The sequence below is a fragment of the Ureibacillus suwonensis genome, from assembly GCF_042655065.1.
GTDB classification, from domain to species: Bacteria; Bacillota; Bacilli; order Bacillales_A; family Planococcaceae; genus Ureibacillus; species Ureibacillus suwonensis.
Map to the genome: position 1 here is coordinate 1 of NZ_JBHSNQ010000194.1, position 57,671 is coordinate 57,671.

The 57,671-nt window shown below is 42.1% G+C and carries 49 protein-coding genes and 2 other annotated features (1 of these 51 running past the window's edge); of the genes, 12 read left to right on the top strand and 37 right to left on the bottom strand.

Going from position 1 to position 57,671, the window contains the following annotated elements; genetic code table 11:
* Positions 1 to 185 precede the first annotated feature (185 nt).
* From ACFPOH_RS16535 to ezrA, 4 genes are all read right to left on the bottom strand, one after another.
* A complete protein-coding gene (locus tag ACFPOH_RS16535) occupies positions 186 to 395 on the bottom strand; it encodes an alpha/beta-type small acid-soluble spore protein (RefSeq protein WP_342468919.1) in 210 nt (69 codons plus the stop codon).
* Between the two features lie 106 nt (positions 396 to 501).
* On the bottom strand, positions 502 to 1,710 hold the full coding sequence (thiI, locus tag ACFPOH_RS16540) for a tRNA uracil 4-sulfurtransferase ThiI (protein ID WP_342468918.1): 1,209 nt from the start codon (positions 1,708 to 1,710) through the stop codon (positions 502 to 504).
* Between the two features lie 4 nt (positions 1,711 to 1,714).
* The gene (locus ACFPOH_RS16545; protein WP_390310723.1) at positions 1,715 to 2,854 is read right to left on the bottom strand and encodes a cysteine desulfurase family protein; all 1,140 of its coding nucleotides are present in this window, start codon (positions 2,852 to 2,854) and stop codon (positions 1,715 to 1,717) included.
* 208 nt (positions 2,855 to 3,062) lie between these two features.
* Positions 3,063 to 4,769, bottom strand: a complete 1,707-nt coding sequence (ezrA, locus tag ACFPOH_RS16550) for a septation ring formation regulator EzrA (RefSeq protein ID WP_390310697.1) — start codon at positions 4,767 to 4,769, stop codon at positions 3,063 to 3,065.
* Between the two features lie 133 nt (positions 4,770 to 4,902).
* Between ezrA and hisJ the strand changes: the two genes are divergently transcribed.
* The 3 genes from hisJ to rpsD all read left to right on the top strand — a co-directional run bounded on the left by hisJ (position 4,903) and on the right by rpsD (position 7,153).
* Positions 4,903 to 5,694, top strand: coding sequence for a histidinol-phosphatase HisJ (hisJ, locus tag ACFPOH_RS16555; RefSeq protein ID WP_342468916.1), 792 nt, complete (start codon positions 4,903 to 4,905; stop codon positions 5,692 to 5,694).
* An 18-nt stretch (positions 5,695 to 5,712) separates the two neighbouring features.
* Positions 5,713 to 6,192 (top strand): GAF domain-containing protein, encoded by a 480-nt coding sequence (locus ACFPOH_RS16560; protein WP_342468915.1) that lies wholly within the window; start codon positions 5,713 to 5,715, stop codon positions 6,190 to 6,192.
* A gap of 358 nt (positions 6,193 to 6,550) precedes the next feature.
* Positions 6,551 to 7,153, top strand: coding sequence for a 30S ribosomal protein S4 (gene rpsD / locus ACFPOH_RS16565; RefSeq protein ID WP_342468914.1), 603 nt, complete (start codon positions 6,551 to 6,553; stop codon positions 7,151 to 7,153).
* Here rpsD and ACFPOH_RS16570 read toward each other — a convergent pair.
* Positions 7,128 to 7,622, bottom strand: coding sequence for a hypothetical protein (locus ACFPOH_RS16570; RefSeq protein ID WP_390310699.1), 495 nt, complete (start codon positions 7,620 to 7,622; stop codon positions 7,128 to 7,130). The two genes, rpsD and ACFPOH_RS16570, sit on opposite strands and share 26 nt — an antisense overlap.
* A 96-nt stretch (positions 7,623 to 7,718) precedes the next feature.
* Positions 7,719 to 8,990: a tyrosine--tRNA ligase gene (gene tyrS, locus ACFPOH_RS16575; RefSeq protein ID WP_390310701.1), complete on the bottom strand. Its 1,272-nt coding sequence runs from the start codon at positions 8,988 to 8,990 to the stop codon at positions 7,719 to 7,721.
* A gap of 104 nt (positions 8,991 to 9,094) precedes the next feature.
* Positions 9,095 to 9,281, bottom strand: a binding site (T-box leader).
* 125 nt (positions 9,282 to 9,406) lie between these two features.
* On the opposite strand from tyrS, the gene ACFPOH_RS16580 reads away from it, so the two are divergent.
* Positions 9,407 to 12,304: a transglycosylase domain-containing protein gene (locus ACFPOH_RS16580; protein ID WP_342468911.1), complete on the top strand. Its 2,898-nt coding sequence runs from the start codon at positions 9,407 to 9,409 to the stop codon at positions 12,302 to 12,304.
* A gap of 41 nt (positions 12,305 to 12,345) precedes the next feature.
* Here ACFPOH_RS16580 and ACFPOH_RS16585 read toward each other — a convergent pair whose 3' ends face one another.
* From ACFPOH_RS16585 to acsA, 5 genes are all read right to left on the bottom strand, one after another.
* Positions 12,346 to 13,482 carry an acetylornithine transaminase gene (locus ACFPOH_RS16585; RefSeq protein WP_342468910.1) on the bottom strand — a complete coding sequence of 379 codons (1,137 nt, stop codon included), beginning with the start codon at positions 13,480 to 13,482 and terminating at the stop codon, positions 12,346 to 12,348.
* Complete coding sequence (gene argB / locus ACFPOH_RS16590; RefSeq protein ID WP_342581660.1) at positions 13,479 to 14,258, bottom strand: acetylglutamate kinase; 780 nt, start codon at positions 14,256 to 14,258, stop codon at positions 13,479 to 13,481. The genes ACFPOH_RS16585 and argB overlap by 4 nt, the downstream gene beginning before the upstream one ends.
* Positions 14,221 to 15,441 carry a bifunctional ornithine acetyltransferase/N-acetylglutamate synthase gene (argJ, locus tag ACFPOH_RS16595; protein WP_342468908.1) on the bottom strand — a complete coding sequence of 407 codons (1,221 nt, stop codon included), beginning with the start codon at positions 15,439 to 15,441 and terminating at the stop codon, positions 14,221 to 14,223. The genes argB and argJ overlap by 38 nt, the downstream gene beginning before the upstream one ends.
* Before the next feature lie 35 nt (positions 15,442 to 15,476).
* The gene (gene argC, locus ACFPOH_RS16600; RefSeq protein WP_342468907.1) at positions 15,477 to 16,511 is read right to left on the bottom strand and encodes an N-acetyl-gamma-glutamyl-phosphate reductase; all 1,035 of its coding nucleotides are present in this window, start codon (positions 16,509 to 16,511) and stop codon (positions 15,477 to 15,479) included.
* 194 nt (positions 16,512 to 16,705) lie between these two features.
* Positions 16,706 to 18,436, bottom strand: a complete 1,731-nt coding sequence (gene acsA / locus ACFPOH_RS16605) for an acetate--CoA ligase (protein WP_390310705.1) — start codon at positions 18,434 to 18,436, stop codon at positions 16,706 to 16,708.
* A 167-nt stretch (positions 18,437 to 18,603) separates the two neighbouring features.
* On the opposite strand from acsA, the gene ACFPOH_RS16610 reads away from it, so the two are divergent.
* The 3 genes from ACFPOH_RS16610 to ACFPOH_RS16620 are packed head-to-tail and all read left to right on the top strand — an operon-like array spanning position 18,604 to position 21,063.
* A complete protein-coding gene (locus tag ACFPOH_RS16610; RefSeq protein ID WP_342581661.1) occupies positions 18,604 to 19,236 on the top strand; it encodes a GNAT family N-acetyltransferase in 633 nt (210 codons plus the stop codon).
* 16 nt (positions 19,237 to 19,252) lie between these two features.
* A complete protein-coding gene (locus tag ACFPOH_RS16615; RefSeq protein ID WP_342468905.1) occupies positions 19,253 to 19,900 on the top strand; it encodes an acetoin utilization AcuB family protein in 648 nt (215 codons plus the stop codon).
* Positions 19,897 to 21,063 (top strand): acetoin utilization protein AcuC, encoded by a 1,167-nt coding sequence (locus ACFPOH_RS16620; protein WP_342468904.1) that lies wholly within the window; start codon positions 19,897 to 19,899, stop codon positions 21,061 to 21,063. Before ACFPOH_RS16615 ends, ACFPOH_RS16620 begins: the two co-directional genes overlap by 4 nt.
* Positions 21,064 to 21,108: 45 nt before the next feature.
* Here ACFPOH_RS16620 and ccpA read toward each other — a convergent pair whose 3' ends face one another.
* Together ccpA and ACFPOH_RS16630 are read right to left on the bottom strand one after the other, a co-directional pair.
* Positions 21,109 to 22,128, bottom strand: a complete 1,020-nt coding sequence (gene ccpA / locus ACFPOH_RS16625; RefSeq protein ID WP_342468903.1) for a catabolite control protein A — start codon at positions 22,126 to 22,128, stop codon at positions 21,109 to 21,111.
* Positions 22,129 to 22,304: 176 nt separating this feature from the next.
* Positions 22,305 to 23,393: a bifunctional 3-deoxy-7-phosphoheptulonate synthase/chorismate mutase gene (locus ACFPOH_RS16630; protein ID WP_342468902.1), complete on the bottom strand. Its 1,089-nt coding sequence runs from the start codon at positions 23,391 to 23,393 to the stop codon at positions 22,305 to 22,307.
* Between the two features lie 175 nt (positions 23,394 to 23,568).
* Here ACFPOH_RS16630 and pilM point away from each other — a divergent pair, with 175 nt between their 5' ends.
* Entirely contained in the window at positions 23,569 to 25,725 is a 2,157-nt protein-coding gene (gene pilM, locus ACFPOH_RS16635; RefSeq protein ID WP_390310708.1) for a pilus assembly protein PilM, read from the top strand.
* Between the two features lie 78 nt (positions 25,726 to 25,803).
* Here pilM and ACFPOH_RS16640 read toward each other — a convergent pair whose 3' ends face one another.
* The 9 genes from ACFPOH_RS16640 to ACFPOH_RS16680 form a co-directional block, all read right to left on the bottom strand.
* Positions 25,804 to 26,244 carry a YtxH domain-containing protein gene (locus ACFPOH_RS16640; RefSeq protein WP_342468900.1) on the bottom strand — a complete coding sequence of 147 codons (441 nt, stop codon included), beginning with the start codon at positions 26,242 to 26,244 and terminating at the stop codon, positions 25,804 to 25,806.
* An 18-nt stretch (positions 26,245 to 26,262) separates the two neighbouring features.
* Positions 26,263 to 26,733, bottom strand: coding sequence for a DUF948 domain-containing protein (locus tag ACFPOH_RS16645; protein ID WP_342468899.1), 471 nt, complete (start codon positions 26,731 to 26,733; stop codon positions 26,263 to 26,265).
* Between the two features lie 140 nt (positions 26,734 to 26,873).
* Positions 26,874 to 28,181 carry a UDP-N-acetylmuramate--L-alanine ligase gene (gene murC / locus ACFPOH_RS16650; RefSeq protein ID WP_342468898.1) on the bottom strand — a complete coding sequence of 436 codons (1,308 nt, stop codon included), beginning with the start codon at positions 28,179 to 28,181 and terminating at the stop codon, positions 26,874 to 26,876.
* Between the two features lie 165 nt (positions 28,182 to 28,346).
* A complete protein-coding gene (locus ACFPOH_RS16655) occupies positions 28,347 to 31,397 on the bottom strand; it encodes a DNA translocase FtsK (protein WP_390310711.1) in 3,051 nt (1,016 codons plus the stop codon).
* 236 nt (positions 31,398 to 31,633) lie between these two features.
* Entirely contained in the window at positions 31,634 to 32,248 is a 615-nt protein-coding gene (ytpR, locus tag ACFPOH_RS16660; RefSeq protein ID WP_342581665.1) for a YtpR family tRNA-binding protein, read from the bottom strand.
* A gap of 20 nt (positions 32,249 to 32,268) precedes the next feature.
* Positions 32,269 to 33,060 carry a DUF1444 domain-containing protein gene (locus tag ACFPOH_RS16665; protein WP_390310725.1) on the bottom strand — a complete coding sequence of 264 codons (792 nt, stop codon included), beginning with the start codon at positions 33,058 to 33,060 and terminating at the stop codon, positions 32,269 to 32,271.
* Positions 33,061 to 33,172: 112 nt separating this feature from the next.
* Positions 33,173 to 33,688, bottom strand: coding sequence for an LptM family lipoprotein (locus ACFPOH_RS16670; protein ID WP_390310713.1), 516 nt, complete (start codon positions 33,686 to 33,688; stop codon positions 33,173 to 33,175).
* Positions 33,689 to 33,795: 107 nt separating this feature from the next.
* Complete coding sequence (locus tag ACFPOH_RS16675; RefSeq protein ID WP_390310715.1) at positions 33,796 to 34,317, bottom strand: DUF84 family protein; 522 nt, start codon at positions 34,315 to 34,317, stop codon at positions 33,796 to 33,798.
* 143 nt (positions 34,318 to 34,460) lie between these two features.
* Positions 34,461 to 35,537, bottom strand: a complete 1,077-nt coding sequence (locus ACFPOH_RS16680) for a M42 family metallopeptidase (RefSeq protein WP_390310717.1) — start codon at positions 35,535 to 35,537, stop codon at positions 34,461 to 34,463.
* A gap of 242 nt (positions 35,538 to 35,779) precedes the next feature.
* Here ACFPOH_RS16680 and ACFPOH_RS16685 point away from each other — a divergent pair, with 242 nt between their 5' ends.
* A complete protein-coding gene (locus tag ACFPOH_RS16685) occupies positions 35,780 to 36,094 on the top strand; it encodes a hypothetical protein (protein WP_342581669.1) in 315 nt (104 codons plus the stop codon).
* A 30-nt stretch (positions 36,095 to 36,124) separates the two neighbouring features.
* Here the strand turns inward: ACFPOH_RS16685 and ACFPOH_RS16690 are convergent, their stop codons facing one another.
* The 5 genes from ACFPOH_RS16690 to pepV all read right to left on the bottom strand — a co-directional run bounded on the left by ACFPOH_RS16690 (position 36,125) and on the right by pepV (position 41,333).
* Complete coding sequence (locus tag ACFPOH_RS16690) at positions 36,125 to 36,997, bottom strand: YtnP family quorum-quenching lactonase (protein WP_342471267.1); 873 nt, start codon at positions 36,995 to 36,997, stop codon at positions 36,125 to 36,127.
* A gap of 95 nt (positions 36,998 to 37,092) precedes the next feature.
* Positions 37,093 to 37,740, bottom strand: a complete 648-nt coding sequence (trmB, locus tag ACFPOH_RS16695; RefSeq protein ID WP_342468891.1) for a tRNA (guanosine(46)-N7)-methyltransferase TrmB — start codon at positions 37,738 to 37,740, stop codon at positions 37,093 to 37,095.
* Between the two features lie 121 nt (positions 37,741 to 37,861).
* On the bottom strand, positions 37,862 to 38,869 hold the full coding sequence (locus tag ACFPOH_RS16700) for a nuclease-related domain-containing protein (RefSeq protein ID WP_342468890.1): 1,008 nt from the start codon (positions 38,867 to 38,869) through the stop codon (positions 37,862 to 37,864).
* Positions 38,870 to 39,076: 207 nt separating this feature from the next.
* Complete coding sequence (dat, locus tag ACFPOH_RS16705; protein WP_342468889.1) at positions 39,077 to 39,928, bottom strand: D-amino-acid transaminase; 852 nt, start codon at positions 39,926 to 39,928, stop codon at positions 39,077 to 39,079.
* A 13-nt stretch (positions 39,929 to 39,941) separates the two neighbouring features.
* The gene (gene pepV / locus ACFPOH_RS16710; protein WP_342468888.1) at positions 39,942 to 41,333 is read right to left on the bottom strand and encodes a dipeptidase PepV; all 1,392 of its coding nucleotides are present in this window, start codon (positions 41,331 to 41,333) and stop codon (positions 39,942 to 39,944) included.
* Between the two features lie 292 nt (positions 41,334 to 41,625).
* On the opposite strand from pepV, the gene ACFPOH_RS16715 reads away from it, so the two are divergent.
* Positions 41,626 to 41,847 carry a DeoR family transcriptional regulator gene (locus ACFPOH_RS16715; RefSeq protein ID WP_342468887.1) on the top strand — a complete coding sequence of 74 codons (222 nt, stop codon included), beginning with the start codon at positions 41,626 to 41,628 and terminating at the stop codon, positions 41,845 to 41,847.
* Between the two features lie 65 nt (positions 41,848 to 41,912).
* Here the strand turns inward: ACFPOH_RS16715 and ACFPOH_RS16720 are convergent, their stop codons facing one another.
* From ACFPOH_RS16720 to asnB, 3 genes are all read right to left on the bottom strand, one after another.
* The gene (locus ACFPOH_RS16720; protein WP_342468886.1) at positions 41,913 to 42,638 is read right to left on the bottom strand and encodes a pseudouridine synthase; all 726 of its coding nucleotides are present in this window, start codon (positions 42,636 to 42,638) and stop codon (positions 41,913 to 41,915) included.
* A 14-nt stretch (positions 42,639 to 42,652) separates the two neighbouring features.
* Positions 42,653 to 44,266: a putative polysaccharide biosynthesis protein gene (locus ACFPOH_RS16725; protein WP_342581670.1), complete on the bottom strand. Its 1,614-nt coding sequence runs from the start codon at positions 44,264 to 44,266 to the stop codon at positions 42,653 to 42,655.
* A gap of 205 nt (positions 44,267 to 44,471) precedes the next feature.
* Entirely contained in the window at positions 44,472 to 46,325 is a 1,854-nt protein-coding gene (gene asnB / locus ACFPOH_RS16730; protein ID WP_342468884.1) for an asparagine synthase (glutamine-hydrolyzing), read from the bottom strand.
* A 278-nt stretch (positions 46,326 to 46,603) separates the two neighbouring features.
* Here asnB and ACFPOH_RS16735 point away from each other — a divergent pair, with 278 nt between their 5' ends.
* Positions 46,604 to 47,866 (top strand): BaiN/RdsA family NAD(P)/FAD-dependent oxidoreductase, encoded by a 1,263-nt coding sequence (locus ACFPOH_RS16735; RefSeq protein WP_342468883.1) that lies wholly within the window; start codon positions 46,604 to 46,606, stop codon positions 47,864 to 47,866.
* Between the two features lie 128 nt (positions 47,867 to 47,994).
* Here ACFPOH_RS16735 and cysI read toward each other — a convergent pair whose 3' ends face one another.
* The 7 genes from cysI to ACFPOH_RS16770 form a co-directional block, all read right to left on the bottom strand.
* Positions 47,995 to 49,725, bottom strand: a complete 1,731-nt coding sequence (cysI, locus tag ACFPOH_RS16740) for an assimilatory sulfite reductase (NADPH) hemoprotein subunit (protein WP_342468882.1) — start codon at positions 49,723 to 49,725, stop codon at positions 47,995 to 47,997.
* A 13-nt stretch (positions 49,726 to 49,738) separates the two neighbouring features.
* On the bottom strand, positions 49,739 to 51,544 hold the full coding sequence (locus ACFPOH_RS16745; protein ID WP_342468881.1) for an assimilatory sulfite reductase (NADPH) flavoprotein subunit: 1,806 nt from the start codon (positions 51,542 to 51,544) through the stop codon (positions 49,739 to 49,741).
* A 31-nt stretch (positions 51,545 to 51,575) separates the two neighbouring features.
* Complete coding sequence (locus ACFPOH_RS16750; RefSeq protein ID WP_342468880.1) at positions 51,576 to 51,722, bottom strand: YezD family protein; 147 nt, start codon at positions 51,720 to 51,722, stop codon at positions 51,576 to 51,578.
* A gap of 1 nt (position 51,723) precedes the next feature.
* Positions 51,724 to 52,467 (bottom strand): sirohydrochlorin chelatase, encoded by a 744-nt coding sequence (locus tag ACFPOH_RS16755; protein ID WP_342581673.1) that lies wholly within the window; start codon positions 52,465 to 52,467, stop codon positions 51,724 to 51,726.
* An 18-nt stretch (positions 52,468 to 52,485) separates the two neighbouring features.
* Positions 52,486 to 53,253, bottom strand: a complete 768-nt coding sequence (gene cobA, locus ACFPOH_RS16760; RefSeq protein WP_342581674.1) for a uroporphyrinogen-III C-methyltransferase — start codon at positions 53,251 to 53,253, stop codon at positions 52,486 to 52,488.
* Between the two features lie 458 nt (positions 53,254 to 53,711).
* Entirely contained in the window at positions 53,712 to 56,126 is a 2,415-nt protein-coding gene (gene leuS, locus ACFPOH_RS16765; protein WP_342468877.1) for a leucine--tRNA ligase, read from the bottom strand.
* A 134-nt stretch (positions 56,127 to 56,260) separates the two neighbouring features.
* Positions 56,261 to 56,470: a binding site (T-box leader), on the bottom strand.
* Positions 56,471 to 56,612: 142 nt separating this feature from the next.
* Positions 56,613 to 56,837: a hypothetical protein gene (locus ACFPOH_RS16770; protein WP_342468876.1), complete on the bottom strand. Its 225-nt coding sequence runs from the start codon at positions 56,835 to 56,837 to the stop codon at positions 56,613 to 56,615.
* Between the two features lie 170 nt (positions 56,838 to 57,007).
* On the opposite strand from ACFPOH_RS16770, the gene mnmL reads away from it, so the two are divergent.
* A protein-coding gene (gene mnmL, locus ACFPOH_RS16775; protein WP_342468875.1) for a tRNA modification radical SAM protein MnmL/YtqA crosses the window boundary here: on the top strand, positions 57,008 to 57,671 show its 5' portion. The gene runs 293 nt beyond the window's last position; 664 of the gene's 957 nt are visible here — the first part of the coding sequence; its start codon is at positions 57,008 to 57,010; the stop codon falls past the right edge of the window.

Sequence of the window (57,671 nt, forward strand, 5' to 3'; positions counted from 1 at the left end):
AGTGACTTCCTCCTTATGGATTTTTGTGGTTTGGTCACTTCAAAATTCTACAAATAAGGGGTGAAGTCCTTTTTTATGCTTTAGAAAACCTTATGACTCTTGGGTTGAAAAATGTGCAAAATGCTCTAAAAACAAACGAATAATAAAAAAAGGCCAGTAGCATTATGCTACTAGCCCTCTATTACTTATTGTTGAGTGCCACGTAATTGTGACTCAGCCATTTGCACTAGACGTTTAGTGATTTCTCCTCCGACTGATCCGTTCGCACGAGCGGAAGCTTCAGGTCCGAGTTGAACACCAAACTCTTGTGCAATTTCATATTTCATTTGATCTAAAGCTGCGTTTGCACCAGGAACTAATAATTTGTTTCTGCCTCCAGAGTTGTTTGTAGCCATCTCTCTCACCTCCTTGTGCATTTAGAATGTGCCGGAATGATTTTTTAATACACAAAAGGTGAGAGGTAAATTGTACTACTATTACCGGTTGAAGGAGAGAATGAGATTATAGTAGATGTTTAAATTTATTTTCTTTCACACGCTTTTCAGGGAAGATATAGACTTCTCTATTCTTCACAGCCCGTTCAATATATTCTTCAAAGTCCACCTGGGATTCAAAATGAGTGACGCGCTCCAATTTTGGTCTTGTTTTCGGATTGGCTGGCGTAAAGACCGTGCAGCAGTCTTCATACGGCTTGATGGATATTTCGTACGTGCCGATTTGCTGAGCGATGTCAATGATTTCAAGCTTGTCGAAAGAAATCAACGGACGCAAAATCGGCGTATTCGTTACCGCATTGATGGCCGTCAAACTTTCCAGCGTCTGGCTTGCCACTTGTCCCAAACTTTCGCCAGTGACCAGTCCAAGCGCACCAATTTCTTCACGCACCCGGTCCGCAATTTTCATCATCATTCTGCGCGTTGTCGTCATGAGCATTTCCGCAGGCACTGTATCTTTGATTAATACTTGCAATTCTGTAAACGGAATGACATGCAGATGGATGGAAGAACCGAATTTCGTCAATTCATTGGCCAAATCTTTTACCTTCTGCAGCGATTGTTCACTTGTATATGGCGGGCTGAAAAAGTGAATCGCATCGATTCTTACGCCGCGTTTCATCATTAAATAACCTGCCACCGGGCTGTCGATTCCGCCGGAAAGCAGCAATAGGGATTTTCCGTTGGATCCCACCGGCATTCCGCCCGCCCCATGAATCACTTCGGACATCAAATAAGCGGCTTCTTTTCGGATTTCAACCCGAAGTTCCACATCCGGATTTTTAACATTGACCGATAAATTCGGATTGTTTTTTAATAAATATCCCCCGACCGCTTTCTGTATATCATATGTTTGATAAGGGAAAGATTTATCTGAACGGTGCACTTCCACTTTAAAAGTGATTTCCCGATCTTTATAACGGTCCATGATTGTTTGGGCAAGTTGTTGGATGCTGCCCATCTCTTTTTCGCACATGGCAACCGGGCTGAATGATGAAATTCCAAATACCCGTGGCAATTTTTCCATCAATTTTTCAAATTGCTCTTCATTATCCAGTTCAATATACATCCGGTCCCGTTCAGCCCGGATTATTAGGCGCCCGATATCGGAAGAGATGTATTTGATGTTATATTTCAATTGCTGGATAAAATCTTTCCGATTCCGTCCCTTCGTCGTTAATTCACCATATCTGATCAATATTTCTTTCCAAAGCATAGTATTATACTCCTTTTAGTTCTTTCATAACTTCTTTGAAAATGGCTTTAAACTGTTCGATTTCTTCATCCGTATTTTTTGCTCCGAAACTGATGCGAATGACACCTTCTTTAAAATGCGGATCCACTTTTAACGCTTCCACCACATGGCTTGTTTTCTTTTGTCTTGACGAACATGCGCTGGATGTGGAAACAATCACTCCCCGTTTTTGCAACGCATTAATGATGACTTCGCCCTTCAGATCCTTCACGCTAAAGGACACAATATGAGGAGCGCCTTCTTTTGAGGAAAGTATATAGATATGATTGCCGAAAGTCGTGAAATAATCAATGAGTTCATCACGCCATTTTGTAAATTTCGCCTGATGTTCTTGCAAACGTTCCACGGCAATACGGCAAGCTTTTGCCAATGCGACTGCCTGTGGGACAGCCACCGTTCCGCTTCTCAAACCAAATTCTTGTCCACCGCCGACAATCAAAGGGGCGATATTCAATTTTCTCTTGAACGCAATGAACCCGGTACCTTTCAGACCATGAATCTTATGGCCGGAAACCGTAATGATGTCCGGTCCGGCGTCTCCATTGAACTGGACATTCAATTTTCCAAAACTTTGCACTGCATCCACATGAAAGATGGCGCGGGAATGTTGATGAATGATTTTTGCCGCTTCTTCAATCGGCTGAATGGCTCCCATCTCATTGTTGACATGCATCATCGTCACAAGCATCGTATCTTTGCGGAGCTTTTCGCGCAATTCATCCAAGGAAATGACCCCATGTTTGTCGACCGACAAATAATCCACTTCATACCCTTCATTTTCCAGTGATTTATAGGCTTCAAGCACGGAGGCATGTTCAATTTCCGTTGTAATGATATGTTTTCCGATATGCTTGTTGGCCTTGGCGACACCAAAAATGGCAAAGTTGTTTGATTCTGTACCACCGGAAGTGAATAAAATATGTTCGGGCTTTGTTTTTAAAATAGTTGCGATTTGGTTTCTTGCCGCTTCCAACAGTTCATTGACTTCCACACCAAAGGCATGGATGGAAGCCGGATTGGCATAATAGTTTTTGTTTACTTCAACAAATGTTTGTAACACTTCTTCGTAGGGTTGTGTTGTTGCACTGTTATCAAAATAAATCATCATTACCAACCTTCTATATACGGGATTTTCAAAAGAAAAGGTTGTACAGAAAGCGAATACTTTCCGGACAACCAACCATTTTAATACTGACTATTGAAAAATAAAAGAACAATAGGTACTTGAAAACGAAAGTTAATAGCAAAATGGTATCTCCCACGATACAACATTTTGATACTATTATACCCTTAAATCAGCATCTCTGCATAAATTATTGTTTCGTTTTTTCGAATACTTCTTCTTGCACAAGTTCTTCGATGCGCTTAATCGCTCCCGGTTCTGCAAGCTCCACGGCTTCCGCCGCCAATTCCAACGCTTTGATATAACGGAAATTGTGGAACGCTTCTTCCGCCTGAAGCAATAACTCATGAACGTTTGGATTGGAACGGTAACGATTGCCGTACTGGATAATCCGTTCAATCAACATCACGTTTTCAATCATTTCTTTTGCTTGTTTTTGCACATTTTGGATACATTTTTCCGCTTTATCCAAATTGCTGTTGACTAAATTCATATTTAATGGAACTTCTTGGAGGCTTTGCATGACAACAAATAATTGCTCTTCCGCTTCTTCCAGACGCGCATCCATTTCCTCCGGGATGCCGGGGATGTTTGCCTTGTGCAACATCCGATCGGTTTCCTGCAACATTTTTTTCAATGAATTCAATTTTGTTCGGGCTTTATTTTCATCAATGCGCAAATTCTTCAACCGGTTTGAAAACTCTTCTTGCACTTCCTGAATCCGTTCAATTTCATTGCTGATTTCCATCAATTCTTCCTGCAGGCTGGAGTATGCGGACTTTTCTTCCCTCACACGGGAAAGAAGCACTTCAAACCGTTTTTGGATCACTTCAAGCTGTTTTAGGCCGATTTTCGGAATCTCCGCTTCTTCCTTTGGCAGACGGTAACTGTTTTGGACATATTCCGCTTCCGTACTTACTTCCCTTGTTGCTTTCAATACTTCGTTCAATGTTTTGTATGCAAGGTCACAATTCTTGTCCACATAATCTTTAGCGTATACTTCTTTTTCAAGCAAATCATAGAAGTTGTCGATCTCATCATTGATTTCCTGGATTCTTTCCGCCACATGTGTAACGTTCAAATTCGCCATTTCTTCTTCCAGTTTCTTCAATTCTTCTTCAATTTGATCCAGGTGTTCAGTTAATTCCAGATGCTGCAAGTAATATGACTGTTCTTCCATTTCCCGTTGACCGGTTCTCAACTCATGGATGGAAGCAGGGATTTTTGTTTGAATCTCTGTTAACAGTGCCGGAATTTCATTGATCAACTCATTCATTTTCTTCGACTTTTCACTCAGGTAAAGAACCGTCTCCCTGGCATTCAAATAATTTCCTTCTCCGGTCAGCTTATCATATTCTTCAAATTTCTGAGGAAATTCTTCGAACATTTTTTCTAAATTGGCCAATGCTGGACCAAAAGAATATTGATGCGCAAGCAGAGTCTTGCGGGCGGAACGGTATTGTTCTTTCAATTGCTCCATTTCAATGCGGTTCTTTTCTTCACTGCCGATTAATTCGTCCAATTCGGATAAAATTTCGTTTTTGATTTGATCGCATCGATTTAAATAATCCTCGATGTCTTTTTCAACCACCGACGCTTTTTTGAATTTAAACCGATCTATGTATTCTTCCGCATCAAACAGCATGGAATCAATTTTGATGATGTCGACGTCCACCACTTCCGTCCACTTGTTGCGCCAACGTTCAAATAATTCTTCCGTCTGACCGTTCATATTTAAATTTTTTATTTTTGTCAACTCTTCAAAAATAGGATAATGTTGAATTTGCAATTTCTTTTTTTCCAGCCGCTCGATCTCGGCAGTATGTTTTTTCCGTATGACAAGCCCGACTATTAATAACGCTAATAGTACGATGATGATAAAGATGATATACTTCATCGTAAGCCTCCTATTCCACACTCACGCAAATTGGCTATATGTTATATAATATACCATGTTTTTGAACTTTTGTTTGAAAAAATAAAGTATTTAATAAAAGTTATTCATTTCTTCTTGATAAGGGGTTGAAAAAATGAAAAAAGACGGCCATATCCATACGCCCTTTTGTCCTCACGGTACAAAAGACCCATTGGAAAAATATATTGAAAAAGCAATTCAACACCGATTCACCGATATCACATTCACTGAACATGCACCGTTGCCCGAAAATTTTATTGACCCGACTCCCGAAAAAGACAGTGGAATGAAACCGGAATTATTATCCCCATACATAGAAACTTTGTCTGAATTAAAGGGGCGTTATAAAAACGATATCAACATTCACATCGGTTTGGAAGTGGATTATATCGTCGGTTATGAAGAAGAAACCAAAATGTTCCTCAATACGGTTGGGCCTTATCTTGATGATGCGATCCTGTCCGTCCATTTTTTGAAATTGAATGAGGAATATGTGTGCATCGATTATTCAGAAACGGAGTTCATGAAATTTGCGGAAAAAGCGGGAAGTGTCCAAGCCGTTTATGACTTGTATTATGATACGGTACTCCAATCAATGGAAGCCGATCTCGGGCAATACAAACCGCGCAGAATCGGGCATCCAACGCTCATCCATAAATTCCAGCATTTCCATAAGCAATCCATTGATGATGAAAGCCGGATCATTGCCATATTAAATAAAATGAAGGAATATGGTTATGAATTGGATGTCAATAGTGCCGGGTTGAGCAAAAAATTCTGTTTGGAACCGTACCCTCCATTTCCAATGATCGAATATGCAAAATCCATTGAAATTCCCCTTGTGTTCGGTTCGGATGCCCATTGTGTCAATGATTTGCATCAACATTATGAAAAAATTTTTCTATAAACAGGAGGCGAGGCGTTTATGTTTACGAGAATCGAATATAAAGGCACTTTAGAAGAACAATATAATCTGTTGTCCAAACAGCTGGCGGCACTGCTTGAAGGGGAAGAAGATTTGATCGCCAATTTAAGCAATGCCAGTGCATTGTTAAACCAATTTTTAACCGATATCAATTGGGTCGGGTTTTATTTAATGAAAAACGGGGAACTCGTCCTTGGGCCATTCCAGGGATTGCCGGCCTGTGTGCGAATTCCGGTGGGCCTTGGCGTCTGCGGCACCGCGGTAGAAAAAGGGGAAACCATCGTGGTCGATGACGTCCACCAATTCCCTGGACACATCGCCTGCGATGCCCGCAGCAATTCAGAAATCGTCATCCCACTGGTGAAAAATGGGGAAATTATTGGCGTCCTTGATATTGACAGCCCATTGAAAAACCGTTTCAAACAGGAAGATCGACTTGGATTGGAAAAATTTGTCCAAACGTTAATCCGATACATTTAATGAAAGTCTCGTAGTATTTCTTTCCGCTTTCCCGGCCAACCAATTTTCAAGCGGGTAAACCCAGATTTACTGATACAAAATTTAGCCAAATAAAAGTGCGAAATACCGCATCATTGTTAATGTTTTTCTCTTGACGGCACTAGAAAAACCATATACAATGGACATCGTGTAAAATAAAAGCAGCAGTTGTATAAACTTGTGGCTGTATTTTATTCCTCCAATAATCATTGGATTGTTGGATGGTGTATGAGTAACCCTAAAGGCTGCTAGGGCGAAAATACATGAAAATAAAATACACATAAGCTCGGGTACAGCTGGTTTTTGTTTTACAACAAAAAAACCAAAAGGAGGAGACACAATGTCTCGTTATACAGGACCAACATGGAAAATTTCCCGTCGTCTTGGTATTTCACTAAGCGGCACTGGTAAGGAATTAGCAAGACGTCCTTACGCACCAGGTCAACATGGACCAACTCAACGCAAAAAATTGACTGAATATGGTCTACAACTTCAAGAAAAACAAAAACTTCGCCATATGTACGGCTTAAACGAACGCCAATTCAAAAACTTGTTCGTAAAAGCGGGTAAAATGAAAGGGGTTCATGGTGAAAACTTCATGATCCTTCTTGAATCTCGCTTGGACAACCTAGTATATCGTCTAGGTCTTGCCCGTACTCGCCGTGCAGCTCGTCAATTAGTAAACCATGGCCACGTGACAGTGGATGGTCAACGTGTTGATATTCCATCTTACACTGTAAAACCTGGTCAAGTGATTTCTCTTCGTGAAAAATCTAAAAACTTACAAATCGTGAACGAAGCGATTGAAGTAAACAACTTCGTACCAGAATACCTTTCTTTCGATCCAGAGAAAAAAGAAGGTACTTACGTTCGTTATCCAGAACGTTCCGAATTGCCGGCTGAAATCAACGAAGCGCTTATCGTTGAGTTCTACTCACGTTAATTTTAGCGGCTTTATCAAAAGAACCCTGGGACTTGCTACAAGTTCCAGGGTTTTTTATCGTTTTAAATTTTTGGGTAAACGCACTAATTCTGGTTGTATCCGCACTAAATGGATTAGCAAATGCACTAAATAAAGTGGCATCCGCACCAAACGGAGTGGCAAATGCACTAAATAAAGCTGCATCCGCACCAAACAGGATAACAAACGCACTAAATGAAGCTGCATCCGCACCAAACAGGATAACAAACGCACTAAATGAAGCTGCATCCGCACCAAACAGGATAACAAACGCACTAAATGAAGCTGCATCCGCACCAAACGGAGTGGCAAATGCACTAAATAAAGCTGCATCCGCACCAAACAGGATAACAAACGCACTAAATAAAGCTGCATCCGCACCAAACAGGATAACAAACGCACTAAATAAAGCTGCATCCGCACCAAACAGGATAACAAACGCACTAAACAAGATAACAAACGCACTAAATGAAGCGGATTTCCCTGCTCCCGATACTAATTAAAAAGAGTGAATGGAAATTTAACCCATTCACTCCTACCTTCTTATTTATCCAATAAATTTCACCATATGATATTTCTTTTTCCCGCGGCGGATGATCGTAAATTCATCGTCCAAACGGTCTTTGCCGCTCACAACATAATTCAAATCCGTCACTTTATCCCCATTGATGGAGATGGCTCCATTTGTAACGTCTTCCCTCGCCTGGCGTTTGGATGGAGAGATTTTTGCTTCCACCAATACATCGACAATATTTTTGTCTTCCTTCGCCATTTCCGCAGTCGGCACATCTTTGAAGGCATCGCGCATTTCGCTGGCGGACAAAGATTTTAAATCCCCGGAGAATAAAGCCTCTGTAATGCGTTTTGCCGTTTCAAGGGCTTCTTCTCCGTGAATGAGTCTTGTCATCTCTTCAGCCAACACTTTTTGCGCTTTGCGTAAATGCGGCTCGTTCTCCACGGACACCGCAAGTTCTTCAATTTCCTCTTTGCCCAAGAACGTAAAGATTTTCAGATATTTCACCACATCGGCATCGGCTGTGTTGATCCAGAATTGATAGAACTCATATGGACTTGTTTTTTCAGGATCCAACCATACGGCGCCGCTTGCCGTTTTTCCGAATTTCGTACCATCCGCTTTTGTAATCAGCGGCATTGTGATGCCATAGGCTTTCGCTTCTTCATCGTGGGTTTTCCGGATGATTTCAAGACCAGTCGTAATGTTGCCCCATTGGTCGGAACCGCCCACTTGCAAACGGACATCATAATGATCGTATAAATGGTTAAAGTCGATGCCTTGCAATAACGTATAGGAGAATTCCGTGAATGAAATTCCTGTTTCGAGACGGGAAGCGATTGTATCCTTCGCCAACATGTAATTGATATTGATCAATTTCCCGTAATCCCTCAAAAAGTCAATGACATTCATTTGGCTGATCCAGTCATAGTTGTTGACCAAAATCGCGCTGTTTTCTTTATCTCCGAATTCAAAGATGCGCTCCATTTGTTTTTTAAGTCCGGCCACATTTTTCTCAATCTGTTCTTTCGAAAGCAAATTGCGTTCTGTGGATCTTCCGGATGGATCCCCGATCATTCCTGTAGCCCCGCCGACAAGCAGCACCGGTCTGTGGCCCGCCTGTTGGAATCTGCGCAATGTCAGCAATGGCACAATGTGGCCGATATGCATGGAATCGGCTGTTGGGTCCACCCCTACATACAATGAAATCTTTTCTTCATTTAGCAGCTTTTCCAATCCTTCTTCATCTGTTTGCTGATAAATCAATCCGCGCCACTTTAAATCTTCCAGTAAAGCATTTGCCATAATTGATTCCTCCTGCTTATTGTAATTATTCAAAAATAATGGGATAAATAGTGGATAGAGACCTATTGCAAAACACAATAAAAAAACTGCATGCAACCAATGCATGCAGGGACGCTCATCACGTGGTACCACCCGGCTTGGAGAAAATCTCCCACTCGTTGTTCCTTATCGCGGAAAACGTCCAAGCTCCGAGAACGTAATTCATGTTTTCATTATGACTGGCTTGCACCAACCGCCAGCTCTCTAAAACAGGGAATGAAAACACTACTGCAATCTCTTCGACGCTTGAAAACCATAAAGATATATTCATGTTAAGCTTCATGAATTATTCTACCCGTTAAATTTTCTTTGTCAACAACTATATTCTGAGTATATGGAATTGTGCTATAATAAACAAGATTTTAGGGGGGACGTGTGTGAGAGAGAAGTTTCAACAGTTATTAAAAAAAATAATATACATTAATGAGAAAATCGAAACAATCGCCACATCAAACAATACAAGCAAATTGCGCATCACCCTTGGTGTCATTTGGAATCTCGGACTTGTCTTTTTCATTATTTTTCTGATTGGCTCCGTGTTTGTTTTTTCGATCGGATTAGGTTATTTTGCTTCCTTGGTGAAGGACGAGCCTCTTTATACAAAAGGGGAAATGAGGAAGCAGATCTACAACTATGAAGAAACGAGCGAAATGTATTTTGCGGGAAATGTTTACATAGGCAAAATCCGAACCGATTTGGAACGGGAAAAAACAACCCTTGATCAAGTATCACCCATTTTGATCAAAGCGGTGCTTGCAACGGAAGACGAATATTTTTACGATCATAACGGGATTGTTCCTAAAGCGGTGCTCCGCGGATTGATCCAGGATTTCACCAATTCATCCACTCAAACGGGCGGTTCGACTTTGACGCAACAGCTCATAAAAAACCAAATATTGACAAATGAAGTATCCTATGAACGGAAAGCGAGAGAATTGCTGCTTGCATTGCGTCTCGAGCATTTTATGACAAAGGATGAAATCTTGGAAGCTTATTTGAACATCATCCCTTATGGAAGAAATTCTTCAGGCCGTAATATTGCCGGAGTGGAAACGGCCGCTAAAGGAATTTTTGGGGTCAGTGCGAGTGAATTAAATTTACCGCAAGCTGCATACATAGCAGGAATTCCCCAGGCGCCATTTTCTTATACCCCTTTCACTCAAAAGGGGCAGCTAAAAAGTGAAGAAGGATTGCAGCCTGGAATCGAACGGATGAAAACCGTTTTATACCGGATGAAACAAGCGGGCTATATTACGGAAGCGGAATATGAAGAAGCCCTTGAATACGACATCACAAAAGATTTCAAAGAACCGGAATCCACAACGATCAAATATCCGTACTTGACTTTCGAAATCGAGCGGCGGGCCAAAGAAATCATGGCAAGAATTTTGGCGGAAAAAGACGGGATTGATCCTAAGCGACTTGACGAAGAAGAAAACCTGTATGAAAAATATATCATCCTTGCCGACCGCGATATCCGTTCCGGCGGCTACCGCATTTATACAACAATCGATAAAAATTTGTATGATGCAATGAACAATGCGGCAAAAGAATTCAAATATTATGGACACACGTTTACGAAAAAAGTGATTGATCCGGAGACAAATCAAGAAATGGAAGTTCCGGATCCGGTACAAGTGGGAAGTATATTGATTGAAAATAAAACGGGAAGGATTTTAAGTTTTGTTGGCGGCAGAGACTTTGAAATAACAGAGTTGAACCATGCGACACAAGCCTACCGTTCCAACGGTTCCACGATGAAACCGCTGCTCGTTTATGGCCCTGCCATTGAGTATGGATTAATCGGCGCAGGAAGCCCGGTTGTGGATGTGAAATTTAATTACAGAGGTTGGAAGCCGAAAAACTATATCCCTAACGAAGAACGGGGCATCATCCCGGCCCGTGAAGCATTGGCTTACTCCCAAAACTTGACAGCGATTCGCTTATACGATCAAATCATTGACAGAAGACCGGCTGAACTTTTGGCGAAAATGGGATTCTCGAAATTAACAAAAGGCGACTTTGAAAACCTTGCGGCCGCAATAGGCGCGATCGATGTCGGTACAACCGTGGAAGAAAACACGAACGCTTACGCCACTTTTGCCAATGGCGGAAAATTTATTGACGCTTATATGATTGAAAAAATTGAAGATGTCGATGGCAATGTCATCTACCAACACGCAGCAGAGCCGGTTCAAGTGTATTCTCCGGAAACATCCTATATCATCACGGATATGATGAGAGATGTGTTTGCATACGGTACTGGAGCCAAAGCCCGCTCCTCATTAAAATTCTCATCGGACTTCGCCGGAAAAACCGGGACATCCGAGAAATACCGGGACGTATGGCTCGTCGGCTACAATCCGAACATCTCGTTGGGAGTATGGTTAGGTTACGATAAACACAGAACGCTCTATCAATTTAATAATGTTTATTTCCAACCAAGTGTCCGTATCAATTTGCTATGGGCGACTTTGATGAATGCCGCTTACGATGCGAAGCCGGATCTGATCGCTTCAAAAGAGCGGTTCCAAAAACCGAAAGATGTCGTTTACGCATCATTCTGCGGCATTTCAGGGATGGCGCCTTCCAAGGCATGCAGCGATGCGGGACTCGTCCGCAGCGACCTGTTCATTCGAAGATTTGTCCCGTCTGCTATCGATAACAGTTTCGTGTCATCTGAAACAAGAACCGTCAATATTAATGGCGAAACCTATCTGGCATTGGATTCAACACCGCAAGAATTCACTTATCCTGCAAGCGGCATTTCGTTGAACCAGGATTTTATATCCAAAATGCTTGGCCGCTTGGGAGGAAATCCGGACAAACTTTTAGGAGAGTCAATTTTGAAAGTAACGAATACGAAAACATTTACCCCTGACCAAGCCGCTCCTCAGCCGGTCAGTGTGACAATCAATGGCAATGTATTGTCCTGGTCCCCTTCCGCTTCCAATGATGTGATCGGATACCGGGTTTACGACCTGACAGGCGGAAGCAGAAAACTGATTGCTTCAGTTAGAAGCGGAGAAAACCGGAGCATTGCTGTCGGCAATGGCCAATTCGGCGTCGCGGCTGTCGATATTACCGGATTGGAATCCTCCGTATCGATGGTTCAAACAGATGGGACTGTAGAGGAAAATCCTGTGGATGATGAAACGGAAAATCATGATCAAATGCCGATTGATAACGGAAATGAAAATGATGATGAAAATAACGGAAATCATCCGCAAATCAACCTGCCAAATAACCAACGGAATCAACAAAATAGACAATAAAAAAATCAGCAGCACAAACTTTTCGTCTGTGCTGCTGATTTTTATTTCTCAAGTAATACTTTTTTCAAAATGGAAACCGCTTCATCGATTTCTTCATAACTTACAGTCAACGGTGGAAGCAATCGGATTACATTCGTGCCGGCAGGACAAACCAACAATCCGGCTTCTTCCAATTTTCCGATGTATTCCGCCACTTCATTTTCACTTTCCAATCCGAGAAGAAGCCCTTTCCCTTTAACTTTAAACTCGCCATGCGGGAATGCCGCTTTTAATTGTTCAACAAAATAGGCTGATTTCTTATTCACTTCTGCCAAAAATTCATCTTGGAACACAATGTCGATCACTTTTTGTGCAACAGCGACACCCAACGGATTTCCTCCAAAAGTTGTACCGTGGGATCCTGGACCAAACGTGTCAAACAATTCTTTTGTACCTAAAATGCCGCCGATTGGGAAACCGCCGCCAAGCCCTTTGGCCATGGACAAAATATCCGGTTTCAATGGCGTCTGTTCGTAGGCAAAACGGGTTCCCGTTCTTCCAATCCCCGTTTGAACTTCGTCGACAATTAATAAAACATCGCTGTTATCACAAATTTCCTGAATGGCCTTTGCAAACTCGTCCGTTACCGGATTGACGCCGCCTTCCCCTTGAATCACTTCAAGCATGATGGCCGCCACCGAATCGTCAACGGCATTTTTCAATGCTTCCACATCATTGAATGGCAAGTACGTGAATTTTTCCAACATTGGCCCAAAGCCTTTTTGGATTTTTTCTTGCCCTGTCGCACTCATTGAACCGAATGTACGGCCGTGGAAGGATTGTTTAAAGGTGATGATATGATGTTTTCCCGTATGTTTTCTGGCAAGCTTGATCGCCGCTTCGTTTGCTTCCGCACCGCTATTGCAGAAGAATGCGTAAGAAAAATGCGTATCTTTCACCAATGATTCTGCGAGCTTTTCTTGACCAGGAACTTGGAATAAATTGCTCGTATGCCAAATTTTTTCGCTTTGTTCTTGAAGGGCTTTGACAAGTTCCGGATGTGCATGCCCTAATGATACAACAGCAATTCCGCTCGTAAAATCCAAATATTCTTTGCCGTTTTGGTCTTTTACAATGGTCCCTTTTCCTTCAACAAGGGCGATTGGTCTTCTTGCATAAGTATTGAATAGTGCACTCATTTCACTAACTCCTTGCTTGTTATTGTCGTACCCGTCAACGTATCGTCAACAATTTCCACTTTAGGAATGCCGGCATTCAATACCCGGATGGCGCCTTCCACTTTCGGTATCATACCGCCTGTAATCTCCCCTTCTTCAATCCATTGATGGATTTGTTCAGGCGTGGCTTGCTTTTGATACTCACCGCCAATCCGGATGCCGGATACATCCGTCACCAACAGCAGACGTTCAGCGCCTACCGCTAACGCAATTTCGCTTGCTACCGTATCACCGTTGATATTTAACCCCTGCCCCTCTTCGGAAGCACCAATGCAGCTGACAACCGGCACAATCTGATTGGCGGTGAGGATATCAATGATGTGGGTATTGATTTTTTTGATTTCTCCTACATATCCATAAGTTTCATAGTCTAATAGTTCACATTGGAGAAGATTCATATCAAACCCGTTTAAACCGATGGCATGGATGCCTGCCCGGTTCAAATCATGGACAAGCATTGGATTCACGAGGCCGACCAAAGTCGATTGAACGACTTCTATCGCCTCTTCGTTCGTCACCCGGATGCCATTGATTTTTTCGGTAGGGATTTCCCTCTTCTCCAGCTCCCGATTGATGGCGGGACCTCCACCGTGGGTAATGATCACTTCATACCCTTCTTCCTGGAGGGTTTTAAAATTGGAAAAGAACGCATCATTTAAGCCCTCTAATGTACTTCCCCCCAATTTGATGACGATTCGCTTATGAGCGGTAGCTTGCGTTGATTTGGACGTAGTCATACGTTAAATCGCACCCCCAAGCAAACCCGTGACCATCGCCTTGAGCCAAAGAAACATGAATTTTTACTTCATTGGCTTTTAAAATTTTGATCAATTCATCTTCATCAAATGGAATCGGTTCACCATTTTCAACCATCGTTTTATCGCCGATTTTGATGGTGATTTTCTCAGGATCGACCGTAGCCCCGCTGTAGCCGACAGCGGCGATGATACGGCCCCAGTTGGCGTCGCAACCAAATACCGCCGTTTTAACCAAAGGAGATCCTACAACCGTTTTGGCAATTTTGCGGGCTTCTTCATCTGAAACCGCCCCTTCCACTTCCACTTCGATGAGCTTCGTTGCCCCTTCTCCGTCGCGGGCAATTGCTTTAGCAAGGTCTTCTGCAACCATTTTCAATGTTTTATAGAAATTGTTCCAATCCGGATGTTCCGGAGTCAGCGGATTATTTCCCGCCATTCCATTCGCCAATACCAATACCATATCGTTTGTCGATGTATCGCCATCAACCGTGATACAATTGAAAGTCAAATCTGTAATTTCAGACAATGCTTTTTGCAATACATCGGATTCAATATTGGCGTCCGTCGTAATAAAGGCAAGCATTGTCGCCATATTCGGTTCGATCATCCCTGAACCTTTCGCCGTTCCTGAAATGATGACCTCTTTTCCATCGATGATTGTGGAATAAGTCGTATTTTTCATCACCGTATCCGTCGTTAAAATCGCTTGGGCAAAATCAATCCCATTTTCAAGCTTGCTGCCGAGCTCAATCTTTTTTACACCTTCGCGGATGCGGTCCATTTTCATCAGTTCTCCAATGACACCTGTTGAAGATACGCCCACAAGTTTGGAGTCGATGCCCAATTTTTCCGCAATCAATTTTTGCATTTCGTAGGCATCAAGCAGCCCTTGTTTTCCTGTGCAAGCATTGGCGTTTCCTGAGTTTACAATCACCGCCTGCATTTTTTTCGTTTCATAAACCACTTCTTTTGTCACTTTAATCGGAGCCGCTTGCACTTTATTTGTTGTAAAAACTCCGGCGACACTTGCAGGCACTTCGCTGTATAAAACGGCCAAGTCCTTTTTCTTATGTTTGATGCCGCAGTGGATTCCCGCAGCTTTAAATCCTTTCGGGGATACAATATTCTTGCTCGATAATTTCATTTCTACAATTGATGACATCATTAAAATCCTCCATTTCTCCCGTAACCGGCTATTTAAATAAACAATGGTACAACGTCTAACCCAACCGTCTGCGGATAGCCCAATTGAACGTTCATATTTTGAATCGCTTGGCCGGCCGCACCTTTTACTAAATTGTCAATGACACTGACGATTGTAGCCCGATTTGTCCGCTCATCAATTTTGGCGAACACATCACAGTAGTTTGAACCTTTTACCCGGCTCGTGCCGATCGTATTCGCATCCGTAATGACGCGGACGAACGGATGGCGTTTATAGGTTTCCAGGTAACATTCAATCAAATCTTTCGTTGTCACCCCATCTGCCACCGGTGCATAGGAAGTGGCCAAAATTCCCCTTGTCATCGGCACAAGATGGGTATTGAAAGTGATCGTCGCCTTCACGTTTGTAAATATTTCAATGGCTTGCTCAATTTCAGGGATATGTTGATGTTCGTTGATTTTATATATTGAGAAGTTTTCATTTGTTTCACTGAAATGAGTCATTTTTGTCGGCTTGTTTCCCGCACCGGAAACACCGCTTTTTGCATCAACTACTAAAAAGGATGGATCGATTAAACCTTCTTTGATTAAAGGAAGGACGGATAATAACACTGCAGTCGGGTAACATCCGGGGTTCGCGATCAACGGAGCTTCTTTAATATTCTCTTCATTCCACTCCGTCAAACCATAGACGCTTTTGTCCACTATTTCCTGTGGAGCAGGCTCTTTTTTATACCATTTTTCATAATCCTGTAGATTTTTCAACCGATAATCTCCGGATAAGTCGATGATTTTCGGGCCTTTTCCCACAAGCGGCGGCAACAGCTTGCTTGTCACTCCACTAGGCGTGCTCGTAAACACCACATCATAGTTCATCAACGTCTCATAATCTATTTTTTGTAGGGGCACATCTTGTATATTCAATAAATGACCAAATTTGGATGAAAAAATGACTCCCTCATCAGAAGACGTAAATAAATCCATCTGTTTTACTTCTGGATGGTTGTGTAAAAATCGGATCAATTCCAATCCACCGTATCCAGTAGCTCCAATGATTCCAACTTTCAACGCAGTCACCTCTTCCGTAAGATATTGTTAGTATAAACTTGTATAAATATAAAGTCAAATGTATGTTTATATATTTTTTAAAACTTTCACTAAATAAAAAACGAAGGATATTCATTTGTTGAAAAATGAATTATCCTTCGGTGGATGTATAATTATTATCTTGCTCAACAAATCACATGGTGGATGGAGTAAGATTAATCATCTTCCATTGTGGATAAGTCGCCGGTTGGAAGATTCAACTCCCAAGCTTTTAACACGCGGCGCATAATTTTACCGCTTCGTGTTTTTGGAAGCTTATCCTTAAATTCAATTTCTCTAGGTGCTGCATGGGCAGCTAAGCCAGTTTTTACAAATTGGCGAATATCTTCTTTTAATTCTTCTGTCGGCTCTACCCCAGGTCTCAATACAATAAAGGCTTTGATGATTTCGCCACGAACCGGATCCGGTTTACCGATAACACCCGCTTCAACAACATCCGGATGTTCGATCAATTTGCTTTCCACTTCAAACGGACCTACCCGTTCACCGGCTGTCATGATTACATCGTCAACACGACCTTGGAACCAGAAATATCCGTCTTCATCTTTATATGCGGAATCTCCGGAAACATACCAAGTATCTTTTAAGAAATATTGTTGGTAACGCTCCGGATTTTTCCAAATGGCCCTCATCATGGATGGCCAGCCTTTGCGGATCGCCAAATTCCCCATCGTATATGGTGGCAATTCATTTCCTTCATCATCAACAATCGTTGCATAAACACCAGGAATCGGTTTACCCATTGAACCCGGTTTGATTTCCATGCAAGGATAGTTGCAAATCATGTGTCCACCAGTTTCTGTCATCCACCAAGTATCGTGAATACGATGTCCCAATTCTTTCATTCCCCAGCGAATTACTTCAGGGTTCAAAGGTTCCCCTACTGACAGTACATGTCGCAATGATGACAAATCAAATTGTTTTAAGACCGCTGTACCGGCACCCATCAACATTCTGAAGGCAGTTGGTGCACTATACCAAACGGTAACACCATATTCTTCAATGGCACCGTACCATCTTTCAGGACTGAAACGTCCGCCGATAATGACATTTGTCACTCCATTCAACCATGGACCGAAAATACCGTAAGCTGTTCCTGTTACCCATCCTGGGTCAGCTGTACACCAGTAAATGTCATCATCATGCAAATCCAATACCCAACGGGCAGTTTGATAGTGTTGAATCATTGCATTGTGGACATGCAATACTCCTTTTGGAGCGCCCGTTGATCCGGATGTATAATGTAAAAGCATTCCGTCTTCCCGATCAACCCAAACGATGTCGAAATCCCCGGATGCTTCTTCCAATCTTTTATTAAAATCTACAATCTTCTCATTTTCTTCCACTTGATCCCCGACAATAAACACTTTTTCTAAATGAGGCAGACGATCCAACGGCACCCGGTTCAATAATTCAGGTGTAGTTACAAGCGCCTTTGCCTCACTGTTTGATAGTCTGTCATACACCGCTCCTTCCATGAATGCTTCAAAGAGCGGACCTACAATCAAACCGCATTTCAATGCTCCCAAAAGCGCAAAGTACAACTCCGGAGATCTTGGCATAAAGATAAATAAGCGATCCCCTTTTTCAAGATTTGCATATTGTTTGAATACATTGGCAGCTTTGTTCGTCATGCGCTTCATATCATCGAATGTGTATGACTCTTTACGATCCCCGTTACTAAAATAAAGAGCCACTTTGTCTTTTCGATCTGATTCGGCATGACGATCGATCGCTTCATAAGCAGCATTTACTTTCCCCGTCTCATACCAAGTAAATGCCTTTTCAACTTCCTTCCAGTCGAAATTAGCGTAAGTTTCTTCATAATTCTTTAAATGATAATCCCCTGGTACAACTGCTAATTTCTCAGTCGTTTTCATCCCCATTAAATATCCCCTTTCTTTCTATGATATTTTACATTTTACAATGAATTATTATAATTAGCAAAATATTTTTAAGATTTAATGAATTTCTTTGTTTTTCGTAAAATTTCTGCTTTTGTACGCGTATTTTATCATATAATGTAATTAATAGATAACGGGGGTGAAGTTGATTGCTACATAAAAAAAGTTATCATTGTGCAAATATGGAAACGCCTCATGGCATTGTGACAGTCGAAGGGCCATTGCCGCCTGAAACGTTAGAAAAATTTGAATTTCATGAAAATTTAACATCTTTCCGTCCTCCAGAACAGCAAAAAAAGGCTTTGGTGGATATTGCCGGATTAGATGAAGGGAGAATTATTGTCGCCCGCAATAATAATACGATTATCGGCTACGTAACTTATTTATATCCTGACCCCCTGGAAAGATGGTCGGAAGATAAAATAGAAAATGTGCTGGAATTGGGCGCGATAGAAGTGATACCATCATATCGTGGAACCGGGGTTGGAAAGAAGTTGTTGGAAGTTTCTTTTATGGCGGATGAGATGGAAGATTATTTAATTTTTACAACGGAATATTATTGGCATTGGGATTTGAAAGGTACCGGGCTGAATGTATGGGAATATCGGCGAATGATGGAAGGTCTGATGAAAACGGTCGGGTTCGAATATTGCGCAACCGATGATCCGGAAATTACATCACACCCTGCCAATTGTTTGATGGTACGCATCGGCGAACGTGTGAATAATGAAACCATCACGCGTTTTGACAGGTTGCGTTTCAAATATCGGTACATGTATTGAAAAGGGGGACAAACACATGATCGTCGAACAAATCATGGAAAAAGAGGTGTACACGCTAACACCGAAGGATACTTTAAATGATGCCCTGAAATTGATGAGAGAAAAAAATATCCGCCACATTCCCATCGTGGATGAGGAAGAGAATATCGTGGGACTTATCACTTCCCACGACGTGAAAAATGCATTGCCTTCCTGTTTGAAAGAAGAAAACAATTCCGCCATTTACGATACACCGATCGAACAATTTATGGTGAAGGATATCATTGTGGGCCATCCCTTGGATTTTGTAGAGGATGTTGCATTAACCTTTTATGAATCAAAAATCAGCTGTTTGCCAATCGTATCCGGAGGGAAGCTGGTCGGGATCGTCACAACAACCGACTTGTTGACGGCTTACATTGAACTTACCGGAGCACATCAGCCTTCCTCCAAAATTGATATCCGGCTGAAAGATAAAGTGGGTACATTGGCGGATGTATTGACTTTATTTAAAAAACATCATGCCAATGTATTGAGCATTCTCGTCTTTCCTGATACGGAAAACGAAAACAGCCGCATCATTTCGATCCGTGTCCGGATGATGAATCCATTGCCAATCATCAAAGATTTGCGCAACAATGATTTTGAAGTGTTATGGCCCAATTTGCCAGGGGTGAATTTATGAAAAACGCAGTATTTGTATATTCACCGGATCAACTGAGCTACAAATTTTCTGAAAGCCATCCATTTAATCATAAGCGCTTAATATTGACAATGGATTTGTTGAAAAACATTGGCGCACTTTCTGATGAAGACATCGTTCCGGCAAGGGTTGCAACGGAAGAGGAAATCGCATTGGTCCACGATCCAAGTTACATCGACATCGTAAAAAAAGCGGGACAAGGTCTTCTAACCCCTGAACAGACGGAACCATACGGCATCGGAACCGAAGATACACCGATTTTTCCCAACATGCATGAAGCGAGCTGCTTGCTGGTGGGTGGCACATTGCAAGCAGTCGATTATGTCATGCAGGGAAAAAGCAGACATGCTTTAAATCTCGGCGGCGGGTTGCATCATGGTTTCCGTGGACGGGCAAGCGGATTTTGCATCTATAACGATAGTTCCATCGCGATCCGTTACATCCAGGAAAAATACCATGCCCGCGTCCTCTATGTAGATACCGATGCCCATCATGGCGACGGTGTGCAATGGACCTTTTATGATGACCCAAGCGTCTGCACCTTCTCCATTCACGAAACCGGTAGATATCTTTTTCCGGGCACGGGAAACATCAGTGAAAGAGGAAATGGACAAGGCTATGGAACATCTTTCAACTTCCCGCTGGAAGCCTTTACGGAAGATGACAGTTTCCTCTTGATCTATGAACAAGCCTTGAGAGAAGTCATTGATTATTTTAAACCGGATGTACTCTTTACCCAAAATGGAGCGGATGCCCATTATTTTGATCCATTGACCCATCTGAACGCTTCCATGAAAATATATCGGGAAATCCCCAAACTTGCCCACGAATTGGCCCATGAATATTGTGATGGACGATGGATCGCTGTCGGCGGCGGAGGATATGATATGTGGCGGGTTGTGCCAAGAGCATGGTCAATGATTTGGCTCGAGATGAATGATCTTCCGATTCCAACAGGAAAGCTTCCCGAAGAATGGTTGGACAAATGGCAAAAAGAAGCGCCGGTGCCGCTCATCCCGACATGGGAAGATCCAAACCCATTGTTCGAACCGATTCCACGGAAAGCGGAAATTGAAGAAAAAAATGCGCAAATGCTCACAAAAGCTTTAAATATTATCCGCTCTGAAAAAAACAGCGGCCTATAAAGAAAAAGTGTAGACAAAATCACAAGAGACTTTGTCTACACCTTTTTATTTGTTTTTCATTGATTTCACTTTTACGGAGTCGCGCTTTTCAATACGATAAGGCAAAATGACGTTCTGATCCTTCACTTCTTCCTTGTTCAGGAATTTTGTCAATAATCTCATCGATACCGCACCAATTTCGTATAAAGGAAGTACGACACTCGTCAATTGAGGTCTCACCATGCGGGCCAATTTGGAGTTTTCAAAGCTGATGACTTCGATATCTTCCGGAACTTTTATTCCATGATCCTGTGCTGCATGGATGATTCCGATGGCCAACTCATCGCTTCCGGCAAAGTAAGCTGTTGGAGGATTTTCGATTTCATTCAATTCTTTCCACGCTTCCATGCCGCCATCATACGAATCGTCTTCGGCTACAATCAACGCTTCATCCACTTCCAATCCGGCATCTTGCAACGCTTTTTTATAAGCTTCAAGTTTATATTTCGCATTGATTGTATAACTTAATGGTCCGCTGATGAAGGCAATGCGCTTATGGCCGTTGTCTATTAACATTTTTATCGCTTCATAAGTGGCTTGGAAATAATCGATATTGACTGAAGGTAATTTTTTTGATTCATCGATGGAACCGGCAAGTACGATTGGTACTGGAGAATTTTCCATTGTCTGAAGTAATTTTGGTGTTACCGCATCGCTCATCATGACGATGCCGTCTACTTGTTTCCCTAACATCGTATCAAGCAGGGATAATTCTTTTTCTTCCTTTTGGTCTGAATTCGCCAGAATGATATTGTAGCGGTACATTGTGGCAATATCTTCGATCCCGCGGGCAGCCTCCGCATAAATATTATTTGAAATATCAGGAATGATGACACCGACTGTCGTTGTTTTTTTGCTTGCGAGTCCTCTGGCGACTGCATTTGGACGATATTCAAGCCGTTCAATCACTTCAAGCACTTTTTTGCGGGTAGAAGGCTTTACATTTTGGCTGCCGTTCACTACCCGGGATACTGTGGCCATGGAAACATTCGCTTCACGGGCAACATCATAGATTGTAACAGTCAAAGGATTCCCTCCCTTTTTATTTATTATTGTCTTCATAATACGATATTTTGCTTAATTTTTTCAATACATAGGAGGAGTTCAAAAAAATATAATAATTATTGTTCATAATTAGGATATTATCACTACCCCGCCGAAAAGAAAAACTACCCAATCATGATGATTGGATAGCCGCATCATTATGCTTTGTATTCGTACTGTTTCATGAATTTTTGAAGCTCTTCGAAGAACTCGTCAAATTGTTTCAAATCCATTTGTTGTTGGGAATCGGATAATGCGACTGATGGATCCGGATGCACTTCCGCCATCACACCATCTGCACCAATTGCAATGGCTGCTTTTGCGCATGGCAACAATAAGTCACGGCGGCCTGTCGAATGCGTTACGTCAACAAATACAGGCAAGTGGGTTTCTTGTTTTAAAATAGGAACCGCCGAAATGTCCAATGTGTTGCGTGTAGCTCTTTCGTATGTGCGGATTCCGCGTTCGCAAAGCATAATGTTTTCATTGCCTTTGGACATGATGTATTCAGCTGCATGGATAAACTCATCGATTGTTGCTGCCAAACCGCGTTTTAATAATACCGGTTTATTTGTTTCACCGACCGCTTTTAACAATTCAAAGTTTTGCATGTTGCGGGCACCGATTTGGATGACATCCACATAATCCAACGCTTCTTCAATATGTCCAGGTGTCACAATTTCAGTAACAACGGCTAAACCATACTCTTCTGAAATGCGTTTTAAAATTTTTAGTCCTTCCAAGCCCAATCCTTGGAAATCGTAAGGTGATGTACGAGGTTTGTAAGCACCGCCACGGATGAACTTCAATCCTTTCGCTTTGATGGAAGCGGCCACTTGGGCTGTTTGTTCGTAAGATTCCACCGAACATGGACCAAAGATGAATGTTGGCTCACCGGCACCGATTTTTTCGCCGTTGATTTCAATGATCGTATCTTCAGGTTTTTTCTTACGGGAAACAAGCAATTCTTTTTTCGTATCCGCTTCTAATTGTTTCAAAGCGGTTTTAAAGATTGTTTTAAAAATATAATCAACCGTCATTTGATTTAACGGACCTTTGTTATGCTTTCTCAACAAATCCAACATGTGACGTTCACGCAATGGATCGTATCGGTTGACCCCTTGTTTTTCTTTGATTTTCCCAATTTCGTTTACAATTTCGGCACGTTCGTTGATCAATCGGAGAATTTCCAAGTTCAGATCATCAATTTGCTTGCGAAGTTCCTCTAATTTTTTTTGTTCACTCATATCCCTACTACTCCTCCCTACTTAAATACAACACTTTCAGAAGACTGAAATGTATGTTACATTTTAAGATAATATCCATATTATAATCAAGAAAATTCCGAATGTCACGTCTTTTAATTTAGCGCTTCAACTCGTGAAAGTATATGAAGCTATTTTTAGAAAGGAAGTGGTTTTATTGAGTTCCAAAATATTCGCTTTGGACATTGGAACCCGGTCGGTCGTCGGAATTATTTTGGAAGAAGAAAACGACCATTATCATGTTGTCGATATGCTGATGAAAGAACATAAAGAACGGGCGATGATTGACGGTCAAATACATAATGTTTTATACGTGGCGGAATTAATTAAAGAAATCAAAGATGAGTTGGAAAAAAAACACGGCCCTTTGACGAAAGTCAACGTGGCCGCTGCCGGACGGGCGTTGAAAACCGAACAGGCCCGCGTGACAACGAATATCGCAAACCGCCCCATTTTTACGCAGGAAGATATCAATCGTCTGGAATTGCAGGCCGTGCAACAAGCGCAAGTCCAACTTCTCGGGAAGCAGGAAAATGACTCAAACCATTATTATTGTGTAGGTTATTCCGTCCTGCACTATATCCTTGACGGACAGGAAATCGGAAGCCTCTTGGATCAACGGGGAAATGAAGCCGCGGTCGAAGTCATTGCCACTTTCCTTCCCCGGATCGTCATCGAGTCATTGTTGGCGGCATTAAAGAGAGCGGATTTGGAAATGGAAGCTTTGACTTTGGAACCCATTGCCGCAATCAATGTCCTGTTCCCTCCCACAATGCGACGCTTAAATGTGGCGTTGGTCGATATAGGGGCAGGTACATCGGACATCGCCATCACAAACAACAACACGATCATTGCCTATGGTATGGTGCCGACAGCGGGCGATGAAATCACTGAAAGTCTATGTGACCAATATTTGCTGGACTTCCCTGTTGCAGAAGCCGTCAAACGAAAATTGAACACGGACGAAACCGTTACCATTCAAGATATTTTGGGATTTGAACAGGAAATCCCAAGCGAAGAAGTGATCCAAACCATTGAGCCGGCCATTAAACAATTGGCGACTGCCATCGGTAATGAAATTTTGAAATTGAACAATCAAGTTCCCCCAAAAGCCGTCATGCTCATTGGGGGAGGAAGCTTGACGCCGAAACTGCCGGAAGAACTTTGCCATATATTGCAATTGCCAAAAAATCGTGTGGCGGTACGGGATATCAGTGCCATCCAGAATTTAACGAAAGATGAATCCATTGAAACGAGACCTGACCTTGTAACACCTATCGGCATTGCCATCGCCGCCAGAAAATATCCTATTCACTATATGTCTGTCACAGTCAACAACCAGGTTGTCCGGTTATTCGAAACAAAAGAAATGACGGTAAGCGATGCCTTCCTGGCGGCAAACATCAGTGCAAAACATTTATACGGAAAACCGGGACAGGGCATTTCCATCACCATTAATAGACAAGATATATTTGTTCCGGGAGAGCATGGAAGTCCGGCAACCATATTGGTGAATGGCGAGGAAGCTTCCTCAAAAACACCGATCCAGGATGGCGATGAAATCACCGTCATCCCTGGTGAAGACGGAAAAAATGCACAAGCGACAATCCGCGATATCATCGACCAGGCTTCCATGAAAAAAATCCAATTGAATGAACAAACTTATTTTGTCGAACCGATTGTTAAATTAAACGGGGAACCATCATCCCTCGATAAAGAGTTAAAAGACCGGGACCAAATTCTTTTCCAACCGATTGAAACCATCCAGGATTTCTTGGAGCATATCCATCGGCATGATCTTATTAATTCTCAAACTTTCATCGTCAAAGTTGACGGTCAACCGGTGTATATGCCTGAATACACTGCAAGTTTTCTCTTAAATGGACGGGCTGCAAAATTGTCTTATCCGATTGAAGATGGTGATGTTTTAACGATTCAAGCGCCGACATCCCCTCCAACCGTTCAGGCTGTTTTTGATCAATTGAATATCCCTTTGGAGGACTCCATTACTGTAACATTTCAAAATCAACCATTGGAATTGAAAAAAACCAGATACGAAGTCCTCATGAACGGACTGATTGTACAACCTACCTCAACGGTATATAATGGCGCTTCGTTGCAAGTGATCGAAAAAGACCCGAGTCCTTGGACTTTCCAAGATGTATTCAAATTTTCAAACTGGAAAATTCCTGAAGATTTCAAAGGGCAGTTTTCAATCCTTCGAAACGGCGAACCGATTTCTTTCGACACAGAAATTTTTGGCGGGGACATATTAGAGATTCGATTAATTGGACATCCTGCAGTGAGAAAATGATCTATCGCTTATAGAACAAAAAGAGCAAATTGGAAAACCCGCTGTTTTCCCAATTTGCTCTTTTCTTTGTTTATCCGTTTAGATCGATGATGGACGGGCCACTTCCGAAATATCTGCGCCATCATAGGCATCATTCAGATTTTCCTCATATGAAACCGTACCGTCATCAAACACTTGAGGAGATTTGTCTTTTTTCGATTTCACTTTATCCACTAAATGGGATGACTGCTCTTTTATTTGGCTTGACAGTTGGGCGGTTTTTTCTTTCGCAGTGGATGTCAGAACGATCCCCTTTTGCCGAATATTGCTGGCTTGCTCTAATACATCACTGCGCAAATCTTTCCCTGTTTTCGGAGCCAGTAACAATCCGACCGCTGCGCCTACAATTCCTCCGACGAGTGCGCCGATGACGAAATCTTTCATATTGATTGTTTCCTCCTCTCTGGTCTCCTGGACAAGAGATTCTTGTACCGCTTGTTGGTCTTTCACTTCGTTGAAATTTGTTTTATCCCCCGGCATTTGCCTTCCCCCTTTTTTTTATTTCCGGCGCTTCACTGACGTACCAGATTGATCCGCCGCTTCAACCACATCCGGTTGGGCTTTTCGTTGTTTCCATCTTTCAGCGATATCCATCACCACATTGCTCCATTGAACAACCTGGGCAATTTTTTCTTCATTTTTGTCCACTTCTTTGGAAATGGAATCCGTAATTTTGTTGATGGAGTTGTTTAAATTATTGATGGAAACTCCTATATTTTTAACCGCATCCACCACAGTGTTCAGTTTCTCTGATTTTTCCGCAATGTCAGCAGCTAAAGTATTGGTCTTTTCCAACAGAAAAGTCGTTTCGCGGGTGATTCCCTCCATTTGTTTCTCCATGCCCGCAACCGTTCCTGCAATACTTTTCAATATTCCTTTTAAAGAAAATAATGTAGCACCTATGCTAATGCAAAGTACCAGGAAAGCAATTGCAGCAACCAGTGCCGAGATATATAAGATCACTTCCATGCTGAAGACCTCCCAAAATTGATAGCTTCTTTAATATTATTCGACAAAATTTTTATTTCTCCTTCTACTGTTAAAAAAAGGAGCGTTTTACAGCTCCTTTTTTGTCCGTATTGAAATATTTTCGCCACATTTCAAAAGGACTATGCACCCGTTCTTAGTATGTCTTCAAATGCTTTTTGGTATTTGTTTACATCCCCTGCTCCCATAAAAAGAAAGACAGCATCAGAATGTTTTTTCAAATTTTCAATTCCTTCATTACGGAGGATTTCGCTTCCATCAATCAGCGCCGCCAAATCTTCTATCGATAAATTTCCGTTATGTTCACGGGCTGAACTGAATATATCACATAAATAGACAGAATCCGCCATTTTTAAACTATCGGCAAACTGCTGCAGAAATGCTTCCGTTCTGCTGAATGTGTGAGGCTGGAAAATCGCCACGATTTCCCGGTCCGGATATTTTTGTCTCGCTGACTGAATCGTTGCCACAATTTCGGTTGGATGGTGCGCATAATCATCGACAAGAACATTATTGCCAATTTTCGTCTCCGTAAAACGTCTTTTTACACCATGGAACGTTTTCATGCGTTCTTTGATGATGTTTACCGGAACCCCTTCATAGTGGCATAATGCGATGACGGCCAACGAATTCAGGATGGCATGGTCTCCAAACAATGGAATGAAGAAACGATCATAATATTCATTTCGGACATATACTTCAAAACTGGACCCTTCTGTTGTTTTTTCAATATTTTTCGCTATGAAATCATTCCGATCTCCAAACCCGTAATAGATTACCGGCACATTGGCTTGAATTTTTTGCAAATGCTCATCGTCGCCCCAAGCGATGATGGCTTTCTTCACTTGAAGTGCCAATTCTTGGAAAGCTGAAAAAACATCTTCAATATCCGAGAAATAATCCGGATGATCAAAATCGATATTGGTCATGATTGCATAATCTGGATGGTAGGCAAGAAAGTGGCGCCGATATTCACAAGCTTCCATCACAAAATATGACGCATCTTTTTTTCCTAATCCTGTACCGTCCCCAATCAAGTAAGATGTCGGCTTATAACCGCCGATCACATGGCTCATTAAGCCGGTTGTCGTTGTTTTTCCATGAGCGCCCGTAATGGCAATCGAAGTAAATTTCTTTATATATTCCCCTAAAAATTTATGATAACGGATCACATCAACGCCCAGTTCCTTTGCACGAACGATTTCCGGATGACTGTCAGGAAAGGCATTCCCTGCGATGACGGTCATTCCCGGCTGGATATTGTCAGGATCGAATTTTAAGATTTTTATATTTCTTTCTCTTAAAGGCTGTTCGGTAAAGTAATACGTTTCGACATCCGAGCCTTGCACCGTTTCGCCGGAATCAAACAATATTTGAGCAAGTGAACTCATTCCCGAACCTTTTATGCCTGTGAAATGATAAATTGTCATGTTCAAAAACCTCCCAGGGATTAACCCTAATGAATAAATATTAAGTTTATGTCTAGTTTATACATTTTTAGTAATTCAAAAACCTATACCATTATAGCACGGTTTTATTTATTCGTTCGAAAAAAATGAGAGGGGGCTAGCCCCTCTAAATTTCAGTAATAACAATCAATCGAATAGTTCCGCCAAGTCCGATTCGGTGATGTAAACTTCCCTCGGCTTGCTCCCTTTTTGTTCAGATACAAAACCATAGCTTTCAAGCATCTCTATCAATCGGGCCGCCCGATTGTATCCGATGTGATATTTTCTTTGAATTAAAGAGGTGGATGCCGCACCTTGTTCAAATACAAACCGGCATACGTCTTCAAACAATTCGTCCTGCTCTTCCACCATCTCCACTTTTTTCAAGAGTTCCTCTTGCTCAAAGAAATAATCAGGCTCCCCTTGCTCTTTCACATGTTGAATGATCGCTTCAATTTCATCATCCGTCACAAAAGTGCCTTGCAAGCGGATCGGGTCGCTCATCCCGTTTCCTAAATAAAGCATGTCGCCCCGCCCAAGCAACCTTTCTGCGCCTTGGCTATCCAAAATCGTGCGGGAGTCGATTTGAGAAGATACAGAAAACGCAATGCGCGTTGGAATATTCGATTTGATCAAACCGGTGATGACGTCAACGGATGGACGTTGTGTAGCGACAATCAAATGGATGCCGCAAGCCCTCGCCTTTTGGGCAATCCGGCAAATGGATTCTTCCACATCATGCGGAGCCATCATCATCAAATCCGCCAATTCATCAATCACAATTAAAATATAAGGCAGTTTTAGACGGAGTTTTCCTTCTTGTTCCACCAGTCTATTATATCTTGGCAAATCCCGTACACCTGCATGGGCGAACAATTGATATCTCCGTTCCATCTCATCCACCGCCCACTTCAACGCCGCGGTAGCCGCTTTTACATCGGTAATCACCGGGCTGACAAGGTGCGGAATATGATTATACGGCGCCAATTCCACCACTTTTGGGTCAATGAGCATCAATCGCAATTCACTCGGTTCAGCCTTCAACAAAAGACTCACTAAAATGGAGTTGATGCACACCGATTTTCCGGATCCGGTTGCCCCGGCAATCAATCCATGGGGCATTTTGCGCAAATCGATTGTCACCGGCGTCCCCGTTAAATCTAAACCTAGGGCAGCCTCCAATGGCGAATCCGAATTTAGGAACTGTTCGCTATTGGCCACTTCCGATAATCGCACCGCCCTGGAAATGCGATTTGGTATCTCAATCCCAATGGTGTTTTTTCCCGGAATTGGTGCCTGGATGCGGATATCTTTCGCAGCAAGGGCAAGCTTTAAGTCATCCGCCAAATTGCGGATCTTGCTAACTTTCGTTCCATGCCCCACTGTAATTTCAAACTGGGTAACCGCCGGGCCTTGCATAATCGATTCCACTTTGGCGCTCACTTGGAAATAGGACAAAGTTTCCACAAGTTTTTCCGCCTGACTCTCCATCCATTCATAGTCTTCCGTCGATGTTTCCGGAGGTGTCAAATAACTGAGCAGCGGCTTGATGTAATGGGATTCATTACTTTCCGCCGGCTCGTTCAATGTTTCATGGCGGTTGGTCCCGCTTCCCGATTGATCATCGGCCTGAGTCGAATGTTCAAATGGGTTGATTGCATTTTCACCCTTTATTTCCAACCCTAATGTATTTTCGTGGTTTTTCAGCTCGATTTCAACCTTTTTCTCCGTCAATCCATTATGATTGTGCTGGTTTTTCTCCCCGGTTTGCCATTGCATTCTTTTCGCCAATTTTTCTTTATCCGACTTTAACATGATCACGTTAAACGGTATCGGCTTTTTCCTCGTTTGATTGTCATTCGCCGCAGAAGATTCCTGCAGGGATGCGGGATGACTTCCTTCATCGGAATCCTCTTTGGAAGAAAGATGAACTGTCGCTTCCCCGTGGGAGAATCCCCCGGTTTTTGCCTCCATTGTTTCTGAAGCGCGATTGTCAGAGACATGGAACCTTTCATCTTCCAATGCTGTCGAAAAATCTTCCGTTCGGGGATCCATTTTTTCGTTCAGAGGATCTGCTTCAACCGGTGACGGCTGTTCTTGCTGTTCTTGTTCAACCCCTGCCTCTTCCTGTTGATCCAACCCGTCATCCACAACGCTTCCCACCGGAAAATCTGGTTGCACCTGCTCATTTGGCAACGGTGGAACGTCCCATTCGCCAACGCTTTCGGATGGTGAATATTCTTCATCCTCTTCTTCATATAATGGGTTGTCAATTTCTTCTTGAACATCATTCAATCCAATAGTTTCGGAATCCCGATCATGATGTTCTTCCGCGGCATGCCATTCATCCGAAAATTGCGCCGCCTTCACTGTTTCTTCATTTGGGGTTTCCACCAATATTGGCACACTTCCGCCATTTTCTACGAAATCCTTTTCGACATTGCCGGATGGGGCATCCGTGAATTCACCTTCTTCAATCGAAATCGACATGCTTTCTTTCGTTTGATGAAGGATTTGTTCGACTTCTTCCTTCACTTTTTCAATCTGTTTATCAAGTTCCTCTACAACCAGTGTGCCCGGGCTTTTTTCAATCGTCGCCGATACTTCTTCTTTTCCATCAGGATTTTCCTGCTCATTGGTTCCGCGTTTCTTGGCCAGCAAGGCATTGATCGGTTGTGGTTTTTGAAATCCATAAACCGGTGAAGGAACATCGGTTGGAATAAATCTTCTTCGATTGACCGGCATTTGGACTTTTTCTTTTTCTGCGGGTTGCTCCTTCTTTTTCTGTACAGGTTTCCGTTTATTTTCCTTCTCCAACAACCGGTCGGCATATCGAGGGGGGACCTTATGTTTCGAACTGGCCGATTTTTTCTTATTTTGTATGCGCATTTCCAATAACTCGTGTATTCTTGATACTTCCACATCGTAGATCAATGAACCCTTCTCTTGTTGGGGCCCATTGTTTATAGGGAAATTGTTCTTTGTGTCTATCGGTTGATTGATAAATTCATTTTTTGGCCGCTGCAACTCTTCATCCGGAATCAATGGAAAACGAAACTTTGGTCTTTGCTGCTCTTTTTCGTATGTATGTTCTTGCAACTCTTCTTCTATCTCATGATGGTCGTATTCTTCATATTCTTCCATCATCTCGTCATTTTGGAAAAACCATTTATTCAATGTCTTTTTGAGCCATTTCATCGGTAATCACTCTTTCTAACGTTAACCTCTTTATAATTATATGATAATAATTGGTTATGAAACTACAATCTTTATAGATTTGCATCATCTTTCATATATGTATTTCCCACCTGATTCATGCATCAGAATATTAATTGCCCTAAAAGAATAACATAAGTTGTGTTGCAAAATCTTTACATTCCAATAACATTCCAATAAAAAAGGCTAGGACATCCACGTCCTAACCCCATTTTTCATCATTTGGAAGGAATTTGAAAAGCGGAACCGACCTCGGCATCATCATCCAACACTAAAATGCCTTTTTCTTGTGGTGCGTTCGGAATGGCCAATTCTCTCGCAGAACAAATCATGCCGTAAGAATCCACGCCTCTAAGTTGGGAAGGCTTGATGACCATTCCGGATGGCATCACCGCGCCTATTTTTGCAACAACGACCTTTTGCCCCGCTTCCACATTCGGCGCTCCGCAAACAATTTGCAGCACTTCATCGCCGACATTGACTTTGCATACACTTAATTTGTCCGCATTCGGATGTTTTTCTTTTTCTTCCACGTATCCGACAACAAATTTCGGTGAAAAGTCCACTTCAATGGCCAATTCCACATGGTTTTCCTTTAATGCGGACCGGATTTTCTGAACGAGTTCCTCAGTCACTTCCACATTGCCGTTAACATTCAGTTCAACATAATTACTCGCATTGAACAAATTGAATCCTTTTACTTCGCCCGTTGTTTTTTCTTTTATTAAAGCGACATCCCCCACACGCTCCACTTCCGGTGCGATGACATCTTCCGTCGTCAGTTGAACTAATAGTACATCTCCCACATGTTCTTTATTGTATGCTGCAATCATTCTGCTACTTCGTCTCCTTTTCATCGATTTTTTGCCAGAATAAATATCGGCGTCAATTCTCCATTTTCATATACAAAGGATAATGATGTAATGGGAACACGCCCGATGGAAAAGAAATGCATGGTCATTTGAGCCAGCACATCATAGCCGGTTTCATTTCGGATATCTCCAATAATCAGCACATCTTGATGGGGAACGGAGATGGCCATATCTCCTTCAATTCTTTCTCTCATTTCTTTTAAAAAGGCTTCATTCAAAAGTCTGCTTGCATCATAACCGTCATTTTCATTGACAAAATAAAAAATATTGTCTGCCACTTCATCTTTCTTCACATCCGTCTGCAACTTCTTCACGGAAAAACGGGCAACTTCCCGTATTTGATCGGCAGTGGCATTTAACTTCGGAAGCATGGATTCATCTATCAACCTGTAAGTCGTTCCTAAATCCAACGCATAATAAATGCGTGTTTCTGCCGTATGATCGGAAACGACAAAAGGATGCCCTTCTTTCGATTTCAATGGAAAAGAGGTGGAACGGATCACCGGATAGATGTTTGTCAGGCTGAAGATGTCTTCATTCCGTTCCTTCTCCATCGCATCAAAGGTCTGTTCGATCGTATATATCACATCTTCCAACGCTTTTTCCTGTCTTTCATTGTATTTCGCCAGTATTCCCGGAAGATGGATTTCCATTCCTTTTTTCAGTGTTTTATGATCTAATCGCAATTTGTCATCTTTGCGATTGTATGAGAAATCAAATTTTTCCGTACCCAATCGTTCTTTTAATAGTTCGACGAGCTGTTCAGGCTTCACAATCATCACTTCCTTATATGCACAAATAAACGGCTCACCCAACGTGAACCGTTTTATTTTCATGCTTCTATTGTATCAGAAGTGATGAGTGTTCGTCATTTAAATGAACCTTTCAGCGCTCCACTTCGACAGAGCGGGCAATCATCATCATCTCTACCAGCTTATCATCCATTTTCCGGTCGTTTGAGATGGTAGAAACTTTTACTCCGCCACTGCTGGCGATCAGTTCAAATTGTTCATCTCCATGATTGAGCACCATTGTAAATCCAAAAGCGCCGTCCAATTCAACGGGTTGTTCCTTTACAATTTTGTCGGACATGCTGTTTTTTAACAATTCATAATGAAGTTTGCTGTCTTCTTCTTCATTTACATTTACGAATAGAATATATTTGTTTTTTCCTTTGGATAGAACGTAATTGTTAACGTCATCGGTTTCTTTGATGCTATAGCCTGATGGTAGATAGAGATCGATTTGGCCAATTTTCTTATTCGGCTCCCTTGGAGATTCCTCAAATACGGTTTGTGCACTAGCAACCCCTATATTGATTTGCTCTTCCACGGACTTTCCACATCCGGATAACACAAGCAACAACATGGCGCTAATGGTTAATAATAACCATTTCTTCATTTCTTTTTCACATCCTTTACCAAACTATATTTTAGTAGGATATCGATACGAGCGCAATCTTAAATTCTATTAGTAGATGAATAGACAAAAAGCAGAAAGCGTCGTCACTACCTATTTTCTTTTGCAAAAAGGTACTGTCCGACCAAAATTTTCACAATATGTTCAAACATTTCTGTTCGGCTGATGAGGTTTGCCGTCAGTATGCCGATGGCGCCTTTATGATGGCGGGTACCCTTTTCATGCGCATATTCATCCATGACCGGCCCCAATTCTTCACCGTCCCTAAGTTTCTCCGCGATTTCCTCCGGTAACATAAACAGCGCTCCTGCCGCAGTCAACACTTGGCCATTTTTTAATGCCAGCGCCCCCCAATTGCAGCAATACATGATGCCTTCCATTTCCCGAACTCCGCCTTCAAGGCCAAAATTCAAATCCGCCCCGGTTGCTTCCAGCGCATTCAATGCACGATTGATGGCACCTTGTCTCGTTTCTTCGTCAGAGAATGGTTGATTTGAAACATTTGAAGGGACGTCCACTTCCAAAAATTCAACATCGTCAAAGTATGTATTGATTACATTTTGCACCGCTAAAGCCTTTGCACGATTGAGTGTTCCGATTGCCACTTTCATGTTGTTCCCTCATTTCACTTTACTATCATTATGTTCCCAATTTTCGCAGATTTTCATTACATTCTCATTACATCTGTGTAACAGAATAAATCGCCGTTTCCCGAAGAAACGACGAAATGTAATTTTTTCTTCATATAAACCTCTTACGGATTTTGGAGAATGGTATCAACCGTTGTCCGGTCCAAAGATCGGATTAACTTGACAAGCAACTCTTTTGCCGCCAAATAATCATCTACATGGATGATGGAAGCGGATGTATGGATATAGCGGGAACATATGCCAATGACCGCACTTGGTATGCCGCCGTTCATCGTATGAACTCTTCCCGCATCCGTTCCACCTTTTGAAACGAAGTATTGGTAAGGGATATGATTGGATTCTGCCGTATCCAAAATGAAATCCCTCAATGAGCGATGTGTGACCATCGTTGGGTCATAGATGCGCAACAATACCCCTTTCCCCAATTGTCCAAATTCGTTCCGATCGCCAGTGACATCATTGGCGGCAGAAGCATCCAATGCAAAGAACAAATCCGGTTGGATCATATGAGCGGATACTTGGGCACCGCGCAGACCGACTTCCTCCATGACATTTGCGCCGGAATAAAGGTGATTCACCACTTTTTCATCTTTCAATTCTTTTAAAAGTTCGATGGCAAGTCCGCAACCATAACGGTTATCCCAAGCCTTGGCCATAATTTTTTTCGGATTCGCCATCACCGTAAATGGACAAACGGGAATGATGGATTGTCCAGGACGAATGCCCATATTGATTGCATCTTCTTTATTGTCCGCACCGACATCGATCAACATATCTTTTACATCGACCGGCTTCTTCCGCTGTTCTTCCGTCAATAAATGCGGCGGCGTCGATGCAATGACACCCGGGATTTCCCGTTCTTTTGCATAAATTTTCACCCGCTGAGCAAGCAACACTTGAGCATTCCATCCGCCCAACGTTTGAAAGCGGATCATGCCATTGTCGGTAATGCCAGTGACCATGAATCCCACTTCATCCATATGGCCCGCCACCAGGATTTTTGGCGCATTTGTTTCTTCCGACTTGCGCAATCCGAAAATTCCGCCCAAATTGTCTTGCACGATTTCATCCGCATATTTTTCCAGTTCTTTGCGCATAAACGCACGCACCTGATGCTCGTTTCCAGGCGCTCCCGGGAGTTCCGTCAATGTTTTAAATAATTGCAAAGTTTCTTCATTCACTATGGAACACTCCTTCTTGTTATACTTGTTTTATTTTAGCACAATCACGGGAAAACATTGGAACTGCAAACCGCATTTTCAGTCTGGGCAAAAAGATTTAATCTTTTACTTAAGGCAACAAAAAGGAAATTGAAACTATTTTATAGAAATGAGTATATAATCGGGAAAATGTTTCATCCTGCTTTGAGAAGGCCCAAATAGAAATTTAATGGTACAATGGTATCTGAGGAGGGAATTGGAAAATGAATTTACGTGATTTTATGTTGGGAGTAACAACTGGATTAGCTGCGGCGGTCATCATAAAAGAAGCATCAGAACGAATTCAGCCTTATATGAATCCAAATCAAATTTTGGAAAATATTAAAGAGGAATTTCGAAAAGAGAGCCCAATTGATGGTTCATGGATTTATATGAAACCTGAAAATTTCCATAACGGAATTATGACAATCCCGGTTTATCGGGGCGGCATTTCAAGGGTTGTCGAGGGCGAAGTGGAAAACTTTGAATTTGCAGCCGATGCCCGTTCAGGGGTCATCGTTGAATTGAAGAAAACTTGACAAAAAAAGATGGGAAATATCCCATCTTTTTTAGTTATTTGTCTGGAATTGGATTTTCGCTTCTTTCCCGCGCTTCATGGAATCAATGATTTCTTTTCCCGTTTCATCCCACTGAACCATGCGGTAGTACGCATCGTGATAGAAGATGAATTTATATCCGCCCGTATAGGCTTCTTTTAAAATCTTCTCTTTTGCGAAGATGCTTGTCATTGGGTAATCATCATAAGCCATCACCCATAACGGATTTTGATGGGCATGGGTTGGCATAATGTCGGCCATATGAATGAGGGTTTCGCCCTTTTGTTTCAATTTCACAATGGCATGTCCGTCACTATGGCCGCCCGTATGAATCATTTCAATCCCAGGAGCAATTTCGATAAAGTCGTTGAATGTCACCACTTGATCTTGAATCGGCTCCCAATTTTCCACCCAGTAAGTGGCTTTTGAACGGATATTCGGATTGCGCATTTCATCCCATTCAATTTGGGAAACGTAAATTTTGGCTTTTGGGAAAGTGGAAACCAATTGTTCACCTTCATATTTTGTCAATCCGCTGGCATGATCGAAGTGCATATGGGTCATCAAAATTCCATCAATATCTTCAACTGTCAAACCTAATTTTTGTAAGCTCTCCTCAATATTGGACAACTCGGTCACACCATAGTTGCGGATTTGCTTTTCATTTAATTTATTTCCAATTCCGCTGTCAATCATATAATTTTTTCCATTATATTGAATGAGAATGGGTTCACAGGATAATTCGATTTGATTTTTCTCGTTTGAAGGATACTTCCTGGACCATAAAGGTTTTGGAACCACTCCAAACATTGCACCCCCATCCAGCGATGTAACGCCCCCATCCAGCCATGTCAGCGTCATATCATGAAATTGCAGTTTGTCCATCATTTCTCCCCCCTGATGAAAATTAAAATATCTATATCAATTGATTGAAACAGCTGCCATTGTTGGACAATGGAACGTTTCAACAACTGAACCCCTTATTTTTTCACAAATTTCGATTCCAATCGGTAAATCGGCTGCCCCAATGACGAAAACTTTTCTTCGTATTCTGTCCGTATATTATCTTCCGGTTCATTGGCATGCAAGTCCAAAGATACGTCTTTTAAGACCATGCCATATTGGGACATGGAAACCAATGAAAATTCAAATAGCCCGCGATTATCCGTTTTAAAATGGATTTCGCCTTCATCCACCAATATCGATTCATAAATGCTCAGAAATTTTTCGTGGGTTAATCTGCGCTTTGCATGGCGTTTTTTTGGCCAAGGATCCGAAAAATTCAAATAGATACGGTGGACATCATTTTTTTGGAAAAATTTCTCCAACTCTTCAGCATTGACTTTCAATAAGCGCAAGTTTGGAGGCGAACCCGCTTCCAACGCTTTTTCCAATGCTTTTACGATGACTTTGTCATATAATTCGATTCCAATATAGTTGATATCCGGATTGGCTTGGGCCATACCCACGATAAATTGCCCTTTTCCTGAACCCACTTCGATATGTAATGGATGATCATTTCCGAAAATCTCACTCCACTTCCCTTTATAATCTTCAGGATTTGGAATGACCACCTCGGGATGTTGCTGAATAAATTCCCGAGCCCAAGGTTTATTTCGCATTCTCACGACAATACCCTACTTTCTATGATGTTTTCTTATTTTATATTATCCAGGATTTGTTGATAAGATCAGGATTAAATTATGTAATAAGCCTCTTTTGGGAAGTCTTTTCCCTATCCTTCATGTCTTATTGACGGATGTTATCTTCCCTTTCCGGTTCCTGATTGGAAGCTTGCCAAATGGCCCGGCTATAGGAAGTTGTATCCACATTGCTTAAAATGGCTTGAGCCGCCTCAATCTGTTTCTTTTTAATAGGAGACGGTGAATATTTCAGCTGTTGCAGCCACTCGGTATATCCGCGCTTATCGACAAGTTGCACGTTGAATAAAGACATGGATTGCGCAAAATAACCGGTCCGTGACAACAAGATTTTCCGAATCGGAAAATCCGCCTGATGATTTTTGAATAGCTGGGATACAATGGCATCCATCCGATTGAGTTGGATGATCGGATTCAATATTTTTTCATTTCTCTTTCCGATCTTTTTCGTCCAAAACCGGTCGCCATCACCAATATACACGGCATCCTCTTCCTGCTCCACCAATGTGATGCATAAACACTCGGTCGGCGTTAAAATGATGACGTCCAACTCTACAGGCGCCTTTTTTATTTTAATAATCGGATAATAAAATACCAGATAATTATCCGGCAATCGTTGGAGAACCGTTCTTAAAAAACCGTCCCGATAAAAGCGCGGATCGATATAAGATTTTTCCAATAACGTTGAACTGGCCCACTTTAATTGAAAATGGAAAAACTGGTCAAGAAACATCCGTTTTAAATCTTCGAGGTTATCCGGTTGATAAACAATATTTGGCTCAAAGGACAAAGTGGATTCCGCTTCAAAATGCTCCTCCCGATCCTCCATCGCTTCATGGGATACATCAACGGACTCGATATCCTCTTCTTCCTCCATCCGTTTCTTGTGCAGCCATTTTTTTATAAAGGAGAAGCGTTTCGGTTGTTCTTCCTCTTCCTCGATATGCTTCCAAATGATCGGTTCTTCCCCGGTAAGCCACTGCTGCTTCACTTTTTCCCACTGCGTTCTTTTTAAACGGACGTATTGGGTAGGATATCTTGTTATATCAATCTGATATCTTGAAATATAGTCTTGCAGTTTTATTAGTTGAGCCAATGAAAACACTCTCCTACTAACTCTCTTCAATCCATTTTACATGACAGTCCAAAAAATTCATAGTGACCGTTATCTTTGAAAAATAAAAAAATTCCTCATCCTTGAGAAGATTCGGGTTTGATAAAGCATTCCACAAGCAAAAAAGTACCCTCTTTTTTGAAGAGGATACTTTTAATAGAAAGAATTTATCCTATCCAGCAATCACAATTAAATATGGAGTGCACTGGAAATCTTCGTTTCAAATTGTTTTTGCAATTTGCGGGTCCATTCTCCCACGTTTCCTCCGTTGATCGGCTTTCCGTCTATTTCAATCACCGGAGTAATCTCTGAAGTTGTGCTTGTGACGAATAATTCATCCATTTTCAACGCTTCATACGTTGTAAAAGGAATTTCCTTTACCGTCATGTTGATCTCTTCCGCACAAGCGATTACCACATCCCGCGTAATGCCTTTCAAAATAAGGTTGTTGGCAGGGTGCGTATACAAAATCCCATCTTTTACGCCAAAAACATTAGTGGAAGAACCTTCTGTCACCGTATTATTGCGGTGCAAGATCGCCTCATAACATCCTTTTTCATGGGCTTCTTGTTTAGCCAGTACAGCTCCAAGCAAGTTCAATGTTTTTATATCGCAACGCAGCCAGCGGATATCTTCCACAAAAGTCGCTTTTACACCTTTTTCGAGATTTTCCAATGGCCGAGGATTTTCTCTTGTGTATGCAATTAAAACAGGTTTTACATTACCTTCAGGAAATTGGTGCGTTCTCGGAGAAACGCCCCGGGTGATTTGAAAATAAATATGTCCTGTTCCCAATTCATTTTTTTCCACTAATTCTTTCAATAATTGATGAAGCTGCTCTTTCGTATATGGTATCGAAATCCGGATCTTCTCTGCCGAAGAATAGAACCGATCGATATGCTCGTTTACTGTAAACATTTCGCCGTTGTATACTTTCACAACTTCATAGACACCGTCACCGAACTGATAGCCTCGGTCTTCTTTATCAATGATAACTTCCTCGTCTTTCACTATTTTGTCATTCCACAACGTAAATCCCATTTTCCCACTTCCTTCATTTTTTGCATGCTAATTCAACAATGGCCTCTGCATAGATTGCAGCAGCTTTGACCAAGTTGTCGATGACAACATACTCATCTTTTTGATGAGCCACATCTGGTTCTCCAGGAAATAAACTGCCGAATGCCACCCCTTTTTTCAACGCTCTGGCATAAGTGCCTCCACCGGTTGATAACGGTTTTGTGTCATCATTTGTATAACGGCGATAAACATTCAACAATGTTTGGATCAATTCATCGTCTTCCGGAATGTAATGGGGCTCCGAGTTCGACACGACATTTAAAGCAAAAGGATATTTCGCCAAATTCTCCTGGGCCATCCGCATTTTTTCTTCATACGGATAGGTCACGGAGTATCGCATGCTGACAATGATGTTTCCTCCGTTTTCCAAATCAAAAGTAACAATTCCCGCATTCAATGTCGTTGGTCCTGACATTTCATCAGCATAATCAAGACCTAGGGCTTTCCCATATACATCGCTAAAAACATCGTCCAGAAAGGAAACGAACGCTTTGCTTGCCTCCGTTGTTAAGAGGAGATTCAAAAATTGGGCAAGGATGACCGCCGCGTTTTTTCCCTTTTCCGGTTCCATTGCATGGGCAGATTTTCCTGTTACGGATATTATAACCCTATCTCCCTCCCGATTGAAAGCCACTTCTTCATCGTACTGTCTAAAATATTGATGGAACTTTTCCTCAAATCCGGAGGGAACATTTTTTAATACCGCTTCTGCAAAATCCGGAACCATATTGTTCCGGTTTCCCGCTTTAAATGAAAGGAGCTGTTCATCCTGGGACAATGGGCTTGTTTGGGAAAATTCAAGCAATGCAATCCCCTTTTCCGCATTGATCAGCGGAAAATCCGCATCCGGAGCGAACCCGATGCCAGGCATTTCTTCTTTTTGAAAGTAATGTTCCACGCATCGGAAGCCGGATTCTTCATCGGTGCCGATGATCATGCGCACCCGTTTTGAAAGAGGAATGCCTGCATCTCTGACCATTTTCATCGCAAGATAGGCAGCCATCGTCGGCCCTTTATCATCAATGGCACCGCGGCCATATAACTTTCCGTCCTTCACTGTTCCTTCAAAAGGAGGATATGTCCAATTTCCTCCCGCAGGCACCACATCCACATGACAAAGGATGCCAAGGATGTCTTCCCCTTCCCCCATTTCGATATGACCGGCATAATGATCCACATTTTTCACTTGAAATCCATCCTTCGATGCTGTCGAAAGCATCCACTCCAGCGCTTTCTTCGGACCTTCTCCAAAAGGGGCATCTTCCCTTGCGTTCTCTTCGTCCAATACACTTTCAATTTGAATCAGTTGTTTCAACCCTTGAATCAATTCATTCTTTCTCTCTTCCGCCATAGCTAAAAAATTCATGTTTTTCACCTCTTCATGCAATTTCAATTCAATCTTCTTTAAAGAAAATTGAAAAATATAAATGTATAGTTGACATTATGGGAACGTATCCTATATAATAAACGGAAATTTTATCATTTAGAATTGTGGAAAAATTAATAGTTTATTGCTATAATGAGTCTGTCAAAAGAATTTTTTGACAAAAAATTCTGATAAAGGGGATGTCTAGGGCAGAAATTTAGACCTCTCATTCATAGTTAGTCGTCCGCTAGTCTTTGCCATGTGAATCAAGATGAAGGAGTGGTTCATTTAAATGAAACCCGCGACAGACAGAATGCTGACACGCATTAAAGACGTGTATTTGTACATTCTTGAGAATGGTACAGTCACTACACAGGATTTGGTTGAAGAATTCAACATCACTCCTCGCACCATTCAAAGAGATTTGAATGTGTTAGCCTTTAACAACTTGGTGGAAAGCCCAAGTAGAGGCAAATGGACAACGACGAAGAAGAAAGTGAAGTTATCATCATAGAGATAGATTGAATACCATATGCCGACTTTGCATATAGAATGTGAACGAGTGACCTTATGACGAGGTCACTCTTTTTTGGAACCATATTCTTTCAATGCCTTCAATTCTTCATCGGACAACTCCCGATATTCTCCATACTTTAATGTTGGATCCAACACCAGGTTTGCCATCGATAACCGTTTCAGAAAAACCACCTTTTTGTTTACCGCTTCGAACATCCTCTTTACTTGATGGAATTTTCCTTCATAAATCGTCAATTCAATTTCTGACGTATCTCCGTATTTAATGATCTTCAATTCTCCCGGCTTTGTCATCGTGCCATCATCCAGAACGATTCCTCTTGCAAAGGCCTTTACGTCTTCTTCGGTCACTTTGCCATCAATCTTCGCATAGTAAGTTTTCGGGACATGTTTTTTGGGTGACAACAGTTGATGGGCCAGATCACCGTCGTTCGTTAAAAGCAACAGCCCCACGGTATCTTTATCCAGTCGGCCGACAGGAAAAGGATGATAATGTCTCAGGAGGGGACTCAATAAATCAATGACCGTCCTTTCCCGCAGATCCTCCGTTGCCGAAATGACCCCTTTTGGTTTATTCAGCATGATATAAATAAATTCTTTGTAATCCAATCTTTCCCCGAATACATGGATTTCCTGCCGCTCCGGGTCGACATGCATGGACGGGTCTTTCACCACTTTTCCGTCCACGGTCACCTGTTCTTTTTTTAACAACTGTTTTACCTCTTTTCGGGAACCGTATCCCGAATTGGCGAGTAGCTTATCTAAACGCATTTAATCAACGACACCTACTTTAATCCGAATTTCCCTGCAATCCGGGAAATCCGTCCTCCTAATAATTTTTGGGCAAGGCCGATTTTGAAACTTATCAAGGCATATACATATACGCCGACTCCAACACAAATCAATGCAACGACAAGGCTGGAAAATTTGCTTTCCACCGGTCCGATCAACAATAAAATTCCTTTATGGACAAGCAACACGGCGGCGGACATGATGGCCGTCAAAATAACGATCAGCAAAATGCGTCTTACCACCATTTTCGATTTGTAATTCAACACTTTCTTTAAAACCAAGAGATTGATCACGATTGAAACCGTATATCCGATCGCCGTCGAAAGAATCGCACCATTCGCCTGCATCGCTTCAATGAGCGGTGTATTGAGCATCAACTTGACAAGAATTCCTGTCAACAAACTGAATACAATCCATTTTTGATAATCGATTCCTTGAAGAAGCGCTGCCGTTACCTGGAATAATGCGAATAAAACGGCTACAGGCGCATAATGGGCGAGCACCTTCGCCCCCATCTCACTTTCCTCATACAAAAGGAAATAAATTTCATGGGACAATAACGTAATTCCAATCGCGGCAGGCAATGTAATGAAAAATAAAATTTGATACGACTTATCCATCGCCTCTTTCAATGATTGAAATTCACCGTTGTTAAAATATTTCGTGATTGTTGGAACAAGGGCCAAAGATAAGCTGGTTGCCAGCATGACAGGAATAATGACCACTTTGTGGGTCGTAAAGTTGACCATGCTCAAATATAAGTCTGAGACTTCCGACATGCCAATATTCTTCATGGCATTATTAAAAGTCAACATATCGACCAGTTGGAACAAGGGATTCGCAATGCCGACGAAAATCATCGGGATTGAATATTGTATCACTTCCCAATAGATTTCCCTCAACTTGATGTCAGAGTTTCCTTTACTTTGGCTTCGCAATTCATTCATTTGCGGGCGGTATTTTTTCCAAAAATAATATAGTACGAGAAGCCCGCCAACCGCTCCAATAAAGGCGGCGAATACCGATAATGCAATCGCCGTTTCGGCACTGCCCTTTAAAAGGATCATCACGGTAAAGGAGGCGCCAAGCAGGAAGACGATTCGCACAATTTGTTCCACGAGTTGGGAGTACGCGGTAGGTTCCATGATTCCGTACCCCTGGAAGAAACCTCTCCATAAACTCATAAACGGAACGACAATCAGCGCATAGCTGACCCAGCGAATGACGGAAGCCACCTGTTCAACGGAAAAGGCTTGATCTTTGCTTCGGATCACGATTTCCGCGATCGGTGTCGCCAGCAAGTTTAAGAGTAAAAAGGTCAAAAATCCTGTGATCAGCATCGTAAGGAGCCCTGATTTTAACAATCTCCTTCCAGCCGCATAATCCCCCATGGAATTATACTTCGATACAAACTTCGATACCGCTACAGGTGCACCGGAAATGGCCAGTGACAGCATGATGGTATAAGGAATATATGCATATTGGTAAAGAATGACGTTATCACTTCCAACGATCGCATAAAATGGAAAGACATAGATTAATCCAAGGACTTTGGATAAAAACATTCCAATTGTTAAAATCGCTGTACCTTTCATTAAAGAGGACATTCAATTCATCCATTCTATTAAGTTTTTTGGAATATGCATTTTTTCATTTAAGAACGGTTCGATGGACAAATAGGTTCTAAAATTTTGTGCAACAAAAATAAGCACTACCTCCAAATGCAGAGATAGTCCTTTTAAAATCATTGCGGGTTTTTCCGTGGAATCGCACCGGTTTTCAACAACATTGAAAACCGGCACTTTTTTTGAATTATTTCATATCAACGAAGAAACGTTTATACCATACAAGGAACACATATACAGTCCAGATGTATCTTGCATAGTTTGCCCGTTGATGATAATGGTCATCCAAATACTTCACCAATTGGTCCGTATTGAAAAATTCCTTCGCATAATCGGATTGGAACGCTTCTTTTACTAAATTATAATACTTTTCTTCCCGAAGCCAATGGCGAATCGGTACAGGGAATCCAAGTTTTTTCCGTTTTGCCCATTCTTCAGGCAACTCTTTAAGGGCAGCCAGTCTCAATGCGTATTTTGTATCTTTTTCGTTGACGCGATATTGTGTCGGAATGTTTTTGGCAAGTTCCATCACCTTTTTATCCAAAAACGGCACGCGCAATTCAAGGGAATGGGCCATGCTCATTTTGTCCGCTTTTAATAGAATATCCCCTGGCAACCATAGGTTTAAATCCAAATATTGCATTTTTGTCACGTCATCTTCATAAGGGACTTCCGAATAAATCGGTTTTGTGATGGAATGCACACTTGGGCCGCTGCGGTAAGCCGGTTTCAATACATTCAATGCATCTTCTTCATCCCATACGACCGCTTCGCCGATAAAGCGTTCTTCGATCGTTTGTCCACCTTTGACAAGGAAGTTTGTATATTTATTTTTCGGCAGTTTCTTTGCGATGCTTGCGATGAGTTTTCTTAATCCGAACGGAATTTTTTCATAGGCTTCCATCCGTTTGGAAGGCTGATACCACTCATATCCGCCGAAAATTTCGTCGGCCCCTTCACCGGATAATACAACGGTTACATCTTTGCTCGCCAATTCGCATAAGAAATAAAGCGGTACGGATGATGGATTGGATTGGGGTTCATCCATATGCCATTGAATCGTAGGCAGTTTTTCGAACACTTCATCGGCGCTTACGTAAGTCCGTTTATTTTCGATATTCAAAATGTCGGACAATTCTTTTGCATGATCCGTTTCATTGAACATTTTTTCATAGTTTTTAAATCCGACAGAGAAGGAGTTGTTTGGACGCAAAAGGGCTGTAACATAGCTTGAGTCAATTCCTCCCGATAAGAAAGAACCGACTTTTACATCGCTGATTTTGTGGGCTTCAACGGACTCTTTCACCGTTTTGCGGATTTCTTCCACATAGTATTCAAGGGTGTTGTCTTTCGCATGATATTTTTTATCCCAATACTTTTCCATTTTGGAAATTTTGCCGTCCCGGATAATCATGTAATGGGCCGGACGCAATTTATAAACGCCTTTAAAAAACGTTTCGTCCATTGCGGAATATTGGAATGTCAAATACGGACGCAACGCATCTTTGTTCATTTCTTTAATAAAAGCCGGGTGAGGTAAAAAAGATTTGATTTCGGATCCGAAAATGAATGTATTGTCTTTTGTATGGTTTGTGTAATATAAAGGTTTGATTCCAAAACCGTCCCGGGCAAGCATCATTTGATTGCGGTTCTTGTCCCAAATGCAAAAAGCGAACATGCCGCGCAATTGTTTGACAAATTCTTCTCCGTATTCCATGTAGCTATAAATGAGCACTTCACTGTCGGATCTTGTTTTAAAATTATATCCTTTTTCAATCAATGTTTCCCGCAACTCTTGGAAATTGTAGATTTCCCCGTTAAAAACCAACACGATGCTTCCATCTTCGCTATAAAGAGGTTGGTTCGCCGCATCGGACAAATCGATGATGCTTAACCGGCGAAATCCAAGGGACACTTTCTCATCCACGTGCTTGCCGCCGCTGTCCGGACCCCTATGGATAATTGTATCCATCATGCGTTCAATTGTTTCGTGATGATCTATTTCTTCTGTTCCATGTATATATCCAATAAATCCACACATATTTTTTCGCCTCTACTTTCTGCATAACAAGAATATTTTATCAGAAATTTTTCCGTAATCATACCGAATTATGATTATAAAACGATTCATTTCAAGATTCAATGAATCTTCTCAATTGTACTAAACTGGACAGAACTATACAATTTTCCTATGAAATCAGTTTTTCTAGATTCTCAATTTTTAAGCATCCCTTTGCCTGAATGAAAGAATTTTTTCTTTCCCCCTTCTTCTGTGTATAATATGGTCAGAATAAAACTAGACGAAAGAGAGAATCAATTATGTACGATTGCATAGTGATCGGCGGAGGGCCGTCCGGACTCATGGCGGCCATTGCGGCGGGAGAACAAAAGAAGAACGTATTGTTGATCGAAAAAGGCAACAAACTCGGAAGAAAACTTGCCATATCCGGAGGCGGCCGCTGCAATGTGACAAACCGTTTGCCGGTGGATGAAATCATCAAACATATACCAGGCAATGGCCGATTCCTTTATAGCGCCTTTTCCATTTTCAACAATGAAGACATCATCCTGTTTTTTGAACGTTTGGGTGTGCCTCTGAAGGAAGAAGACCATGGACGCATGTTTCCGGTTTCCAATCGCGCCCAGGATGTGGTGGATGCCTTGACGAAAGAATTGAAACGTTTGAATGTGGAAATCCGGTTGCAAACAGCGGTGAGCAAATTGTTGATGGATGATGAGAAAGTGTTGGGGGTTCGTCTTCAGGATGGTTCTGAAATCCGCAGTAAAACGGTTATTTTAGCGGTTGGAGGAAAAGCGGTGCCACAAACGGGATCCACCGGGGACGGTTATGCTTGGGCTGAACGGGCTGGCCATACAGTGACGGAACTGTATCCAACGGAAGTTCCCATTACCTCGAAAGAACCGTTTATTCAATCCCGACAGTTGCAAGGGTTGGCATTAAGGGATGTGGCGGTTTCCGTATTGAATAAAAAAGGAAAACCGGTTGTAACCCATCAAATGGACATGCTCTTTACCCATTTTGGTCTAAGCGGGCCCGCCATATTGCGTTGCAGCCAATTTGCCGTAAAAGAAATGAAAAAAAATGGCGGTGCGCCTGTCCAAATCCGTATCCAAACATTGACGGAATTCAACGAAGAAACCTGCTTCCAATATTTGAACCAGCTCGTAAAAAAAGAACCGAAAAAATCGGTGAAAAATTTATTCAAGCTTTTGGCGCCCGAAAGATGGTTATTATTTTTACTTGGGAGATGCGGAATAGACCCATCCAAACCTTGCGCGGAAGTCTCCCAGGAACATTTACGAAAACTGGCCCATGAATTGATTGCCTTTACGATGGATGTACATGGGACGCTGCCGTTGGAAAAAGCCTTTGTCACTGGCGGCGGGGTGTCGATCAAGGAGATCGATCCTAAAACAATGGCTTCCAAGAAAAAGAAAGGATTATATTTTTGCGGTGAAATATTGGATATCCACGGCTACACCGGGGGATTCAACATCACAAGCGCCCTTGTGACCGGCCGTATTGCAGGAATGAATGCGGGAAAGGAAAGCAGTCATTAAAAAAGCTTCCGCCATGTCAATTTCCAAGGGGTTTTTATTTATAAACAACATGGCGAATACATGAATTGACGCAAAAAGCAGGAAAATCGAATCCCTTTCATGACATGGCAGAAGCGATATTAAGTTGATTATACGTTTGATTTTTGTTTGTGGAAGTCTCTTCCATCCGTCACAGCCTCAATATAGCCCGCACGGATGACGAAATCCCCGAAATGTTCCCCTTCAAGCCGCTCTTTTGCATAATGTGCAAAAATCGGTCTTAAAGTCGCTAATATTTCTTCTTCTCCGATGTTTTCTTTATACATTTTGCTGAGCCGTGTGCCTTCGAAACTTCCTCCCAAATGCAAGTTGTATTTTCCTGGCCCTTTTCCAATGAATCCAATTTCCGCCATGGCCGCTCTTGAACATCCATTCGGACATCCTGACATGCGGATGACGATGTCTTGATCATATAAGCCAAATTCCTTCAACATCGGCTCGATTTTTTGGATGAGGGTTGGCAAGTAACGCTCAGACTCCGCCATGGCCAATCCGCAAGTCGGCAGAGCGACACAAGCGATGGAATTCCGGCGGAGAGCCGAATAGTTTTCGCTTTCCGTCAATTGATATTTATCAATGATTTGTTGAATGCTTTTCTTCGCTCTTGGACTTACATTGGCAATGATCAAATTTTGGTTTCCGGTAAAGCGGAACTCGCCCTTATGGATTTGCGCGATTTCACGAAGGGCGGTTTTTAATGGGTAACCTTCGAAATCCCGGATCCGGCCGTTCTGGATAAATAGGGTGAAGTGATATTTTCCGTCATCCCCTTTCACCCAGCCGTAACGGTCGCCGGTATGTTCAAAATGGAAGTCGCGCACTTCTTCAAATTCATAACCTAACCGCTTTTCGATTTCTTTTTTCACATTTTCCAAACCAAGGCGGTCGATTGTATATTTGAAGCGGGCTTGTTTGCGGTCTGAACGATTGCCATAGTCACGCTGTACGGTCATAATTTTTTCGCAGACGTCCACAATTTTATCTTTTGGCACAAATCCTACCAATCTCGCCAATTGTGGATATGTTCTCGTATCGCCGTGGGTCATCCCCATTCCGCCGCCGATTGCCACGTTGAAGCCGACCAATTCATCGTTTTCGATGATGGCGATCAGACCGATATCTTGTGAGAATACATCCACATCATTGGCAGGCGGTACGGCAATGCCGATTTTGAATTTGCGCGGCAAGTAAAGGGCACCATAGATTGGTTCCTGCTCTTCCTGTGTATCCACAACCTTCTCGTGATCCAGCCAGATTTCATAATAAGCGTTGGTTCTTGGAAGGAGATGCTGACTGATTTTCGTTGCATAATCCGATACTTCTTTATGCAATTTTGATTGATATGGATTGGCGTTGCACATCACATTGCGGTTCACGTCGCCGCACGCGGCAATCGTATCGATCAAAACGCTGTTTAATTCTTTCATATATTTTTTCATATTCCATTTTAAAATGCCGTGGAATTGGATCGTTTGACGGGTCGTGATTCTTAATGAACCGTTGCCGTATCGATCCGCCAATTCATCCAATTTGATCCATTGGGCAGGTTTCGCGACACCGGCCGGTAAACGTAGACGCACCATAAATTGATAGGCGGGTTCCAATTTTTTTCTTTCCCTCTCCACTCTCTCATCACGATCGTCTTGCATGTAGCTTCCGTGGAATTTTAATAATTTATTGTCCCAATCAGGAATGGCGGCTGATAGTTCATCTTGAAAGGATTCCGCCAATGTTCCGCGCAAATAGTTGCTCGCTTTCTTTACTTCCTCCACATCACTTGGTTTTCCCTCTTGCGGTGGTAACACAATTTTTTTCGTCACGTATGTTTCCTCCTTAGTAAACATCCCGCTGATAACGTTTTTGTTTCCGTAATTCTTCTAAATATTCCCGTGCTTCTTCTTCGGATTTGTTGCCTTGTTCCTGGATGATTTGCACGATGGCTTCCTGCACATCTTTCGCCATTTCTTTGTCTCCGCAGACATAAACGGCGGCGCCTTTTTCCAACCATTCATAAAATTCTTTCGCTTTTTTCAGCATTTTATGTTGCACATACACTTTTTCCTCTTGATCCCGGGAAAAAGCGACGTCCAGTTTCGTAAGCACTCCGGATTTCAACCAACCGAGCCATTCTTTTTGATAGAGGAAATCGGTCATGAAATGTTGATCCCCGAAGAACAGCCAATTTTCGCCCGAAGCGCCCCGCTCTTCCCGCTCCTGAACGAAAGCACGGAAAGGAGCGACACCGGTACCTGGTCCAATCATAATGATTGGTGTTTCATCGTCCGGAAGTTTGAAGTTCGGATTTTTTTGTACATACACTTGTACTTGATCGCCCACATCCAACTGATCGGCGATATATGTTGAGCAAACCCCATGTCTTTCCCTTCCGTCCACTTCATAACGGACAACGCCGATTGTCACATGGGCTTCATCAGGATATGCCGATAAGCTGCTTGATATGGAGTATTGGCGGGCGGGCATTTTTCTTAGGCAATTGACGAACGTTTGGGCATCCCATTGGAATGGACCGAATTGGGTTGCAACGTCCAGCAGATCGCGGCCTTCAATGTATTGTTTTAAAGCTTCCGGGTCTTCAAGTAGAGCATGGAATTTTTCATTCTCTGTAAATTCCGCAAGCTTTCTCATCAACGGTTTGGTCAACAGCGTGATTTCCAATGTATTCAATAACGCTTCTTCCAAAGAAAGAGTTGATTCATCTACGACAACTTGCTCCCTTGGATCAAATCCTAATGAGGCAATTAACGAATCAACGAGATGTTTATTGTTGAACGGTATAATGGCCAGACAATCCCCGGGTTCAAAGACTATTCCTGAATCCTCCAGCGAAAGTTCCAAATGGATTGTTTCCTTGTTGGAACCTCGCCCGTTCAAGTTGATTTTTTCAATGATTTCCGCATGGAAAGGGTTTTTGCGTGAATACTCCTTCACTTCCTGCAATGTTGTCGCGGCCGCTTCCTGAATATTGGCGGGAGCTGCGGCAGCTTCTCCCAGCAATTTATCTTTTACAGCCTCAAACCATTTTTCTGCCGGTTCCGCATAGTCAAGATCACAGTCCACCCGTTCCACCAGTCGCTTTGCCCCCAATTTTTCAAGCTGCAAATCGAAATCTTTTCCCGTTTGGCAGAAATATTCATAGCTGGAGTCTCCCAAAGAGAGAACGGCAAAAGTCACATGATCCAGTTTTGGAGCCCGCTTTCCGTGCAAAAAGTTGTGGAAGGAAATCGCATTATCAGGCGGCTCCCCTTCGCCATGGGTACTTGCCACAATGAGCAAATATTGAACTTTTTTCAATGCGTTTGTTTTAAAATCGCTCATTGAAGAAACCGTGACATCAAGGCCCAATTGCTGCAGCTGGTTGCCATATTTTTCAGCGAGTTTTTGTGCATTCCCTGTTTGACTGGCATAAAGAATCGTTACATGTTTTTTTGCCGGTGACGGTGACTGTACAACGGATGGTGATGCTATTTTTTCCACAGGAGCATCGATAACGGCAATGCCCGTTGTTGCAGTTAAATATCCAGTAAGCCAAATTTTTTGCTGTGGTGTCAATGTTGGCAATAATTCATTCAACTGCTTCACTTGTTTTTCATTAAAAGGACTATTGATGACTTCTAACACACTACACACCTCTGCGAATAAATGATTTTCTTTACTTTAATCGGATCTTTTCGTTTTTTTCGATTTGAATAATAAAATTGTCCTGCACAACTAAAGTGATGGAGCCATAACTCATTGTGCTAAGCATTTTTTTCAAGCTTTCCACCGCTTTTTCAAAATTTTGCTGTTTTTTATCCATTTCAATCACTCCCCACAAATGAATATAACGATTCTTCAATTCTCTCAATCAATACTTGGCGTACGTTTTCGTCATACCCTAAACAGCCGCATAACACAACTTGCTCAGAAAACCCTTGTTGTGCAACCTTTTTCTGGATACTTAATTTCAACAACCCGGTAAACAGCAAATACGGGATGATATACACCCGATTTTCGCTTTCACTTAATGTCAGTATTTTTTCATCGAAGGATGTGCCGTTGCCATACAGAAAGCAAGTATCAACTTTGGCGTAATCGTATGTTCGTTGAAGGAGCTTGGCAATGCGCCCTAAATCCCTTTGTACGCTTGGATCGCTGCTTCCTCGTCCAATCAATAAAATGTCGGTTTCATTTGGAATCATTGGTCCTTGTTCCAACACCCGATTGTGCAGACTGTGAATCAGCTTTTCATGAACTCCAAGCGGTTCTCCGATTGAGAATGTAACATTAGGGAATAATGCTTTGGCTTTTTCAATTTCCTGCGGGATATCGACTTTAATATGATTTGCCGAAAGCAATAAAATTGGGATGACTGCAATGCTTGTGGCACCTTTTGAAACACAAAGCTCAACCCCTTGCAGAATGGATGGTTCAGCCAGTTCCAAAAAACAATGTTCCTGGATTTCCACATTGAAATGGGGCTTCACGGATTCAATGAACCGGATCGCCTCCCAGTTTCCTTCTTTTACCCGGCTGCCATGAGCCACATACAACAATGCCTGCAATTTCATCCCTCCGTTTGATTACACCGTCTCCCGCAAAGCCTGCTGATATTGTTCAAACCATGCAATTTTTTCACGCATTTTTACCACTTCCCCCACAATGATCATTGCGGGATTTTGGATTTTTTCTTTTTCAGCTATCTCTACAATCGTCTCTAAAGTACCGGTCACCACTCTTTGATGGTTGGTAGTGCCCCATTCGATTAAAGCGATAGGAGTGGTCGGATTTCGCTTATATTTCATTAATTGTTCCGTAATATATGGCAAATTCCCAACTCCCATATAAATCGCCAACGTATCTACGGATTCCGCCAACCCCTTCCAATTGATCCCTTCGTCTTTCCCCTCTTTCAAATGACCGGTGATGATGGCGAAACTGGAGCCCAGTTCCCGATGGGTGACGGGAATCCCTGCATAGGCGGGTGCAGCAATTCCGGAAGTGATGCCCGGCACAATTTCAAAAGGAATGCCTGCATCCCTCAATACTTCCGCTTCTTCCGCCCCACGGCCAAAGACGAAAGGATCGCCGCCTTTTAATCTTGTTACAATTTTTCCTTTTCTTGCATGCTGCACCAGTAATTTGTTAATTCTTTCTTGGATCACATGATGCAATTTTGGTAATTTTCCTACAAAAATAAGTTCAGCACTTGGTTTTGCATAAGAGAGCAACTCTTTTGATACGAGGCGATCATATAAAATGACATCCGCCTGTTGAATACATTTCAGTCCTTTGACCGTAATCAAATCCACGCTTCCAGGACCAGCCCCTACGATATATACTTTTCCCATTTTATTCCCTCGCGTTTTATATTAATCTTTCAGCCAATATAAACTAAAACATTGAATTCTTATTGGTAAACTTAGTATTTGTGTTTTTTATATATTACGAAAAGATTCCCTGTTTTTTCAATACCTTTTTGTAAAAAAAAGAAAATTAATAAAATTTGATTACATTCGTTAATTCTGAATTGTTACCGGAGCCACACCATGCCGTTTTCTCAGTGCACAACCCCTTTGCAGCAGAAAAGGCCGCAATATTCCTCTACATTCAACGAATGTTTCATCTGGAATATTACGGCCTCTAGTTTGTCTAGTCAGCACTTCAAATTCTTAGTAATTTGATATAAATAATAAGTTTGAAATTGTCATAAGTCAATAGAATTTTTCATAAAACTGATAATTTAGTAAGAATTCATGAAAAATAAAACATGACTCGAAAAGTATGGCACCTTTCGAGTCATGTTCAATTATTTGACAACAATATTCACAAGTTTTCCTGGAATCACAATCACTTTTACAATTTCTTTCCCATCAATATGCTCTTTTACTCTTTCATCTTCTTTTGCCACTTGCTCCAATTGTTCTTTTGCAGCATCTTTTGGCACTGTTACTTTTGAACGCACTTTACCGTTGACTTGAACAACGACTTCCACTTCATCATCAACCAGTTTCGCTTCATCGTATGTTGGCCAAGGTTCATATGTAATGGTCTCATTATGACCTAAAATTGACCAAAGCTCTTCACCGAAATGCGGTGTGATTGGATAAAGCATTTTTACAAAGCCTTCCGCATATTCTTTTGGAACCACTTCGACTTTGTAACATTCATTGATGAACACCATCAATTGGGAAATGGCTGTATTGAAGTGCAAGTGATCGAAGTCTTCCGTCACTTTTTTCACCGTTTGATGGTATACTTTTTCCAATGTTTTATCATCGGATTCCTGGATTTTATTAGAAAGTTTTCCATCCTCCGCAACAAATAGTCTCCATACGCGCTCCAAGAAGCGTCTCGCCCCATCAAGGCCTTTCGTTGACCACGCAACCGAAGCATCAAGAGGTCCCATGAACATTTCATATAAACGCAATGTATCCGCACCATGGCTTCGTACAATATCGTCCGGATTTACCACATTGCCTCTTGATTTGGACATTTTTTCGTTGTTTTCACCTAAAATCATGCCTTGGTTGAACAATTTTTGGAATGGTTCTTTTGTTGGCACCACCCCAAGGTCATATAAGAATTTATGCCAGAAGCGGGCATATAACAAGTGAAGAACGGCATGTTCCGCCCCGCCAATGTAAATATCCACCGGCAACCAGCGTTTCAGCAATTCTTCGTCCGCAAGTTTTTCTTTGTTGTGCGGATCGATATATCTTAAGAAATACCAGCTGGAGCCTGCCCACTGAGGCATTGTGTTGGTTTCCCGGCGGCCGCGTTTTCCTGTTTTCGGATCGACCACATTCACCCACTCTTCGATGTTGGCAAGAGGGGATTCCCCAGTTCCGCTCGGACGGATATCTTTTGCTTTCGGCAATCTTAGCGGCAATTCTTCCTCTGGTACCGTTGTCATCGTACCATCTTCCCAGTGGATGACTGGAATTGGTTCACCCCAATAACGTTGGCGGCTGAATAACCAGTCTCGAAGACGGTAAGAAACTTTTTTCTCACCTACGCCTTTTTCTTCCAACCATTCAATGGCTTTCTTAATCGCCTCTTCTTTTCCTAAACCGTTCAAGAAATCGGAATTGATGTGTGGCCCATCTCCTGTAAATGCTTCCTGTTCAATATTTCCGCCTTCCAAAACAGGAATGATCGGCAAATTGAATTTTTTCGCAAATTCATAGTCGCGTTGGTCATGAGCAGGAACCGCCATGATGGCACCAGTTCCGTATGAAGCGAGCACATAGTCGGCAATCCAAATCGGAATGGCTTTTCCATTTACAGGATTGATTGCATACGCACCAGTGAATACACCTGTTTTTTCTTTCGCCAAGTCTGTACGTTCCAAATCGGATTTTGTTTGAACTTGCGCAAGATAAGCTTCCACTTGTTCCTTTTGTTCAGGAGTTGTGATTTCATTTACCAATTCATGCTCCGGTGCAAGAACGCAGTAAGTTGCTCCGAAAAGGGTATCCGGACGGGTTGTGAACACGCGGAATGTTTTGTCCGTCCCTTGCACTGTAAATGTAACTTCGGCACCTTCCGAACGGCCAATCCAATTTCGTTGCATTTCTTTGATGCTTTCAGGCCAATCGAGTTCATCCAAATCTTCCAATAAACGGTCTGCATAGGCCGTTATTCTCAACATCCATTGTTTCATCGGTTTGCGGATGACAGGATGACCGCCGCGTTCGGATTTACCGTCGATCACTTCTTCGTTGGCAAGCACGGTACCGAGGGCCGGACACCAGTTCACAGGCACTTCGTCAATATACGCTAAACCATGTTTATATAATTGGATGAAAATCCATTGAGTCCATTTGTAATATTCCGGATCCGTTGTATTGATTTCCCGATCCCAGTCATATGAAAAACCAAGTTCCTGAATTTGTCTTTTAAATGTCGCAATATTTTTTGCCGTGAATTCTGCAGGGTCGTTTCCTGTATCCAACGCATATTGTTCGGCTGGAAGACCGAATGCATCCCATCCCATTGGATGAAGCACATCGTAGCCTTGCATGCGTTTAAAGCGGGATAATATATCCGTTGCCGTATAACCTTCCGGGTGTCCCACATGAAGACCTGCTCCTGACGGATAAGGGAACATATCCAATGCATAAAATTTCGGTTTTGAATCATCGTTTAATGTTTTAAACGTTTTATTTTTCGCCCAATATTCCTGCCATTTTTTCTCAATCTCTCGATGATTGTAAGTCATGGGTATATCCTCCTTGATTTAATGTATTGCTGTCTTTTTTTGATAAAAATGAATTTTGTATTACCAGATTATCCTAAAAAGTGCCAGAATTAACGGAATATTTGAAAAATAAAAAAACTCGCCCCAACCCGAAGAGAAGGGACGAGAGTTTTCACTCCCGCGGTACCACCCAAATTAGTGACACATGCACTCAGCTCATAACCTTAACGCGGTGAACGGTTTTAACTACTTGCTTCGCTAAAACAGACTCAAAGGCGAGTTCGATCCGTCCGCTTACTAGCTTCCACCGGCCGCTAGCTCTCTGCAAAGCTTCAGAATCTACTATTCCTTCTCCTAGTCGGACATATTTTCAATGTATACATTTTAATGGAAATATTAAAAATATACAAGTCCTATTGTAGTATGACAATGCCGGACCAATAAACATTTTAGACTAAATTTTTCTTTACCGCCAGTCTCCCCACCATCATTTTCTAAGTCCACACATCATTCTGTATTTCTCCTCCTGATTTCCTTCAGCAAATTGGAAACGATCCGGACAATGAAAATGACTGCCCCTATCAATCCGATGACGCTGAATGCAAAAAACAAAGAATGTTTAAAAAAGCCAAAAATCATGCTGAAAATATAGAGCACAAAGAAAAGGATGAATCCAATAAAATTTTTGCCTCCAATAATTTGTAAGATCAATTGGAATACTCCTTTTGCCATTTTTACTTCCTATTATATCCAATATTGTGAAAATTATTATAAAGTACACGGTATGACTAATCAGATTACATCACAGATTTTTCAGTGTTATAATGTGTTATGGTATTCCACGCAATTTTACGGTTTGAGCAACTATAGCTTTCGGTGAATACCAGTAAGGAGTGAAACCATTGACAGAACAACAATTTCCATTCCCTTCCGACGGGAAACGTTATTATACATGGAATCGCTATTTGCGGGACGTGTTCGGACAAAAAGTATATAAAGTTGCGTTGGATGCAGGTTTCGACTGTCCGAATCGGGACGGCACCGTCGCCTTTGGCGGCTGCACTTTCTGCAGCGCGGCCGGCAGCGGGGATTTCGCCGGCGACCGGGTGGATCCGATTCCTGTTCAATTCGAAAAAATTAAAGCGAAAATGCAAAATAAATGGAAAGACGGTAAAACAATGGCCTATTTCCAGGCTTTCACTAATACCCACGCTCCGCTTCCGGTCATCAAAGAAAAATTTGAAGCGGCCCTGAATTGCGAAGGGGTCATCGGTTTGAGCATCGCCACCCGCCCCGATTGCCTGCCGGATGATGTTGTGGAATATTTGGCAGAACTGAATGAAAGAACTTTTTTATGGGTAGAGCTTGGCTTGCAGACGGTCCACGAAAGAACGGCCAACTTAATCAACCGCGCCCATGATTATCAAACATATGTTGAAGGGGTGGAAAAACTCCGCAAACATAACATTCGCGTTTGTACCCACATTATCAACGGCCTGCCGCTCGAGGATTACGATATGATGATGGAAACCGCACGGGAAGTGGCAAAATTGGATGTGCAGGGCA

Bases quoted from the DNA above. Each gene is read 5' to 3' on its own strand.
- ACFPOH_RS16535 (WP_342468919.1), bottom strand. From the start codon at position 395: ATGGCTACAAACAACTCTGGAGGCAGAAACAAATTATTAGTTCCTGGT.
- thiI (WP_342468918.1), bottom strand. From the start codon at position 1,710: ATGCTTTGGAAAGAAATATTGATCAGATATGGTGAATTAACGACGAAG.
- ACFPOH_RS16545 (WP_390310723.1), bottom strand. From the start codon at position 2,854: ATGATTTATTTTGATAACAGTGCAACAACACAACCCTACGAAGAAGTG.
- ezrA (WP_390310697.1), bottom strand. From the start codon at position 4,769: ATGAAGTATATCATCTTTATCATCATCGTACTATTAGCGTTATTAATA.
- hisJ (WP_342468916.1), top strand. From the start codon at position 4,903: ATGAAAAAAGACGGCCATATCCATACGCCCTTTTGTCCTCACGGTACA.
- ACFPOH_RS16560 (WP_342468915.1), top strand. From the start codon at position 5,713: ATGTTTACGAGAATCGAATATAAAGGCACTTTAGAAGAACAATATAAT.
- rpsD (WP_342468914.1), top strand. From the start codon at position 6,551: ATGTCTCGTTATACAGGACCAACATGGAAAATTTCCCGTCGTCTTGGT.
- tyrS (WP_390310701.1), bottom strand. From the start codon at position 8,990: ATGGCAAATGCTTTACTGGAAGATTTAAAGTGGCGCGGATTGATTTAT.
- ACFPOH_RS16585 (WP_342468910.1), bottom strand. From the start codon at position 13,482: ATGAGTGCACTATTCAATACTTATGCAAGAAGACCAATCGCCCTTGTT.
- argB (WP_342581660.1), bottom strand. From the start codon at position 14,258: ATGACTACGTCCAAATCAACGCAAGCTACCGCTCATAAGCGAATCGTC.
- argJ (WP_342468908.1), bottom strand. From the start codon at position 15,441: ATGTCATCAATTGTAGAAATGAAATTATCGAGCAAGAATATTGTATCC.
- acsA (WP_390310705.1), bottom strand. From the start codon at position 18,436: ATGGGGATGAAAACGACTGAGAAATTAGCAGTTGTACCAGGGGATTAT.
- ACFPOH_RS16615 (WP_342468905.1), top strand. From the start codon at position 19,253: ATGATCGTCGAACAAATCATGGAAAAAGAGGTGTACACGCTAACACCG.
- ACFPOH_RS16620 (WP_342468904.1), top strand. From the start codon at position 19,897: ATGAAAAACGCAGTATTTGTATATTCACCGGATCAACTGAGCTACAAA.
- ACFPOH_RS16630 (WP_342468902.1), bottom strand. From the start codon at position 23,393: ATGAGTGAACAAAAAAAATTAGAGGAACTTCGCAAGCAAATTGATGAT.
- ACFPOH_RS16640 (WP_342468900.1), bottom strand. From the start codon at position 26,244: ATGCCGGGGGATAAAACAAATTTCAACGAAGTGAAAGACCAACAAGCG.
- ACFPOH_RS16645 (WP_342468899.1), bottom strand. From the start codon at position 26,733: ATGGAAGTGATCTTATATATCTCGGCACTGGTTGCTGCAATTGCTTTC.
- murC (WP_342468898.1), bottom strand. From the start codon at position 28,181: ATGACAATTTATCATTTCACAGGCATAAAAGGTTCGGGAATGAGTTCA.
- ACFPOH_RS16655 (WP_390310711.1), bottom strand. From the start codon at position 31,397: ATGAAATGGCTCAAAAAGACATTGAATAAATGGTTTTTCCAAAATGAC.
- ytpR (WP_342581665.1), bottom strand. From the start codon at position 32,248: ATGATTGCAGCATACAATAAAGAACATGTGGGAGATGTACTATTAGTT.
- ACFPOH_RS16670 (WP_390310713.1), bottom strand. From the start codon at position 33,688: ATGAAGAAATGGTTATTATTAACCATTAGCGCCATGTTGTTGCTTGTG.
- ACFPOH_RS16675 (WP_390310715.1), bottom strand. From the start codon at position 34,317: ATGAAAGTGGCAATCGGAACACTCAATCGTGCAAAGGCTTTAGCGGTG.
- ACFPOH_RS16685 (WP_342581669.1), top strand. From the start codon at position 35,780: ATGAATTTACGTGATTTTATGTTGGGAGTAACAACTGGATTAGCTGCG.
- ACFPOH_RS16690 (WP_342471267.1), bottom strand. From the start codon at position 36,997: ATGGACAAACTGCAATTTCATGATATGACGCTGACATGGCTGGATGGG.
- dat (WP_342468889.1), bottom strand. From the start codon at position 39,928: ATGGGATTTACGTTGTGGAATGACAAAATAGTGAAAGACGAGGAAGTT.
- pepV (WP_342468888.1), bottom strand. From the start codon at position 41,333: ATGAATTTTTTAGCTATGGCGGAAGAGAGAAAGAATGAATTGATTCAA.
- ACFPOH_RS16715 (WP_342468887.1), top strand. From the start codon at position 41,626: ATGAAACCCGCGACAGACAGAATGCTGACACGCATTAAAGACGTGTAT.
- ACFPOH_RS16720 (WP_342468886.1), bottom strand. From the start codon at position 42,638: ATGCGTTTAGATAAGCTACTCGCCAATTCGGGATACGGTTCCCGAAAA.
- ACFPOH_RS16725 (WP_342581670.1), bottom strand. From the start codon at position 44,266: ATGTCCTCTTTAATGAAAGGTACAGCGATTTTAACAATTGGAATGTTT.
- asnB (WP_342468884.1), bottom strand. From the start codon at position 46,325: ATGTGTGGATTTATTGGATATATACATGGAACAGAAGAAATAGATCAT.
- ACFPOH_RS16735 (WP_342468883.1), top strand. From the start codon at position 46,604: ATGTACGATTGCATAGTGATCGGCGGAGGGCCGTCCGGACTCATGGCG.
- ACFPOH_RS16750 (WP_342468880.1), bottom strand. From the start codon at position 51,722: ATGGATAAAAAACAGCAAAATTTTGAAAAAGCGGTGGAAAGCTTGAAA.
- cobA (WP_342581674.1), bottom strand. From the start codon at position 53,253: ATGGGAAAAGTATATATCGTAGGGGCTGGTCCTGGAAGCGTGGATTTG.
- leuS (WP_342468877.1), bottom strand. From the start codon at position 56,126: ATGACTTACAATCATCGAGAGATTGAGAAAAAATGGCAGGAATATTGG.
- ACFPOH_RS16770 (WP_342468876.1), bottom strand. From the start codon at position 56,837: ATGGCAAAAGGAGTATTCCAATTGATCTTACAAATTATTGGAGGCAAA.